Raw genomic sequence first — 55,959 nt, forward strand, 5'->3', positions numbered from 1 at the left:
CCGCTCCGGGGCGCGCCCTCCCTTTCGTACGTCCGGATCAGTGGTCGTTCTGGGCCAGCCGCAGCAGGTGGTCGGCGAGGGCCTGGCCGCCCGTGGCGTCGCGGCTGATCAGCATCAGGGTGTCGTCGCCCGCGATCGTGCCGAGGACGTCGTGCAGCTCGGCCTGGTCGATCGCCGACGCGAGGAACTGCGCGGCGCCCGGCGGGGTGCGCAGGACCACGAGGTTCGCCGAGGCCTCCGCGGAGATCAGCAGCTCCGCGGAGAGCCGGCGCATCCGCTCCTCCTTCGCCGACTCCCCCAGCGGCGCGCGCGGGGTGCGGAAACCGCCCTCGCTCGGCACCGCGTAGATGAGGTCGCCGTCGTTGTTGCGGATCTTCACCGCGTTGAGCTCGTCGAGGTCCCGGGAGAGCGTCGCCTGAGTGACGTTCAGCCCGTCGTCGGCGAGGAGCTTCGCCAACTGACTCTGCGAGCGCACCGGTTGCCGGTTGAGGATGTCCACGATCCGGCGGTGGCGTGCGGTGCGGGTCTGCGGTACGGCGGGCCCTGCGTGCTCATGGTCCTGCGCCTGACTCATCGTCGTCCCATCTCCCGGGATCACCCGTCCCCGTTGGCTGCGTCGAGGACGCCGGGAAGGGCCCGGAGGAACGCGTCCACCTCGTCGTCGCCGAGGTTCAGCGGCGGCATCAGCCGTACGACATCGGGTGCGGGCGCGTTCACCAGGAGACCGGCGTCCTGAGCCGCCTTCTGCACCTGGCGGGCGCGCGGCTCGGTGAGCACGATACCCAGGAGCAGCCCCGCGCCCCTGACATGGTCGATCAGAGGATGGCCCGAACCCTCGATCCCGTCCCGCAGCCTCTCGCCGGCGCGCTTGACGTTGTCCAGCAGGCCCTCGGACTCGATCGTGTCGAGCACGGCGAGTCCGGCGGCGCAGACGACCGGGTTGCCGCCGAAGGTGGTGCCGTGGTGGCCGGGCTCCAGCAGAGCGGCGGCGCGGCCGAAGGCGACGGTGGCGCCGAGCGGCAGTCCGCCGCCGATGCCCTTGGCGAGCGTGACGATGTCGGGCAGGACGCCCTCGTGGGCCTGGTAGGCGAACCAGTGGCCGGTGCGGCCGATACCGGTCTGCACCTCGTCCAGGACGAGCAGGGCGCCCCGGGCCGCGGTGATGGCGCGGGCCGCCTTCAGATAGCCGGGGGGCGGGACGACGACACCGTTCTCGCCCTGGATCGGCTCGATGATCACCAGCGCGGTGTCGTCGGTGACCGCCTCGGCGAGGGCCTGCGCGTCACCGTAGGGGACGTGCGTGACGTCGCCGGGCAGCGGCCGGAAGGGCTCCTGCTTGCCGGACTGACCGGTGAGCGCGAGGGCTCCCATGGTCCGTCCGTGGAAGCCGCCGGTGGTGGCGACCATGTGGGTCCGCCCGGTCAGCCGGCCGATCTTGAACGCGCCCTCGTTGGCCTCGGCGCCCGAGTTGCAGAAGTACACCCGGCCCTCGCGGCCGAAGAGCTGGAGCAGCCGTTCGGCGAGGGCGACGGGAGGTTCGGCGATGAAGAGGTTGGAGACATGGCCGAGGGAGCGGATCTGCCGGTTCACGGCCTCGACGATCGCCGGGTGGCCGTGTCCGAGGGCGTTGACCGCGATGCCGCCGACGAAGTCGAGGTACTCGTTGCCGTCGGCGTCCCACAGCTTGGTCCCGGCACCGCGGACGAGCGGCAGTCCCGGGGTGCCGTAGTTGTCCATGAGCGCGCCCTGCCACCGCCGGGTGAGCTCCGCGTTCGTCCGGCCGCCGGTCATTTCGTGTCCCCCGCTTCGTCGTCGTCCGGCACGACCATCGTGCCGATGCCTTCGTCGGTGAAGATCTCCAGCAGGATCGAGTGCTGGACCCGGCCGTCGATGACCCGGGCGGTGGTGACGCCGTTGCGTACGGCGTGCAGGCACCCCTCCATCTTCGGCACCATGCCGCTGGCGAGCTCGGGAAGCAGCTTCTCCAGCTCGGAGGCGGTGAGACGGCTGATCACCTCGTCGCTGTCGGGCCAGTCCTCGTAGAGGCCCTCGACGTCCGTGAGGACCATGAGGGTCTCGGCACCCAGTGCGGCAGCGAGTGCCGCAGCCGCCGTATCAGCATTGACGTTGTAGACATGTCCGTCGTCCTGGCTCCGGGCGATCGAGGAGACGACCGGGATGCGGCCGTCGGCGAGCAGCGCCTCGATCGCGCCCGTGTCGATCTCGGTGATCTCGCCCACCCGCCCGATGTCGACGAGTTCGCCGTCGATCCGGGGCCGGTGCTTGGTGGCGGTGATGGTGTGCGCGTCCTCGCCGGTGATGCCGACGGCGAGCGGGCCGTGTTCGTTGAGCAGTCCGACGAGCTCGCGCTGGACCTGTCCGGCCAGCACCATGCGGACGACGTCCATCGCGTCCTCGGTGGTGACGCGCAGTCCCGCCTTGAACTCGCTGACGATGCCGTGCCGGTCGAGGGCCGCGCTGATCTGCGGTCCGCCGCCGTGCACGACGACCGGCCTGAGGCCCGCGTGGTGCAGGAACACGATGTCCTGGGCGAAGGCGGCCTTCAGCTCGGCGTCGATCATGGCGTTGCCGCCGAACTTGACGACGACGGTCTTGCCGCGGTGCCGGGTCAGCCAGGGCAGCGCCTCGATGAGGATCTGCGCCTTGGGCAGGGCGGTGTGCTTGCGGGTCGGATTGCTCATGAGGAGTACGCGCTGTTCTCGTGGACGTAGTCGGCGGTGAGGTCGTTGGTCCAGATGGTGGCGGTCGCGTCGCCCGCGGCGAGGTCGGCGACGACGTGGACCTCGCGGTAGCGCATGTCGACGAGGTCGCGGTCCTCGCCGACCCCTCCGTTCTTGCAGACCCAGACGCCGTTGATGGCGACGTTGAGCCGGTCGGGCTCGAAGGCGGCCTTCGTGGTGCCGATGGCGGACAGGACGCGGCCCCAGTTGGGGTCCTCGCCGTGGATCGCGCACTTGAGGAGGTTGTTGCGGGCGATGGAGCGGCCCACCTCGACGGCGTCGTCCTCGGTCGCGGCGTTGATCACCTCGACCTTGATGTCCTTGCTGGCCCCCTCGGCGTCCCGGATGAGCTGCTGGCCCAGGTCGTCGCAGACCGTCCGGACGGCCTCGGCGAACTCCGCCTGGTCCGGGGTGACTTCGCTGGCCCCGGAGGCGAGCAGCAGCACGGTGTCGTTGGTGGACATGCAGCCGTCGGAGTCGACCCGGTCGAAGGTGGTGCGGGTGGCGTCGCGCAGCGCCCGGTCGAGCGCGGCGCTGTCCACGTCCGCGTCGGTGGTGAGCACGACGAGCATGGTGGCGAGGCCGGGCGCGAGCATGCCGGCGCCCTTGGCCATGCCGCCGACCGTCCAGCCCTCCCCGGTCACCACGGAGGTCTTGTGCACGGTGTCGGTGGTCTTGATGGCGATGGCGGCCTTCTCGCCGCCGTGCGGGCCGAGTTGGGCGACGGCCAGGTCGATGCCGGGCAGCAGCTTGTCCATCGGGAGCAGTACGCCGATGAGGCCGGTCGAGCACACGGCGACGCTTCCCGCGCCGATGTCACCGAGTGCCTCGGCGACCTTCTCGGCGGTGGCGTGGGTGTCCTGGAAGCCCTGGGGTCCCGTACAGGCGTTGGCGCCGCCCGAGTTGAGGACGACCGCGTCGAGCTCGCCGCTCTTGAGGACCTGTTCCGACCACAGCACGGGCGCGGCCTTGACACGGTTGGAGGTGAAGACCCCCGCGGCGGCGCGGCGGGGCCCGGTGTTGACCACGAGGGCCAGGTCCGGGTTGCCGTTCGCCTTGATCCCGGCGGCTACGCCGGACGCGGTGAATCCCTGTGCTGCCGTGACGCTCACGGTGCGACTCCGATCGTGGAAAGCCCCAGGTCCTCGGGAAGGCCGAGGGCGAGGTTCATGCTCTGGACGGCACCGCCCGCGGTGCCCTTGGTGAGGTTGTCGATGGCGCTGATCGCGATGATGCGGTGCGCGGCGGCGTCGTACGCGACCTGGACCTGAACGGCGTTGGAACCGTGGACGGACGCCGTGGCCGGCCACTGTCCCTCGGGCAGCAGGTGGACGAACGGCTCGTCGGCGAAGGCCTTCTCGTAGGCGGCCCGGACGGACTCGGCGGTGACGCCGGGCTTCGCCTTGGCACTGCACGTGGCGAGGATGCCGCGGGACATGGGCGCGAGGGTGGGGGTGAAGGAGACGGTGACGGGTTCGCCCGCGGCGGCGGTGAGGTTCTGGATCATCTCGGGGGTGTGGCGGTGGCCGCCGCCGACGCCGTACGGGCTCATCGAGCCCATGACCTCGCTGCCGAGCAGGTGGGCCTTCGGCGCCTTCCCCGCGCCCGAGGTGCCGGAGGCGGCGACGATCACGGCCTCGGCCTCGGCGAGGCCCGCCCCGTAGGCGGGGAAGAGGGCGAGCGTGGCGGCCGTCGGATAGCAACCGGGCACCGCGATGCGCTTGGACCCCTCCAGCGCGGCGCGGGCACCCGGCAGTTCGGGGAGGCCGTAGGGCCAGGTCCCGGCGTGGGCGGAACCGTAGAAGCGCTCCCAGTCGGCCGGGTCCTTCAGCCGGAAGTCGGCGCCCATGTCGACCACGAGGACGTCGGGGCCGAGCTGCTCGGCGACCTCGGCGGACTGCCCGTGGGGCAGCGCGAGGAACACGACGTCGTGGCCGCGCAGTTCCTCGGCGGTGGTCTCGGTGAGCACCCGGCCGGCGAGCGGCAGCAGATGGGGCTGGATCTCCCCGAGCCGCCGTCCGGCGTTGGAGTTGCCGGTCAGGGTGCCGATCTCGATCTCGGGGTGTGTCAGGAGCAGGCGCAGCAGTTCCCCGCCCGCATACCCGCTCGCTCCCGCCACCGCCGCACGCATCGCCATGGAACCCTCCTCTTGGATGGCATGACTATACGTTTCCCTGCACGTTTATGCAATCCTCATGGCCGGCCGTCCGGACTCCGTCGTACCCCCTCCGGTCCCTCACCACTCGGGCACCACACGATCGGGCCCGAAGGAAATGCGCGGGCCGATCAGATGAATTCCGGTCAAAGGCTCGCATCCGCTTCTCCCGGGGCCGGCGGCTTGGAAGCATCCCCGGCATGCGTCCTCCCCGGGCCCCGCAGAGGGCTCTCCTGGTCTGCGCCGCCGCTGTCGCGCTCGCCGCCTGTTCCGGGTCGGGCTCCGGTTCCGCGGACCGGTCGCCGGGAGCCCTGGGAGCCCCGGGAGGCGGCGGTGCCGCGCCCTCCGTCACGGCGGACGCACGGCGGTCCGTGGTGACCTTCGCGGGGGCGGCCCCGCTCGGGGCCGGGACCGCGCGCCGGACGGCGGACCGCATGCGGGCACGGGCCAGGGCGCTGGGGCTGCGGGACGTACGCGTCGAGGTCCGCGCGGGCGGGATCACCGTCACCGGCCGTACCGCCGACGAGAGCGGCCTGACGGGTCTCGGCGCGTCCGGCCGGCTCGGGTTCCGCCCCGTCCTGGCCGAGGAGGCGTCCGGCGCGACAGAGACGCCGGGGCCGTCACCCACCGCCACTTCGCGGGGGCGTGCCGTCACCGAGGGGCTGCGCCCCCGCACCGACGCCTCGGCGAGCGCGAGTGCCGGGTCCGCTCCGGCCGGGAGCGGCGCCCCGGACGCGGCGCTCCTGGCACGTTTCGCGGCGCTGGACTGTTCGGCGAAGGAGAGACCCGCGACCGGGCCGGAGTCCGACGCGCGGGAGCCGGTCGTCGCCTGCGGGACCGCCGGCGGCGGATCGGCCTCGCCGGACAAGTTCCTGCTGGGGCCGACGGCGGTGGACGGGGCCAGGGTGTCCTCGGCCGAGGCGGTGGACGGCGGGCAGAACGGTGGCCCGCTCGTACGGCTGCGCTTCGACACCTCCGGGGCCCGGAGGTTCGCCGCCCTCACGCAGAGCCTGTCGGTGAACACCGCGCCGCGGAACCAGGTGGCCATCGTCCTGGACGGCGTCGTGATCTCCGCTCCGTCCGTCGCCCAGCGGCTCGACGGCGGCACCGCCGACATCTACGGGAGCTTCACCCGCGCGTCGGCCGAGCGGCTCGCCGCGACCATCGGCTCGGGCGCGCTCCCGGCACCGGTGTCCGTGACCGGCGTGACCCGGCTCCCGGGCACATGAAGAAGGTGCCGTACGAGACGTACGGCACCCTTTCTTTCCGGTCTTCCCCGCGGACCCCGGTCCGCGGGGAGCGGGAGCACCGGCGACCGGCGGCCGGGGCGCCCGGCCGGACCGGGGTCAGGAACGCTTGGCGTCGCGCTCGGCGTTCTTCTGCTTGATCCGCACGCTCTCCTTGCGGACCTCCGCCTGGGTGGCGCGCTCACGCCGCAGCCACTCGGGGTCCTCCGTCTTCAGCGCCTCGATCTGCTCGGTGGTGAGCGCCTCGCTGACGCCGCCGCGGGCGAGTCCCGCGATGGAGACGCCCAGCTTGGCGGCGACGACCGGCCGCGGGTGCGGGCCGGTACGGCGCAGTTCCTGGAGCCAGGCGGGCGGGTCGGTCTGCAACGCGTTCAGTTCGGCGCGCGAGACGACACCCTCCTGGAACTCGGCGGGGGTGGCCTCGAGGTACACACCCAGCTTCTTCGCCGCGGTGGCGGGCTTCATCGTCTGGGCGGTCTGGTGCGAACTCATGGGGTCAAGGGTATCGAGCGCGCGGGCTCCCGCCGACCATCGCCGGTACGGCGGCGGCGGCCACGCCGGGTAATCTGACGTGGTGACCGGCTCCGAAGCACCCCCCTCGTTCAGGCTCGCCTACGTTCCGGGGGTGACGCCCTCGAAGTGGGTACGGATCTGGAACGAGCGGCTGCCGGACGTACCGCTGGAGCTCGTCCCGGTGTCCGCCGACGAGGTGTACGACGTCCTGCGGCGCGGCGACGCCGACGCGGGGTTCGTCCGGCTGCCGGTCGACGGGACCGATCTCAGCGCGATCCCCCTCTACACCGAGACGACGGTCGTCGTGGTCCCCAAGGACCACATCGTGGCGGCGGTCGAGCAGATCTCCGGCGAGGACCTGGCCGACGACATCGTGCTGCACCCCCTCGACGACCCGCTGGACTGGGAGAGCCTGCCGGGCAGGCCCGCGCTGGAGCGGCCCGCCACCACCGCGGACGCCGTCGAACTCGTCGCGGCGGGCATCGGCGTCGTGGTCGTCCCGCAGTCCCTCGCCCGGCTCCACCACCGCAAGGACCTCACCTACCGCACGGTCACGGACGCCCCCGAGTCGCGGGTCGCGCTGGCCTGGCCCGAGGAGCGGACCACCGACCGGGTGGAGGACTTCATCGGCATCGTGCGCGGCCGCACGGTCAACAGCACGCGTGGGCGTTCCCAGACCCCGCCCGCGGCGCAGCAGAAGGACCGGGGCACGGGGAAGCCGGCCAGGTCCGCAGCCGGGAAGTCCGACGCGGGCGGCGCCCGGCGCAAGCCCGCGCCCGGCCGGACGGGCGGCAAGGCCGGGGGCAGGACCGCGTCGAAGAACACCCGGGGCGGCGGCACCGGCGGTCCCAAGGGCGGCGCGAAGCGCGGCAAGCCCCGCCGCAACCCGTAGGCCCGACGCCGCCCGCCCTCGGGGCGGTGCGGACCCCGCGGCCTCGCTTGACCTGGAGCGCGCTCCAGGTCCTACGGTCGTTCCCTGGGCGGCGGACGGCACTTCCCGCGTCCCGGCCGGAGTTCCTGATCCGGCGGGGCGCACGGGCGTGCCGCACGCGTCCGCCCCCGACGACGAGATCGATCACCACCGACGGCTGCCGGCGCGGCCGGGATCGGACGACCGGACATGAGCGACACCGCGAACGGCACCGGGGCCACCACGCGAGAGGAGCGTTTCGAGCACGGCATGGAGGTCCTCGGCCGGGTGGACGGCGAGTCCGGCCGGCGGGTGGTCGCCGCGCTCGGCGACATCAACCCCGAACTGGGCCACCAGATCGTCGCCTGGGGGTTCGGCGACATCTACGACCGGCCCGGACTCGCGCCGCGCGACCGCCAGTTGGTCACCCTCGGCATGCTGACCGCGCTCGGCGGCTGCGAGCCCCAGCTGGAGGTGCACGTCAACGCGTCGCTGAACGTGGGTCTCTCCCCGGAGGAGATCGTCGAGGCGCTGCTGCACTCGGCCGTCTACTGCGGCATGCCGAAGGCGATCAACGCGACGCTGGTCGCCAAGAAGGTGTTCGGCGAGCGCGGGCTGCTGCCCGTCGGCGACGGCGCCACGACGGGCCGCGCCACGGTCTGAGCACGGGGTCCCGGCGGTGCCCGGTTCGAGGGGCGGCCGTCGGCCCGGCGGCCCGGACGGCGAGAATGGGGGCCGGGCGCGCCGGCAGGCGCTGTCCTGTGGACGGGACGGAGGAGCGGGACGGCATGGACGGGTTCTGGCCGGTCGGGGACGTGCTGACGTACCTGGGCGGAAGCTGGCGGGTCGAGCGCACCGTCCGGGATCTCGCGAGCGGCGCGGAGGGCCGTTTCACCGGTACGACGGTCTTCGCCCCGGCGGACGGCGGCGGGCTGCTGCACCGGGAGTCGGGCACGTTCGTGTGGCAGGGCGTGGCGCGGCCCGCCGAGCGGACCCTGCGGTTCCTGCCGGGCGTGGGCCCGGGTACCGCTCTCGTACGGTTCTCCGACGGCCGTCCGTTCCACGACCTGGACCTGACGAGCGGGCACTGGGTCGCCGACCACCCGTGCGCGGCGGATCTCTACCGGGGCGAGTTCACGGTCCGCGACGAGGACCACTGGCGGTCCGTCTGGCGGGTGCGCGGGCCCGCGAAGGACCTGGTGCTCACCACCGGCTACGCGCGTGCGGCCTGACCCGGCACCCCGTCGACACGCAGGTTCCAGCGGCCCGCCCGCCCCGTCACGGTGATCGCCGACAGGGGGCGGACGTCGATGTTCCAGTACGTCGACGGCGGTGCCTTCAGCGCGTAGACCAGTGCGGCCCGTACGACCGACGGCTCGGCGACCGCGACGATGCTGCCGCCGTCCTCCCCCGGGCGGGTGTCGAGCCAGGCGCCGACCCGGGCGATGAAGGCCAGCAGGCTCTCGCCGCCGTGGGGCGTGGAGCGCGGATCGGACAGCCAGGAGTCCACGGCCCCGGGCTCGCGGGCCATGGCCTCGCCCAGGGTGAAGCCCCGCCAGCGGCCCATGTCGCAGTCACGCAGCGCGAGCTGGACGAGCGGGGCGTAGCCGAGGACGTCACCGGTGGCACGGCTGCGGGGGGTCGGCGCGCAGTAGCGCAGCTCGGCCGCCGCCAGCGGCAGCAGCCCCGCGGCGGCGCGCTGCGCTTCTTCCCATCCCGCCTGGTCCAGCGGCCGGTCGTCCTCGAAGCGCTCCGCCAGCAGCGCGGAGCTGCGTGCGGCGGCGACGAACGTGACCCGAAGATGCATGCGCAGATCGTGGAGCGCCCGCCTCCGCAGGTCAAGGGTGTTACGCAGAGTGTCCGAATATGCACGGGACATCGACAGCCGGTCTGTGCGGCGGCTGTGCGGACGCCCAGGATCCGGCCGTCCCGCGCGCGCGGCCCGTACGCCCGGCCACCTGCGGGCCGGCTCAGGCCCGCACCTCGTCGTGGGCCGCCGCCAGCCGCCGTACGCCCTCGGTGATCTCCTCCGTCCCCGCGACCGCCGCGAAGCTCAACCGGATCTGCGCGGCCGGGGGTTCGGCGCTGTAGTAGGGGCGACCGGGGGTGACGGCCACTCCCGCGCGCAGCGCGGCGGCGGTGAACGCGGACTCGTCGATGCCCTCGGGCAGTCGCGCCCACAGGTGATAGCCGCCGAACGGGACGTGGGGCAGGGCGAGTTCGGGGATCCGCAGTCGCAGCGCGGCGGTCATGGTGTCGCGCCGGGCCTTCAACTCGGCCGAAACCGTGCGCAGATGACGCGGCCAGGCGGGCGAGCCGACGAGTTCGAGCGCGGCCTCCTGGAGCGGGCGCGGCACGAAGAAGGTGTCGACGACCTGGATGGCGCGCAGCCGCTCCAGTACCGGACCGCGGGCCGCGAGGGCGCTCACCCGGAAGCTCGGCGAGGTCGCCTTGGTCAGGGAACCGACGTGCACGACGACCCCGTCGGGGTCCTCTGCGGCCAGCGGACGCGGCAGCGGGCCCGCGTCCTCGTGCACCAGGCGGCGTACGAAGTCGTCCTCGACGACGAAGGCCCCGGCGTCCCGCGCGATCCGCAGCACCTCGCCCCGCCGCTCGGGAGCGAGCACGGCTCCGGTCGGATTCTGGAACAGCGGCTGGCAGACGAAGACGCGGGCGCCGGTCGCCCGGAAGGCGTCGGCCAGGAGCTCGGGTTTCACCCCGTCGGGGTCGACCGGGACCGGAACGGGGCGCAGCCCGGCGGCGCGGGCGATCGCCAGCATGCCCGGATACGTGGGCGACTCGACCAGCACCGGGGCGCCGGGCGGGGCGAGCGCGCGCAGGGCGGTCGTCAGGGCGGCCTGGCCGCCCGCGGCGACGAGGACGTCGGCGGCGCCGATCGCCCCGCCGATCCCGCGCGCGAACCACTCGCGCAGTTCGGGCAGGCCCTCCATGGGGGGCCTCGACCAGGCGCCGGGGCGGCGGCCGGCCCGTGAGAGTGCGGCGCCCATCGCCCGCTCCGGCTGGAGCGAGGGGTGCAGATAGCCGCCGTTGAACTCGACGACACCGGGGGGCGGCGCGGCGAGCGAGACGAGAACACCGGAGGCGTCCACGGTGCGGGGGACGGCCTCGGCCGCGGCGTCCGCGCTGAGGGCGATCTCCTGCCAGGAGGTGTCGCCGGTGGAGGCGAGGGCGGGCCGCGGCCGCGCCCGGAAGGCGCCCGCGCCGGGCCGGGTGACGACGAGTCCCTCGGCGGCCAGCTGCGCGAGCGCCCGCGACACGGTCACCGGGCTCACCCGGAACCGTTCGACGAGGGCCCGACTGGAGGGCAGCTTTCCACCGGGAGAGTAGCGGTTCAGCTCTTTCCGCAGCCGTTCCGCCAGATCGTCCACACTGCTACGCTCTTGCATGAGAGCACAGAGTAGCGCTATCGATCCGACCGGGATAGCGGTCAGCACCGGATCCGGCCCCACCGCCGTCGTCCCGTCCCGGGACCCCGCTCCGGGGGACCGCCGCGCGGGCACCGTGCAGGCGGCTCTGGGCGTGACCGCCTTCTCCCTCACCTTTCCCGCGACCGCCTGGGGCCTCCAGGGCTTCGGCCCCTGGTCGCTGGTGACCGTGCGCTGCGTCCTCGCGGCGCTCGTCGCGGGCGGCTGTCTGCTGGCGCTGCGGATCCCCCGGCCCGCCCGGCGGCATCTGGCGGGCCTCGCCGTGGTCGCCGCAGGGGTCGTCCTCGGCTTCCCGCTCCTGACGACCCTGGCCCTGCGGACCTCGACCACCGCCCACGCCGCCGTCGTCGTCGGGCTGCTTCCGCTGACGACGGCGCTGTTCTCGGCGCTGCGCACCGGCGCGCGACCGTCGCGGACGTTCTGGCTGGCGGCCTGCGCGGGCGCGGCGGCGGTGATCGCGTTCACCGTGCAGCAGAGCGGCGGGGCGCTGACCGGCGCGGACGCCTATCTCTTCGGGGCGCTGCTGATCTGCGCGGCGGGCTACACCGAGGGCGGCCGGCTGGCCCGGGTGATGCCGGGCTGGCAGGTCATCGGCTGGGCCCTGGTGCTGTGTCTGCCGCTCAGCGTTCCGGGCGCGCTGCTCGCGCTGTCGTACGAACCGGTGCGGCTGACGGCGCACAGCGTGACCGGGCTGCTGTGGGTCGCGGTCGGTTCGCAGTTCGCCGGCCTGGTCGTCTGGTACCGGGGGATGGCGTCGATCGGGATCCCGAAGGCCAGCCAGTTGCAGCTGGCCCAGCCGCTGCTCACACTGGTGTGGTCGGTACTGCTCCTGGGCGAGCGGCTCACCCCGGCGGCACCCCTGACGGCGGCCGCCGTCCTCGTCTGCATCGCTCTGACCCAGCGGGCGCGGGGCTGACCCACAGGCGAGGAGACCGTTCAGATGCACGCAACCAAAGGCGACAAGCTCGTGCAGCACGGCCGGACCGTCGGACAGCACGACAAGGTCGCGGAGATCACCGAGGTCATGGGAGCCGAAGGCTCTCCCCCCTACCGGGTGCGGTTCGAGGACGGTCACGAGGCGGTGTGCTCGCCGGGCCCCGACTCCGAGATCCGTCACCGGGAGATGCCGCCGCGGTAGGGCGCGAGCCGAGAGGCCGAGGGGCCCTCAGAGCGGGGGCTTCGCCGGCTGCCGGTAGTGGTCGGCGACGACGCGCGCCATGGCGCCGATCCGGTCGGCACCCGCCTCCGAGGCCGCGAAGAAGACATGCCCGCGCACTTCAGGGTGGCGGCGGGCGAGGGTGAGGTGCCGGGAGAGTTCCGCCGGGTCCTGCCAGGCCTCGGGCTGCGCCGGGTCGCCCGCCTTGTAGAGCGCCTCGCCCGCGTACAGTCCCACGCCGGTTCCCTTCGCCACCGCCGCCCACCAGGGCAGCAGCCGCGCGTAGTCGGCGGCGGCGAAGCCGATGTTCCAGTACAGCTGTGGACAGATGTAGTCCACCCAACGTTGCCGGACCCATTTCCTGGTGTCGGCGTACAGGTCGTCGTACGTCTCGATGCCCGCCCGGGTCGGTGAGCCGAGCGGATCCGTGGAGGCGTTGCGCCAGACCCCGAAGGGGCTGATCCCGAACCGGACCCCGGGGCGGGCCTTCTTGACGCCCGCCGCCATGTCCTGCACCAGCCGGTCGATGTTGTGGCGCCGCCAGGCCGCCCGGTCCGGGAAGCCCGTGCCGTGCTCGGCGTACGCCGCGTCGTCGTCGAAGCGCTCGCCGCGCACCGGATAGGGATAGAAGTAGTCGTCCCAGTGCACGCCGTCGACCGGGTACCGGCGGACCGCGTCGAGCATCGCGGCCAGGACGAACGTACGGACCGGGGGAAGTCCGGGGTTGTAGTAGAGCTTCCCGCCGTGACGCACGGTCCAGTCGGGGTGGAGCCGCGCGGGGTGCGAGGGGGCGAGCCGGCCGGGGTCCGGCTGTCCGGAGACGCGGTACGGGTTGAACCAGGCGTGCAGCTCGAGGCCGCGCGCGTGGGCCTCCCGTACGGCGGTGCCCAGCGGGTCCCAGCCCGGGTCCTTGCCCTGGACGCCGGTCAGATAGCGCGACCACGGCTCGTACGGCGAGGGCCACAGCGCGTCGGCGGCGGGGCGGACCTGGAAGAACACGGTGTTGAGGCGCAGGCGCACGGCCGTGTCGAGCAGGCCGAGCAGTTCGGCGCGCTGGCGGGCGGCGCTCAGGCCGGTGCGGGAGGGCCAGTCGCGGTTGGAGGCGGTCGCGAGCCACAGGCCCCGCATGGCGCGCGGGGCCGCGCCCTCGGCGGCGGCGTCCCCCGCCGTACCGAGACCCGAGAGGGTCGCGAGCGCGGCCGCCGTGAACGCCCGGCGTGGCAGTCGCCCCATATGCGCACCCCTCACATGACGAATCCATCCGATTACGGAACGTATGGGGACCCAGCATGCACCACCCCGACGATCGATCATCGATACTTGGGAGTAACGTGCACGTTCGGAGCAGGGACCGAACAACGGACGACCTGCCGGGCCGTGCGGATCAGCGAAGGGGACGATGTGACCGACATCGAACGCGTCGGAGTGGTGGGCTGCGGCCAGATGGGAGCGGGCATCGCCGAGGTGTGCGCCCGCTCCGGTCTCGACGTCAAGGTCGCCGAGACCACCGGAGAAGCCCTGGAGATCGGCCGTACCCGGCTGTTCTCCTCCCTGTCCAAGGCGGCCGAACGCGGAAAGATCTCCGCGGACGAGCTCAAGGCCACCCAGGACCGGCTGAGCTTCACCACGGACCTCGGCGAGTTCGCCGACCGTGATCTGGTGATCGAGGCCGTCGTCGAGAACGAGCAGGTGAAGACCGAGATCTTCCAGGTGCTCGACCAGGTGGTGACCCGGCCGGACGCGATCCTGGCCTCCAACACCTCCTCGATCCCGCTGGTGAAGCTGGCCGTCGCGACCTCGCGTCCCGACCAGGTCATCGGCATCCACTTCTTCAACCCGGCCCCGGTGCAGCAGCTCGTCGAGCTGATCCCGGCGCTGACCACCTCCGAGGGCACCATCGGGCGCGCCCAGCTGTTCGCCGAGAAGGCGCTCGGCAAGCACGCGATCCGCGCCCAGGACCGCTCGGGCTTCGTCGTCAACGCGCTGCTGATCCCGTATCTGCTGTCCGCGATCCGGATGTTCGAGTCGGGCATCGCGAGCCGCGAGGACATCGACAACGGCATGGAGATGGGCTGCGCCCACCCGATGGGCCCGCTCAAGCTGTCGGACCTGATCGGTCTCGACACGGTGGCCTCGGTCGCGTACTCGATGTACGAGGAGTACAAGGAGCCGCTGTACGCCGCTCCCCCGCTGCTCCAGCGCATGGTCGACGCCGGCCGCCTGGGCCGCAAGTCCGGCTCGGGGTTCTACACCTACGGCTGATCGCACCGGCTGAACTCCCGCTCCGCCGTGCGGAGTCACCGCGGGCCCGGCACCTTTCCCGGTGCGGGGCCCGCGGTGTTCACACGCCGTGTGCGCGCCGGGCCCGCATATGCCCGGCGCACACGCTCCCCACGCACCCACCAGGCGAGTTGACTTTCCGTACCCGGACACAGGGATGTGCCGACCACGGAAAGGAGCGGACTCGTGACCGCCGACCCCGAGCATCCCGCGGCACCGAAGGAGATCGCGGAGTTACGCCGGTCGCTCGAAGTGGGGTTCACCCGCATCGAGGGCGGACTGGCGCTGCTCACCCAGCGCGACGACCAGACGGCCAAGGACCTCGACGACCTCAGTACACGGATCGTCGCCCTCGAACACACCCGCTGGCCCCTGCCCACCGTCGCCGCCGTCGCGGCCGTGGGCGCACTGGCCGTGGCGGTCTGGCAGGCCCTCGGCCACTAGCCGGGGTGCCCGGGGGGGGCGGTCAGGGCAGGGTGTCCTGACCGAGCCTGAGGTGGTGCAGCAGGAGCAGTGCGGCCGCCATGTTGGCGGCCGGGACCTCACCACGGGCGACCATGTCGGGAACGAGCTTCAGGGGTACCCATTCCCGGCGGTCGGACTCGAAGTCGTCCACGGGGTGTCCGATGTACGCGCCCTCGTCCGCCCAGTAGATGTGATGCCGGGCGTCGGTGAGCCCGTTGGAGGGCTCGACACTCATCAGATGCCTGAGGGGTCCCGGCCGCCAGCCGGTCTCCTCCTCCAGTTCGCGGGCCGCCGCCACGGCGATGTCCTCGCCGTCCTCCACCACACCGGCCGGGAGTTCCCACCCCCAGCTGTCGGTGATGAAGCGGTGCCGCCACAGGAGCAGCACCTCGTTGGCCTCGTTGACGACCGTGGCCACGGCGACGGGCCGCAGCCGTATGAGGAAGTGATCGAGATGCCGTCCGTCCGGCAGCTCCACATCCGCGAGATTGACGCTGAACCAGCGGTTTTCATACACAGTTTGTTCGTTCTGTTTCGTCCACTGCACGGTTCTGCCACCTTCCGCCGAGTGATGGCAATATCGCAGCAGCGGCGTCCGGACAGCAGGGCTCACTGGGGTCGGGGCGCAGCACGGCGGCGGTGGACGCCAGCCGGGCGGGGCGGTGCCCCGCGTCCCGGCGCGGCGCGGACCCCGACGCCCGGACCGTGCGGGTGGACGGCTCGTCCGGCCGCTCCCTACAGCGGTACGCGCAGTGCGCCGTCGATGAGTTCGGCGGCCTCGGTCGTGCCCGCGCAGCCGCTGCGCACCAGGTGTTCGCGTACCGCGCGGAGTCTGTCGCGCAGCCGCTGGGACTCCATCCCCCGGGCCTGTTCCGCCATCCGCACGGCCGTCGCCACCGCCTTGTCGGCGTTCCCCTGGCGCAGTTCGATCTGGCTGAGCATGGCCAGCCGGTGCACCCGCCCCCGGTCGTGCGCCGGAGTGTCGACCGCGGCCGTGGCGTGCTCCGCGGCGGCCACCAGGTCGCCGAGGCTGAGCAGTGCCTCCGCCACCTGTACGTTGACCAGTCCCGGCTGGACATAGCCCGTCTCGTCCGGCTCGTAACCGCGCCGGATGCGCTCGGCGGCCTGCTCGGCACGCCGTATGCAGGACAGGGCGCTGCTGCCGTCGCCGAGGTGTGCGTACGCCTTGGCCTGCATGGCGTACAGGTCGGAGGCGAGCGCGGGGGTGATCTGGCGTCCCGCGGCGCGCAGCGCGGCCTCGGCGAAGGCGACCGCCTGCCGGTACTCGCGCATGAACAGCGACTGATTGACCAGCAGAGCTATGACGTACGCGCCAAGTCCCCTGTCATTGCTGGCCTTTGCCAGGCGCAGCGCCTGATGGAAGTAGCGCTGGGCGAGTCCGTGCGCGTCGGAGTCGTAGGCGCAGATACCCGCGATGGCCACCAACCCGCCCGTCGCACGGTGGAGTTGGCGGCCGGTGGCGTCGGTGTAGCTGCCGCGCAGCAGGGGCGCGGTCTCGGAGTTGAGGAAGCCGACGATCCTGGTGCGGGTCGCCATCCCGCCGGCCTTGCGGTACATCTGCTCGTAGTGGGCCCGGGCCGCGCGCAGCATCTCGATGTCGGCCATGCTGACCCGGTGACGGCCGCCGCGGGAGACGTCCACGTCCTCGGGCGGGTTCTCCCACTCCCACACGGGCATCACGGCGGGGGTCCCGGTGACGGCCGGGGCGCCGAGGATGTGGGGGCGCTGCTGTTCGTCGGAGCGCCACAGGGCGGTGGCGCGTTCGACGAAGCCGGAGAGCGAGCCGGCGTGCGGGGTGGAGGGCTCGCCGGGCACGCCGAGGCCGATGTCGTCGAGGGTGACGGGCCGGTGCAGCCGTACCGCGAGCACCTCGCAGATCAGGTCGGGCACCTGGCCGCGCGGCCGCTGGCCCTTCAACCAGCGTGCCACGGCGGTGTGTTCGTAGCGCAGGGCCAGACCGCGGGCCCTGCCCGCCTGGTTGACGTGCGCGGCGAGTCCGGCGTGCGAGATGCCCGCCTCGTCGAGGATCGCGTCGAGCAGGGTGTTGGGCTGCATGGGAGGCCCCCCGATTGGCTCGTTGCCGACGGCACCGGTCGCGCGGGCCGCGCCCGACCGCACCAGAGAGAGTAGTGCGTCCCCTTTCACACGGGGTGTGATGGGAATGCCCGTATCCGCGCTGTACGCGCGCTGTCGCGGAGAGTTCCGTACCGGTTGACTGAAATGCCTCGCAAGAGGCCGGCCGGGCCGCCGGCTCCCCCTCGTACAGTGCGGCGGCCCGCTCCGCGCCGTCCGCCCGGCCGTCTGTCCGACACTCCGTGGCCGGGCGGACGGCAGAGCCGGCGCGGCCGGGGCGACCGCGGGACTCCGGTCGTCCGGTGCGGGTCCCGTGGCCGGTCGCCCCGGCCGGAGAGTGGAGGAGCGCATGCCGTTCACCGGGGGACGTGCTGGGTCACCCGGCCCTGGTGCAGTGCGAGCGGCCGGCGGTCGTTGTGCAGCACCAGGAGGGCCACGTCGTCGTCGGGCCGGCCGCCGGTGTGGCGCAGCAGACCGGTGAACACCGCGCGCAGGACGGCCTGCGGTACGACGGGTCCGTCGCGGACGGCAGCCGCGAGGGCCGGGAGCAGGGGGAAGAACCGCCCGCGCGCGTCCCGCGCGTCCTCGGCGCCGTCGGTGTGGAGGAACAGCCCCTCGCCGGGCCTGAGCCGCCCGCACGGCTCGGCCGGGAGGCGGGACGGCAGCGGGAACGGGCCGAGCGGTGGCAGCGGTTCGGCACGCACGAGGGGCCGGACACGGCCCGCGGTCAGCAGATACGGCCAGGGGTGGCCGCAGTTGAGGGCGTGCACCCCGCCGTCCCGGTGGATCTCCAGCAGCAGGACCGTGACGAACTCCTCGGCCGCGTGGCCGTCGGGGTCGGACCCGGCGCAGGAGTGTCCGGCCCGTTCCCCCTCGCGCAGATGCCGGGCCAGTGCCCGGTCGAGTCTTCTGAGGACGCCGCCGAGTTCGGGTTCGTCGTGCGCGGCCTCGCGGAAGCTGCCGAGGACGGCGGCGACGGTCCCGATGGCGCCCAGGCCGTGCCCCCGGACGTCCCCCATCACGACCCGCACGCCGTGCTCGGTGGCGACCGCCTCGTACAGGTCGCCGCCGATGCTCGCGCCATGGTCCGCGGAGAGCTGGGCCGCGGCGATGTCCAGCCCGTCGATGCGCGGGGGCAGCGGGCGCAGCAGGACGCTCTGCGCGGCCCCCGCGACCCTGCGGATCTGCCGGAGTTCGCGCAGCAGCACTCTTCTGACGTGGAGTATCAGACCGGCCCCGACCGCGAAGAAGACGGCGCTCGTGGCGATGCGGGCGCCGAGTCCGTGCTGCTGCGCGAGCGGACAGGCCATCTTGTACGAGATCGCCAGCGCGCCCCAGACCGCGGGCAGCCCGAGGTTCAGCGCCCGGCGCAGCGGTGGCCGGCCGGAGGTGCGCAGGACCCGGCGGGTGCGGCGGCCGCGGTCCTCACGGGCGACCCCGGTGCGGGGTCCGCGGCGGCGCACGGCCCGCCGGAGTCCGGCTCTCAGCCGGTCGCTCCGGCTGCGCGGCCCGGAGACCGCTCTGGCCGGGTTCCGCGAATGCGTCTGGAGCGTCGCCCTGCGGGGAGCCCCAGCCTTGATTCGGATCATGCCGATTGGCCCCCCAATAGGCACTGACGGCGCAGACGGCCTCGGAGAGACCGTTCCGAATTCTGTCGACCGTCCGGTCCGGGTGGGCCGGATCGCCCGGACATGTCACCCGAATGAGTGAGGTGTCTTCGGACGACCGCATTTATGCAGGCAGAAGCCGGGAACCCCCGAAACGGGGCAGGCCAGGGCCGCGTTCAAGGCAGGTGCGGGGCGGCCCGGGAGCCGGGGGGAACGTCCGGATCCGGCAGGGCCGAGAGCCGGGCGGAGGGCTGCATCCCGGGGCGGCCGTACGACCGGGAGCGAGGGGAAGCGCTGCGGCCCGGGGCGGCCAGGGCCGAGGGACTACGCAGGGGCGGGGCCGGGCGGGTCCGGCACCGGGCAGGGACTCAGGGTCCGGCACCGGGCAGGGCTCGGCGTCGACACCCGGTAGGGGCTCGGGCCCGGCGCCCGTCAACGCTCGGTCTCGGCACCCTGCATCCGGCAGGGGCTCGGCCCCGGTTGTCGGCTCGGCCTTGGGGGCCGGGCCGGGTGCGGGGAGGTGCGGGGCTTCCCCGGGGAACCGGGCCGGGTGGCGTTCGGTTCCCCGGGGTGGCCCAGGCGGAGCCTAGGCTCCGCGCAGCACCGCGCCCGTGCGCTCCGCGGCCAGCGCCACCGCCGCGTCGCGAGCCGCGGAGGCCTCGTCGACGGTCAGCGTGCGGTCGGCGGCACGGAACCGCAGCGCGTAGGCGAGGGACTTCTTGTCCGCGCCGAGCTGCTCGCTCTCGTACTCGTCGAACAGCCGGATGGACTCCAGGAGTTCACCCGCGCCCTCGTGCAGAGCCGCCTCGACGTCCGTGTGCGGGACGCCCTTGTCGACGACCAGCGCGACGTCCTGCGTGGCGACCGGGAAGGTCGAGATCTTCGGGCCCTTGGGGTGGCCCGAGCTCGCCCGCTCCAGTGCGTCCAGGTCCAGCTCCATCGCACAGGTGCGCGCGGGCAGGCCCAGCGTCTTCAGGACACCGGGGTGCAGCTCACCGGCGTACCCGACGACCTGCTCCACGCCGTCCACGAGGACCGCGAGCCCGGCGCAGCGACCCGGGTGCCACGGACCGTACTGGCCGGAGCGGACGAGGAGTTCGGTCCCCGCCTCGCGGGCCAGGATCCGCGCGGCCTCGATCGCGTCGGCCCAGTCGGCCGGACGGCCCTTGCCCCACCAGCCGGCCTGCTCGCGGGCGCCCGCGAGGACGACGGCGGCGTGCCGGGGCTGGACGGGAAGCGCCGCGGCCAGGGTCGCGATCTCCTCGTCGGTGGGACGGCGGTCCACGGGCAGCCGCCCGGCGACACGCAGTTCCTCCTGCGGGTGGAAGACCAGCCCGGTCTCGAAGAGCGCCAGGTCGTGGCTGCCGCGTCCGTCGTTGCGGCGCAGGGCCTGGAGCAGGCCCGGCAGCAGCGTCGTACGGAGCGCGGGCTCCTCGTCGGAGAGCGGGTTGACCAGCTTGACGACCCTGCGCTTCGGGTCGTCGTCGGCGAGGCCGAACTGGTCGAAGACGTGCTCCCCGATGAACGGGTAGTTCGGCGCCTCGACGTAACCGGCGCCGGCCAGCGCGCGGCCGACCCGGCGGTGCAGCCGCTGCCGGTCGGTCAGGCCGAGGCCCGCCGGCGGCTTGGGCAGCGTGGAGGGCAGGTTCTCGTAGCCCTCGAGCCGGATGACCTCTTCGGCGAGGTCGTTCGGGTCGGTCAGGTCGGGCCGCCAGGACGGCACGGTGACGATCAGCTCGTCCTGGCCGTAGACGTCGCAGCCGACCTGCTGGAGGCGGCGGACGACGGTCTCGCGGCCGTAGTCGACACCGGCCACCTTGTCCGGGTGGTTCGCCGGGATGGTGATGGTGTGCGGCGCGGACGGCGCGATCACCTCGGTGACCCCGGCGTCGGCGGTGCCGCCCGCGAGGAGCACGAGCAGGTCGACGGTCCGCTGGGCCGCGGCCGAGGTGGCCGCCGGGTCGGCGCCGCGCTCGAAGCGCTTGGACGCCTCGGAGGACAGCTTGTGCCGGCGGGCGGTGCGCGCGATGGAGATCGGGTCGAAGTGCGCGGCCTCGATGACGACCTCGGTGGTGGTGCCCTCGGTGTCGTCGATCTCGGTGTGGGCGCCGCCCATGACGCCCGCGAGGCCGATGGGGCCGCGGTCGTCGGTGATCACCAGGTCGCCGGCGTCGAGGGTGCGCTTGACGCCGTCGAGGGTGGTGAGCTTCTCGCCCTGCTCGGCCCGGCGCACGCCGATGGTGCCCTCGACGCGGCTGCGGTCGTACGCGTGCAGCGGCTGGCCGAGCTCAAGCATCACGTAGTTGGTGATGTCGACGGCGAGCGAGACCGGACGCATGCCGGCCTTCTGGAGCCGGCGGCGCAGCCAGATCGGGGACTGGGCGTCGGGGTCGAGGCCGGTCACCGTGCGCGCGGTGAAGCGGTCGCAGCCCATCGGGTCACCGACCCGGACCGGGTGCCCGAACGCGTTCGGGGCCGGTACGTCGAGCAGCGCGGGGTCGCGCAGCGGCAGGCCGTAGGCGATGGCGGCCTCGCGGGCCACACCGCGCATCGACAGCGCGTACCCGCGGTCGGGGGTGACGGCGATGTCGAGGACCTCGTCGACGAGCTGGAGCAGCTCGATCGCGTCGGTGCCGGGCTCCATCTCCGGCGGCAGCACGATGATGCCGCCGCTGCCGTCGTCGCCCATGCCCAGCTCGTCGCCGGAGCAGATCATGCCGTGCGAGGTCTTGCCGTACGTCTTGCGCGCGGCGATCGCGAAGTCGCCGGGCAGGACGGCGCCGGGCAGGACCACGACGACCTTGTCGCCGACGGCGAAGTTGCGGGCGCCGCAGACGATCTCCTGGGGCTCACCGGTGCCGTTGGCGGTGCCGACGTCGACGGTGCAGAAGCGGATGGGCTTCTTGAACTCCGTCAGTTCCTCGATGGTGAGCACCTGGCCGACGACCAGGGGGCCCTTGAGGCCGGCGCCGAGCTGCTCGACGGTCTCGACCTCGAGGCCTGCCGAAATGAGCTTGGCCTGGACGTCGCGGCCGGTCTCCGTCGCCGGCAGGTCGACGTACTCCCGCAGCCAAGAAAGCGGGACCCGCATCAGATCTCCATCCCGAACGGCCGGGTGAACCGGACGTCACCCTCGACCATGTCTCGCATGTCTTCAACGCTGTGACGGAACATCAGCATCCGCTCGATGCCGAACCCGAAGGCGAATCCGCTGTACTTCTCCGGGTCGACGCCGCAGGCGACCAGCACCCGCGGGTTGACCATGCCGCAGCCGCCGAGCTCGATCCAGCCCTCGGATGAGCAGGTCCGGCAGGGGCGGTCGGGGTTGCCGACGGACTCGCCCTTGCAGACGTAGCAGAGCATGTCCATCTCGGCGGACGGCTCGGTGAAGGGGAAGTAGTTCGGGCGCAGCCGGGTCTTCATGTCCGAGCCGAAGAGCGACTGGACCATGTGGTCCAGGGTGCCCTTGAGGTCGGCCATGGTCAGGCCCTCGTCGACGGCCAGCAGCTCGATCTGGTGGAAGACCGGGGTGTGCGTGGCGTCGAGCTCGTCCGTGCGGTAGACGCGGCCGGGGCACACGACGTAGACGGGCGGCTCCCGGTCGAGCAGGGCGCGGGCCTGCACCGGGGAGGTGTGGGTGCGCAGCACGACACCGGACTCGTCGCCGTGGGTGCCCTCGGGGCCCTGGACGAAGAAGGTGTCCTGCATCTGCCGGGCCGGGTGGTCGGGCGTGAAGTTGAGGGCGTCGAAGTTGAACCACTCCGCCTCGACCTCGGGGCCCTCGGCGACCTCGTATCCCATGGACACGAAGACGTCCGCGACCCGCTCCATCATCGTGGTCAGCGGGTGCCGGGCGCCGGCCGGTACACGGTCGTACGGCAGGGTGACGTCGACCGCCTCCTCGACCAGTACGCGGGCGTCCCGCTCGGCCTCCAGTTCGCCCTGGCGGGCGGCGAGGGCCTTGTTCACGGCGCCCCGTGCCTGGCCGACGAGCTTGCCGGCCGCGGCCTTGGCCTGCGGGGGCAGCGCGCCGATCTCGCGGTTGGCGAGGGCCAGCGGGGAGGTGCCGCCGGTGTGGGCGACCTTGGCCTCCTGGAGCGCGTCGAGGTCGCCGGCGGCGGCGAAGGCGGCGAGCGCCTCGTCCCGCATGCGCTCGATCTCTTCCGGTTTCAAGGCCTCGACCTCTACAGGGTCGTACGACTTATTAGGTGCCGACATCTCTTCCCGTGCTTCCGGTTGGCTGGCTGAGGGTCCCCGTCATCGACTCGGAGACGAATCGTCCGCAGATGCGTGGACGCAAAGGTGCCAAAGGCCGAGTCTATCGGGGGTGGGGGCCCGACCAGGACGGGGCGTCCCGGCGGTGGTCCCGTGCGGATGAGCCCGTGGGGGCCGGTGCGGCGCTAGAGGAGATACGCCGGGGTGCCCACGGGCAGCGTAAATCGGAACTCGGCGCCCCCGCCGGGGGCGCGGCCGACCGTGATGGTGCCGCCGTGGGCCTCGACGATGCCCTTGACGATGTAGAGCCCGAGCCCGGTGCCGCCGCGCTTGCTGCCCCGCCAGAAGCGGGTGAAGACGCGGTTCATGGACTCCTCCGGGATTCCGGTGCCCTCGTCGCTCACGGTGACCGACGTGACGGCGTTCGCCGTGCCCTCCTCGTCCGGCCGCTCGCGCGGGGACGTGGACGGTGCCACGTCGATGGTGACGGTTCCCTCGCCGTGGCGCACCGCATTTTCGATCAGGTTGCTGAGCACCTGGTCGACCTTGTCGGGGTCGGCCCAGAGCGCGGGCAGGGGCTGCTCGATGCGCAGCAGGAAGCGGTCGGCGGGCTGGCCGGAGGCGACGTAGGCCTGGATGTGCCGGCCGACGGCGGCTCCCATGTCGACGGGCTGGCGACGCACTTCGAGGCGCCCGGAGTCGATGCGGGAGATGTCGAGGAGCTCGGCGATGAGCCGGGTGACGCGGTTGGCGTCGGCGTCGACGGTCTCCAGCATCAGTTTCTTCTGGTCGTCGGTGAAGCGTTCCCACTTGGCCAGCAGGGTCGCGGTGAAGCCCTTGACCGAGGTGAGCGGGGAGCGCAGTTCGTGGGCGACCGTGGCGATCAGCTCGGCGTGGCTGCGCTCGGTGCGGCGGCGGGCCTCGGTGTCGCGCAGACAGACCACGACCCGGCGGACGGGGCCGGTGGGGTGGGTGCGGACATAGCGCGCGGAGACGAGGATCTCCCGGCCGCCGGGGAGCAGCAGGTTGCGCTCGGGCTGGCCGTTGCGGATGGCGAGACCGCCGTAGGGGTCGGTCAGCTGCCACCAGCGGCGGCCTTCGAGATCCTCCAGCGGCAGCGCCGCTTCGAGGCGGCGGCCGAGTGCCTCGGCCGCCGGTACGGCGGTGATCCGGGCCGCTGCGGCGTTGAAGCAGACGACGCGGCCGTGTTCGTCGGCGACGACGATCCCGTCGGGCAGGTCGTCGGGGTCTATGCCGAGCGCGGGGCCGGTCGCGACGGTGTCATCGGGCCCGGACGCGGACGTGCCGCGCGCGTCCCGCGCTCGCAGCGCGCTGTGGGCACCGCCCGTGCCGACACTCATCCCCGTACCCCGCCTCTCGTCCGGCACAGAGGGCCCCCGGGCCCGTCACCCTACTAGCTGCCGGTGACGGAGCGGCACCCTGTGGAGGCGCGCTGTGCACGGGCTGACGCGTAGAGACATACGGCCGCGGCCGTGGCCAGGTTCAGGCTCTCGGCCTTTCCGTGGATCGGAACGCGCACGACGGCGTCGGCCAGCGCGCGGGTCTCCTCCGGAAGCCCCCAGGCCTCGTTGCCGAAGACCCAGGCGGTGGGGCCGCCCATGGTGCCCTTGTCGAGTTCGTCGTCGAGGTCGTCCTCGCCCGCTCCGTCGGCGGCGAGGATGCGCACGCCGGCGTCCTTGAGTCCGGCCACGGCCTGCTCGACGGGCACGCCGACGGCGACGGGCAGATGGAACAGGGATCCGACGGAGGCGCGGACGGCCTTGGGGTTGTAGAGGTCGACGGAGGCGTCGGTGAGGACGACGGCCTCGGCGCCGGCGGCGTCCGCGCAGCGCAGCACGGTGCCCGCGTTCCCGGGGTCGCGGACGTGGGCGAGCACGGCGACCAGTTTCGGGCGGGCGGCGAGGATCTCCTCGAAGGCCGTGTCGATGAACCGGCACACGCCGACGATCCCCTGCGGGGTCACGGTGGTGGAGATGTCCGCGATGACCTGCTCGTCGGCCAGGTGGACCCGGGCTCCGGCGGTACGGGCCTCCGCGACGAGGTCGGCGTACCGCTCGGCGGCCTCCGGGGTGGCGAACAGCTCGACGAGCGTGTCGCCGCCGTGTGCCGCCGCCTCCCGCACGGCCTGCGGCCCCTCGGCGAGGAACAGCCGCTCCTTGCCCCGGAAGTTGCGCCTGGCGAGCCGCCGGGCGGCCAGGACACGCGGCGAGCGCGGAGAGATCAGCTCGGGGCTGGCGGAGGCCATGTTCTGGTTCACCTTCGATGTCTGCGCGGATCACATGATGACGGGGGCGACTCCGACCCCCAGGGGCGCGGGGAACTGCGCGACCAGCCCCGTGCGGCCCGCACCCGGACGGCGACCCGTGGGCTGGCAGCAAAGGACCCGCAGGCCGAAACCTGCGGGTCCTTCAGTCACGTCGGCTGAAGCCGGCGCAGCGTCACGCGGCCTTCGGCGCGTTGACGTCCGACGGCAGGGCCTTCTGCGCGACCTCGACGAGCGCGGCGAACGCGTTGGCGTCGTTGACGGCCAGCTCCGCGAGGATCTTGCGGTCCACCTCGATGTTGGCGGCCTTCAGACCCTGGATGAGGCGGTTGTACGTCATGCCGTTCTGGCGGGCCGCAGCGTTGATGCGCTGGATCCACAGCTGACGGAAGTCGCCCTTGCGCTTCTTGCGGTCGTTGTAGTTGTAGACCAGCGAGTGGGTGACCTGCTCCTTGGCCTTGCGGTACAGGCGCGAACGCTGACCGCGGTAGCCGGAGGCCGCCTCGAGGATCGCCCGGCGCTTCTTGTGGGCGTTGACTGCCCGCTTGACGCGTGCCACTTTTTAACTCCTTGTAGCGGGGCCGTGGTTGGACTCACACGGCCCGAATTCGATTGGGTCCCGGATCAGACGTACGGCGCTGGGCGCCGGTACGTCACTTGCCGAGAAGCTTCTTGATCTTCGCGGCGTCGCCCGGGGCCATCTCGGCGGTGCCGGTGAGACGGCGCGTCACGCGGGACGACTTGTGCTCGAGCAGGTGGCGCTTGCCGGCGCGCTCACGGAGCACCTTGCCGGAGCCGGTGATCTTGAAGCGCTTGCTGGCACCGCTGTGCGACTTGTTCTTCGGCATAGCGCCGTTCTCTCCTCGTCAGTGGCGTTCCGGTGCCCGGTCGCGGGACCGGGCACGGGTGGAACGTCATATGTATCGATTGACATCCCGGGGCGGGGGCCCTGGGATCAGGCCTCGGCTGACGCCTCGGCCGGGGTCTCGACGGTCTCGACGGACTCCGCCTCCACGGGCGCGCCCTCGGTGTCTCCACCGTCGGCGACCTCTTCGGCAGCGTTCTGCGAGCGACCGGGGTTGGCCTTCGCTTCCGCCTTGCGAGCCGCCTGAGCCTCACGGGCCTCGGCCATCGCCTCGGTCTTCTTCTTGTGCGGACCGAGAACCATGATCATGTTTCGGCCGTCCTGCTTCGGGTTCGACTCGATGAACCCGAGGTCCTCGACGTCCGTGGCGAGCCGCTGGAGCAGTCGGTAGCCGAGCTCCGGCCGGGACTGCTCGCGACCACGGAACATGATCGTGATCTTGACCTTGTCGCCCTGCTTGAGGAACCGGACGACGTGACCCTTTTTGGTGTCGTAGTCGTGCGGGTCGATCTTCGGCCGGAGCTTCATTTCCTTGATGACCGTGTGCGCCTGGTTCTTGCGCGCCTCACGGGCCTTCATGGCCGACTCGTACTTGAACTTGCCGTAGTCCATGAGCTTGCAGACGGGCGGGCGAGCACTCGCCGCCACCTCGACCAGGTCGAGGTCGTACTCCTGAGCAAGCTCAAGGGCCTTGGCAAGCGGAACAATCCCGACCTGCTCGCCGCTGGGACCGACAAGACGCACTTCGGGAACGCGAATCCGGTCGTTGATGCGGGGCTCGGTGCTGATGGATCCTCCTCGGTAGCACCACACGGCGGTCTGGCGGACAGCCGCGTATGTCTCTGATGACATGGTGACCAACCGCCGTGGGGCATGAAAAATGCCCCGGACGGGACACAGGCGGGGCTCCATGAACAACCGGAGCACCGCCGCGGTCAACCGCGGGGCGCACATCGGGCGACTCCATCGTCCGTACGGAACGATGGCGGCCGCCTGACCGGATGACCCGCCGTCCCGGAGGACGGTCAGGTGGGAGATCGGAGCCTCCACTTGTGGGCCGGGCACATCGTGTCCGGCCGGTCGTTACACAAGGTTAGCAGTTCCGCCGGGTACGCGCTAACCGGAGGCCTCCTCACCGCCGCCCGCCGGGCGGAGACGCACCTCACCGCGGGCCCGAGGGCTCCCGTGGACGGCGGCACGCGCGCCGGGGCCTATCGTGTGGGGCATGAGTGACACCCCTCCCCAGAACCCCGACTTCGACACCATGACCCGCGACATCGCCGAGGTCCCCGCGGTCGAGGTCATCGTGACGGTCGCCGTGAACCTGATGAGCGCCGCCGCCGTGAAGCTCGGTCTCACCGAGGAGGGCGACGAGCACAAGGACCTGGACGAGGCCCGCAAGCTGGTGACCGCGCTCGCCGGTCTGCTCGACGCGAGCACGACCGAGATCAGCTCGTTCCACGCGGCACCGCTGCGCGACGGCCTGAAGTCCCTCCAGCTCGCCTTCCGCGAGGCGTCCCTCGTCCCGGACGAGCCGGGCCAGGGTCCGGGCGAGAAGTACACGGGCCCCGTCTACGGCTGATCCTCGGAACCCGTGTCCGTACGGAGCGCCGTACGGACACGGACCCGCCCACGTGCCTATCCGCGTACGTACAGGGGCTCGCCCGGAGGTGTCGCCCCGGCCGGCAGCAGTGCCAGGTCGAGGCCGCGCACCAGGCGGGCCCTCAGCGTTTCGTCGGCCGCGAGCCGCTCGGCCACCGCGCGGGCGGTCTCGGCGGGGGCGGCCGACGGGTCGAGCACCAGCGCCAGGGTGCCGTCCGCCGGACCCGGGCCGAGATGGGCGCGGGCCACCAGGGGCTCGGCGGCGACCGCGGCCCGTACCGCCTCGATCACGGCCGGGTCCGCGAGCGGATCGGTGGTCGTACGCCCCTCGGCGAGCGCGAGCAGGGCGGCCCCGGTCAGTTCGTAGGACACCGGCCCGGCCATGTCCACCACGATCGTGTCGGCCTTCTCGTGCGCCGCGGCCTCCAGCACCTGGTTCAGGCGTACGGCCACGGGGCGGGCCTCGGGATCCCAGCGGGCCAGCGAATCCGTGGAGGTGAAGGCGGGCAGGGCCGTACGGTCCCCGGCCTTGAGCGTGGGCACCGCCATGTCGCTGGTCTTCTCCCGGCGCAGCCCGTTCTCGTCCTCCTCGACCTCACCGAGGATCGCCACGACCGGCACGAGCAGCCGGGCGCCCGTGAGGGCCTCCAGGACCGGCGGTACGGCGGAGCGGTCGGCGGACCAGGCCGCGAGCGCGGCGCTCAGCCGGGGATCGGCCGAGCCGTCGTCGTCGGAGAAGCCGGAGTCGGGAATGTTCTTGTTCGCCACGGTCCCCGACCCTATCGGGGGGATGCTGCTGCGCTTGTGCGGCCCCTGAAACACGGAGCCGACGGGATTCACGAGTTTCTCAGCCATCCCTGACACACCTCTAACAAGCGTCTAACGGCGGGCACAGCCCCGCCGTCCAGCATCGCCGGATGGACCGTCACAGAGCACGCGGGCGTCGCGCCCGGCCCGCCCGGCGCACCCCGCTCCTGTCCGTCGCGGTGGCCTCCGTCGTCCTCGTCGGCGCCACGGCCGCCGGGGCCGTGTACATGAAGGCGCAGGCGCACGACGGCCCGGCCGTCGTATCGTCGGCGGCGCCGGCCTCGCCCTCTTCGTCGCCGGCCGGGAGCGAGGAGGCATCGGTGGAACCCGTGGCGGAACCCTCCGTGGACCGCGGCGCGCTGCTCGCCAAGGCCCTGACGTCGGTGACGGTGGCGGCCGGGGCGAAGACGTCGGTAGCCGTCCTCGACGTCGACTCCGGCGAGAGCGCCGCCCACGGCGACGCGGCCTTCGACACGGCGAGCATCGTCAAGGTGAACATCCTGGCCGCGCTGCTGCTCCAGGCGCAGGACGCGGACCGGCGTCTGACCGCGCAGGAGCGGACGTACGCCACCGCGATGATCGAGAACAGCGACAACGCGTCGGCGTCCGCGCTGTGGGCGACGATCGGGCGCGCCGACGGTCTGGACGCCGCGAACAAGCGCTTCGGACTGACGTCCACCCAGGGCGGCGACGGCGAGCTGTGGGGGCTCACCCAGACCACCGCGAGCGACCAACTGACCCTGCTCCGGCAGGTGTTCGGGAAGGACTCGAAGCTCAGCGCGAGTTCGCGGTCCTATCTCCAGGGCCTCATGGGCGAGATCGAGACCGACCAGCAGTGGGGAGTCTCCGCCGCGGCCGACGGTTCTCGATGGGCGCTGAAGAACGGGTGGCTGGCGCGCAGCACGACCGGGCTGTGGGACGTCAACAGCATCGGGCGGATCTCGGTGGACGGCCACGAGTTCCTGGTGGCCGCGCTCTCGAACGGCAACTCCACGCAGGCGAAGGGCATTTCGCTGGTGGAGGCGGTGTCCAAGGCCGCGGTGTCCGCGTTCCGGGACACGGCGGCGGACTGAAGGGCCCGGGTTCTCAGCGCCGTTCGAAGGGGTTGGCGGGTCTGCGGCCCCGCCACAGGAACACCGCCCCGGCCAGCAGGGCCAGGCCCAGGGCGCCCGCGAGCGGAGCGGCCCAGTCGGCCGAACCGCCCCCGTCGTCACGGGTGTCGGGGCCGGTGCCGAAGTACTTGCCGCCGTACGCGGCCGGCTTGAGGCCCTCGGGCTTGAGCCGGGCCGCCGCCTTGATGGCCGCCGAGGGGTCGACGAAGCCGAAGCCGCGGGAGTCGTCGCGGCCCCCGGAGGGGACGTTGCGGGCGGTGTCCTCCAGCAGCTTCTTGATCTGCGCCGGGGACAGGCCCGGGTGGGCCGCCTTGACGAGCGCGACCGCCCCGGAGACGAAGGCGGACGCCGCGCTGGTGCCCCAGCCCTCGTAGTACCGGTCGTCCGGGTCCGCGATGACCACGTCGACGCCGGGGGCGCTGACGGTGGCGTACCAGCGGCGGGTGGAGAAGGACGCGTGGGTCCCGTAGCGGTCGACGGCGGTCGCCGCGATCACACCCGGGTAGGCGGCCGGGTACGAGATGTGGTCGCCCTTCTCCCCGCCGTTGCCGGCCGAGGCGACGACGGCGACGCCCTTCTTCAGCGCGTACTGGACGGCCTCGTCCTCGGCGGGTTCGGGGTGGGCGGAGCTGGAGTCGTCCCCGAGGGAGAGGTTGATGACGTCGGCGCCGTGGTCGGTGGCCCAGCGGATGCCCTCCGCGAGCGCGTTGCCGCGGGTGTTGCGGGCCTTGGCGCGGGCCGGGTCCTTGTCCTCGAGGATGACGCGGACCGGCAGGATCTTCGCCTCGGGGGCGATTCCCATGACCCCGTCGGCGTCGCCCGGCCCATGGCCGTGTCCGGCGATGATGCCGGCCATGGCGGTGCCGTGCCGGGCCCAGGACCGGTCACCGCGGCGCGCGCCGAAACCGACCATGTCCTTCTCGGCGAGCACGTTGCCCTTGAGGTCCGGGTGCAGGGCGTCTACGCCGGTGTCGAGGACCGCGACGGTGATGCCCTTGCCCTTGGTCGTGCGCCAGGCCTGCTGCGTGTGCATCGCGTCGAGGCCCCACTGCTGGGCGCGTATGCCGTCGGCGTGCGCGGCGGTCGAGGGGACCAGGGCCAGGGAGGCGGCGAGGGCGACGGCGAGGGCACCGGACCTGCGCGAGAGCCGGGTCCCGCGGGTTCCCGGGGCCGGGCGCGTGGCACGGCGGCCGGGGGCCCCTGTCTCTCCGGTCGCGGTGTCGTGGGGCTGCCTGATGCGGCCGTCGGGGCCGTCGTCGCGGGTCATGACGGCTTCTCCGTGGACGAGGTGACGGTCTTGCGCAGGCCGCGCTCGACCCGGTCGGCGAGGCCCTTCGCCTCGTGGCCGAGGCCCGCCTGGGCCGCGGGCGTGGTCGAGTCCGGCTTCATCGCGTCGGCGGCGGGCTGCGGGGACGCGACCGTACGGCCGTCGGCGAACCCGGAGACGGCGAACACGACGACGGGGGCGTCGGTGAGGACGGACTCGGTCCAGGAGGCGCGCTGCGCCTTGCCGAAGCCGGCGGCGTCGGTGCCCTTGGCCGCGTACGGCAGGGGCAGCAGGTCGGTGCGCCGGTCCAGGCCCTCCTTCGCGAAGCGGGCCTTCAGGGAGGTCATGCCCGCCGCGTCCGCCTTGGTGAACAGCAGGCCGACGGTCGTGACGTGACTGCGGGTCGCGTCCACGTAGGTGGCGCGCAGCAGTCGCAGACAGCCGACGGGGGCGAGGGCCTGGCGCAGCAGGGGGTCGAAGGCGTCCTTGCAGCCGGTGTCGGGGGCGACGGCGATCCGGGTCCAGGTGCGGTCGGAACCGCCGGGGCCGGCTCCGTCGCCGTGCACGGTCGGCGGGAACAGCCGGTCGACGGGCACGCTGTGCCAGAGCTCTCCGGCCGTGGCGAAGGCTCCGGGCGAACCGGGTCCGTCCGTGGTGTCCCCGGTGAGCCAACTCCCGGTCACCGCACCGCCGATGAGCCCGAGCCCGAGGACGACGCACACCGCCGCGGTCACGGCACGGGCGCGGGTCCATCCCCGGAACGGGGCCGTCCGTCCGGTGTCCCCACCGTGGATCTCGGGCTCCGCGAACGACACGTAGGGACGCGCGGGGGCGGCGGGGCCGGGAGCCGGGAAGGGCGCCGGGGCCGGGATGAACGGGGGTGCCTCCGGGGAGGCGGCGGACGGCAGCCCGTCCCGCGCCGACTCGGTGAACGACTCCCCGGAGACCGGTTCCGGCCCGGAGGTCCGCGGGGGCTCGGACGGCCGGGAGGGAACCGCGGAGGACGGAGGGAACGGGGAGGCCGGGGCGCCGGGAGGCCGCTGAAGCCCTGTGGGGTGTGCGGATCCGGTGGGGCGCGAGGGGCCGGTGGACCGTGCGGGGTCGGTGGGCCGCGAGGGGTCCGCGGGCGGTGCGGGCTCGGGGTTCCGTGGCGCCGTGGAGGGACGCGGAGGCTCGGACGGACGCTGCGGTGCGGCGGGGTGCGACAGCCGGGCGGGGCGTGGCGCGGGACGCTGGGTCCCGGCGGGGCGGGACGGTCCTGCGGAGTGCGGGGTCCCGTCGGAACGGGACGGTCCCCCGTCGTACCGGGTCGCGTCGGGACGTGCCGGGGCGGTGGAGGTGGGTGGGGTGTCCGGGAAGCGTGCGGAGGCCGCGGGGGGTGGCGGGGTCACCGGCCCGGTCCCGCCTTCGGAGCGCGGGTGCGGGGCCTTCGGCGCCGATCCGGACTCGCCGGGACCCTGCGCGGGGCCGTTGCCCGCGGAGCGCCGCGAGGGCTCCGCGGACGGGGCCGGCGGAACGGCTTCGGACGCGGGGCGCGCGGCACCGGACGGCGCCGGACGGCTCGGGGTGCCGGGCACCGACGGGGACGAGCCGGGCTCCGCGGACCGGGGTGCGTCGGCGTCAGGTGTGCCGGAAGGCGTGGACCAGGGGCGGCCGGGCGAGACGGACTCCGGCGCGGCAGGGGCGGCTGCTCCGGGGACACCGGTGCCGGTGAACCCCGGCGTGCGGGACGGGGCCCGACCCGGTGAACCCGTGGCGCCGGTCGGCCCCGATGCGGGGGCTCCGGGCGTACGGGCGGTGGCGGCCCCGGACGCGGCGGACGCGCCGGTCGCGCCGGCCCTCGGCCGGACGAGCGAGGTGGGTGTCTTCGTACCCGGCGCGGCCGATTCCGCCCGGCCGGACGCGGCGGGACCCGGCCCGTCGGCCGTCACGGAAGCGGACGTGCCGGACCGGTCCGGTGCCGACGGCGCGGCGGGCTGGTGCGGCACCGACGGGACCGTCCCCCGAGGCGGGCTCGCGGGACGCGGCGGAACGGAGCCGGACGGGGCCTCGCCGAACACGGAGGCGGACGCGGACCGCCCGGAACCCGACGGGAAGGCGGATCCTTCGAGCCCGGAAGCAGGCCCGGCCTCCCCGAACACCGAAGCCGACCCGGAACGCCCGGAACCCGACGCGGACGCGGACCCTCCGGACCCGGAAGCGGGCCCGGCCTCCCCGAACACCGAAGCCGACCCGGAACGCCCGGAAGGCGACGCCGGGTTTCCGAAGGCTGGTGGTGGTGCTGAGCGGCCGGACGGTGATGGCGGTGCGGGACTGTCAGGGGCGGGCTCCGGCGGGAGCGGTGTCGGGTCCTCGGCAGACCAGTCCTCGCCGCCCGACAGATCCGGCCCGGGCGCCCGCACCGGCCTCGGCGGGACCTCGCCGGCCGGGGGGTTCGCGGACTCCTGGGAGTCCGGAGCGGAGGGGCGCCGGGGATTCGAGGCACGCCGCGCTTCCGTACTCATGCACCCCCCGTTTCCTCGTACCGGGCTGTCGGACGCCCCGCAACCCGGCGAGCCGTTCGTGTGTGCGCGAGAGGCTCACCACGGGCACACGTACCCGCACCGGTGGACCGTCACCCCGGGCGGAGTCCGCCGGAGCGAGGACGTCCCTCCCCGCGTCCGCGTCACTCTACGGGTTGACGGGCGCCGGACGGGAACCAGTCCGAGGCCCCGCGGCATCTGCCCGGAACGTCCCCCTACCCTGCGGTAATGGAGTCTGGCAGTCTTCGCTCATGACTGCCCGTGCCGCCGACAGGGCCCGCTACGACCGGGCCACCGCTCACCTCGACGCCCCCGTCGCCATCGTCGATCTGGAGGCCTTCGACGCGAACGCGGACGATCTGGTCCGCCGGGCCGGCGGCAAGCCGATCCGTGTCGCCAGCAAGTCCGTCCGCTGCCGCACCCTCCTGGAACGCGTCCTGGCCCGGGACGGCTTCGCGGGGCTCATGTCGTTCACCCTCGCCGAGTCCCTGTGGCTGGCCAGGTCCGGTTTCGACGACGTCCTGCTCGCCTATCCGTCGGCCGACCGCAAGGGCTACGCCGAGCTGACCTCCGACCCCAAGCTCGCCGCCGCGGTGACCGTCATGATCGACGACCCGGCACAGCTTCGCCTCATCGACGAGGCCCGCGACGGCGGCACCGAGGTCGTACGGGTCTGCCTGGAGCTGGACACCTCGCTGAAGCTGTTCGGCGGCCGGGTCCGGGTCGGCGCGCTGCGTTCGCCGCTGCACTCCCCCGCGCAGGTCGCGGACCTCGCCCGCGCCGTGAAGCGCGCCCCGGGGTTCAAGCTGGTGGGGATCATGGCGTACGAGGGGCACATCGCCGGAGTCGGTGACGCGATCTCGGGGCGGCCGCTGCGCTCGCGCGCCGTGCGGCTGATGCAGGCGACCGCCCGCAAGGAGCTCGCCGAGCGGCGCGCGGAGGTCGTCCGGGCGGTCCGCGCGGTGGAGCCGGACCTGGAATTCGTCAACGGCGGCGGCACCGGAAGCGTGCAGCACACGGCGGCGGAGGACGCGGTCACCGAGATCGCGGCCGGGTCGGGGCTCTACGTGCCGAGGCTCTTCGACAACTACACGTCCTTCACCGGGCGTCCGGCGGCGCTGTTCGCCCAGCCCGTGGTGCGCCGTCCGGGCGTGGGTGTGGTGACCGTGCTGGGCGGCGGCTATCCCGCGTCCGGGGCGGCGGGCGCCGACCGGCTGCCGGTCCCGTACCTGCCGGAGGGGCTGTCGTACGACCCGCAGGAGGGACCCGGCGAGGTGCAGACCCCGCTGCTCGGGTCCCCGGCGGACGATCTGCTCATCGGTGACAAGGTGTGGTTCCGGCACGCGAAGGCCGGTGAGCTGTGCGAGCGGTTCGACACGCTGCACCTCGTGGAGGGCGACACCGTGACCGCCTCGGTCCCGACCTATCGGGGAGAGGGCCACACCTTCCTCTGACCGGTGGCCCGGGGGATCAGCCGGTCGGGCCGATGCTGCTTCCCACCCCGCCGCCGGCGTCCTTCTGTCCCACGGAACGGATGCCGGCGGTGATGCGGTCCAGGTCGGACAGCGGCGGCCCGTCGGGACCGGCGTCGACGGCGAAGCGGACGACGACCAGGGACTGCGAGCCCACACTGGACGGGAAGGCCAGGGACTCCACGTAACCGCCGGGTCCCACACCGGTCCTGACCTTCCAGCGCACGAGGTACCCGGCGCGCCCTGCGACGGCGACCGAGCCGGACTTCACCAGCCGGTGCGAGGCGATGCCCCGGAAGGGGCGGCTGCCGACCAGGTCGTGGCCGAACGCGCTGTCGGCGGCGTCCTCGATGTCCCCCTCTGCGAGGGCCTTCGGCGAGGTCACGTCGGTGGCGGTCGCCGTGCGCGAGTCGACCCAGCCGTGCCGGCACAGACCCGGGTCGCCCGGGCAGTCGTAGGTTCTCGGGGTCGACAGCACCATGTCGTCGTCGGCGGCGTAGCGCGGTTTCGTCCAGCCGTCGAGGACCGGGAAGGTGATGCCGTTCAGTTCGTCCACGACGACGGACGGGTCACCGGCCGAGGGCGAGGGGCCGGTCGGTGACGGCGAGGGGTCCTCGGTCCCGGCGGGAGAGGACGCCGGGGGTGTGGTCCGCGCCGCGGCCTCGCCCCCGCCGCCTTCGTCGTGGCTCAGCAGCACCGCGCCGGTGACGATCGCGGCCACCAGGACGACGGCGGCCGTCACGAGCGCGACGGTCCTGGCCCGGCCGGATCCGGAGCCGCCGGCCGACGGGGTCGGTATCAGGGGCTGTTGGGGGACGTCGGGCTGACGCCGGTGGTCGGTCCACGCGGCTCCGTCCCACCAGCGCTCGACGAGCGGGTACGACGGGTCGCGGTACCACCCGGGTGGAGGTGTCACGCTCATCCCGGCACTCTAGGGCCTGTTCGGGCAGGGGGACTTGCCGGGGGACGGTCCGCCGGGCGGGGTGGCGCGTGTCCTCCCGCGCCCCGCGGACCGTGCCTGCGGCCGGACTACAGCGGAGTGACGTAGGCGCCCGAGATGCCGCCGTCGACCAGGAAGTCGGTGGCGTTCACGAAGGAGGAGTCGTCGCTGGCGAGGAACGCCACGGCCGCGGCGATCTCGTCCGCCTCGGCGAACCGCCCGACCGGGATGTGCACCAGCCGGCGCGAAGCCCGCTCGGGGTCCTTGGCGAACAGCTCCTGGAGCAGCGGGGTGTTGACCGGTCCGGGGCACAGGGCGTTGACCCGGATGCCCTCCCGGGCGAACTGGACGCCCAGTTCACGGGACATGGCCAGGACACCGCCCTTGGAGGCCGTGTACGAGATCTGGGAGGTCGCCGCGCCCATCCGGGCCACGAAGGAGGCGGTGTTGATGATGGAGCCGCGGCCCTGGCGCCGCATGTAGGGGATGGCCGCCTTGCAACAGAGGTACACGGAGGTGAGGTTGACCTCCTGGACGCGCTTCCAGGCGTCGAGGCCCGTGTCCAGGATGGAGTCGTCGTCGGGCGGTGAGATGCCCGCGTTGTTGAAGGCGATGTCGACCGAGCCGTACGTCTCGTACGCCGTTTTGAACAGGTTCTCGACCTGGTCCGGGTCGGTCACGTCGACCTTGACGAAGGTTCCGCCGACCTCCTCGGCCACGGCCTTCCCGTGCTGCTCGTCGATGTCGCCGCAGACGACGTGGGCGCCCTCGGAGGCGAGCCGGCGCGCGGTGGCGAGGCCGATGCCGCTGGCGGCACCGGTGATGACGGCGGTGCGACCCACCAGGCGGCGGCAGCTGGTCTCGGGGGTGTCTGAAGTCACTGTGCGGGACCCTCCGTGCTGATGAAGACGTTCTTGGTCTCGGTGAAGGCGGTGAGGGCGTCCGGGCCGAGTTCACGGCCGATCCCCGACTGCTTGAAGCCGCCGAAGGGGGTCCAGTAGCGGACGCTGGAGTGGGAGTTGACGGACAGGTTCCCGGCGCGGACCGCTTGGGAGACGCGCAGGGCGCGGCCGACGTCGCGGGTCCAGATGGAGCCGGACAGGCCGTAGTCGGTGGCGTTGGCGAGCCGGACGGCGTCGGCCTCGTCCTCGAAGGGCAGCACGACGGCGACGGGGCCGAAGACCTCCTCGACGGCCACGCGGGCACCGGGGTCGACGCCGGTGAGGACGGTGGGCGCGAACCAGAAGCCGGGGCCCTCCGGTGCCTTGCCCCGGATGCCGGGCGCGTCGTCGTCGACGTAGGACCGTACGCGTTCCAGCTGGGCCGCGGAGATCAGCGGGCCCATCTGGGTCCGCTCGTCGGAGGGGTCGCCGACGACGACCGACTCCACGGCCGGGGCGAGGAGTTCGAGGAAGCGGTCGTGGACGGAGCGCTGGACGAGGATGCGGGTGCGGGCGCAGCAGTCCTGGCCGGAGTTGTCGAGGAAGGACATGGGGGCGGCCGCGGCGGCGGCCTCGATGTCGGCGTCGGCGAAGACGATGTTGGGGCTCTTGCCGCCGAGTTCGAGGGTGACGCGCTTGAGGAGGGCGGAGCCCTTGGCCAGCACCTGTTTGCCGACGGCCGTGGACCCGGTGAACACGATCTTCGCGACGCCGGGGTGCCGGACGAGGGCGTCGCCCGCGACGGGTCCGGCGCCGGGCAGCACCTGGAAGAGGTGCTCGGGAAGGCCTGCCTCCAGGGCGAGTTCGGCCAGTCGCAGGGCCGTGAGCGGGGTCGTCTCGGCGGGTTTGAGGACGACGGCGTTGCCCGCGGCGAGGGCGGGTGCGGTGCCCCAGGCGGCGATGGGCATCGGGAAGTTCCAGGGGGCGATGACGCCGACGACGCCGAGGGGTTCGAGGAGGGTGATGTCGAGGCCGCCCGGGACGGGAATCTGACGTCCCGTCAACCGCTCCACTCCCCCGGCCGCGTAGTCCAGGAGGTCGCGGACGTTGCCCGCCTCCCAGCGGGCGTTGCCCAGGGTGTGCCCGGCCTCGCGGACCTCCAGGCGGGCCAGTTCCTCGACGTGGGCGTCGACTTCGGCGGCGAAGCGGCGCAGCAGCCTGGCCCGGTCGGCGGGTGCGAGGGCGGCCCAGCGGGTCTGCGCCCGGGCGGCCCGTACGACGGCGTCGTCCACGTCCTTCTCCGTCGCGGCCGGGACGGTCGTGAGGACGTCCCCGGTGGCCGGGTCCAGGACCTGGAGTTCATGGCCGTACGGGGGTGAGGTGTACGGATAGGACGGGCGCGGCGCGTCCTGATGCGATGCGGGTTGCTGCGATGCGGGCGGGTGCGGCAAGGGGGTCCTCACATGCGTTCGAAGGAGCGGCGCAGCTCCCAGTCGGTCACCGCGGCGTCGAAGGCCTCCAGTTCGACGCGCGCCATGTTGCGGTAGTGCTCGACCACCTCGTCACCGAAGGCGGTCCGGGCGATCGGGCTGTTCTCCCAGAGCTCGGCGGCCTCGCGCAGGGTGGTGGGGACATGTTCGTACGCGGCGGTGTAGGCGTTGCCCTGGCACGCCTCGGGCAGTTCCAGCTTCCGCTCGATGCCGTACAGGCCGGCCGCCACCAGTCCGGCGACGGCCAGGTGCGGATTGACGTCGCCCCCGGGCAGCCGGTTCTCGAAGCGCGTGGAGCGGCCGTGGCCGACGACGCGGAGCGCGCAGGTGCGGTTGTCGTGGCCCCAGGCGACGGCGGTGGGGGCGAAGGAGCCGGGCTGGAACCGCTTGTACGAGTTGATGTTGGGCGCGTACAGCAGGGAGAAGTCGCGCAGCGCGGCCAGCTGTCCGGCGAGGAAGTGGCGCATCACCTCCGACATGCCGTCCGGGTCCCCGGCGGGGCCGGCCATCGCGTTGGTGCCGTCGGCGTCGGCGAGCGAGAGGTGGATGTGGCAGGAGTTGCCCTCGCGCTCGTTGTACTTGGCCATGAAGGTGAGGGAGACGCCCTCCTGGGAGGCGATCTCCTTGGCGCCGGTCTTGTAGATCGCGTGCTGGTCGCAGGTGACGAGGGCCTCGTCGTACTTGAAGGCGATCTCGTGCTGGCCGGGGTTGCACTCCCCCTTGGCGGACTCGACGGTGAGGCCCGCGGCCTGCATCTCGTTGCGGATGCGGCGCAGCAGGGGCTCCACGCGTCCGGTGCCGAGGACGGAGTAGTCGATGTTGTACTGGTTGGCCGGGGTGAGTCCCCGGTAGCCGGTGTCCCAGGCCTGCTCGTAGGTGTCCTTGAAGACGATGAACTCCAGCTCGGTGCCGACCTGGGCGGTGTAGCCGAGTTCGGCGAGACGCTCCAGCTGGCGGCGCAGGATCTGGCGGGGCGCGGCCACCACCGGGGAGCCGTCGTTCCAGGCGAGGTCGGCGATGAGCATCGCGGTGCCCTCGTTCCAGGGGACGCGCCGCAGGGTGGCGAGGTCGGGGTGCAGGGCGAAGTCGCCGTAGCCCCGGTCCCAGGACGACATGGCGTAGCCGTCGACGGTGTTCATGTCGGCGTCGACGGCGAGGAGGTAGTTGCAGCCCTCCGTGCCGTGTTCCAGGACCTCGTCGAGGAAGAAGGCCGCGGCGAACCGCTTGCCCTGGAGCCGCCCCTGCATGTCGGGGAAGGCCAGGACGACCGTGTCGATGTCACCGGCTCCGACGAGGGCGCGCAGTTCCTCGACGGTGAGCGGGGGTGTGCGGTCTGCCACCGGAAAAGCCTCCTTGGGTCAGCCGAGGGCCATAAGGTATTGCGGAGAACCATTGCTTGGGAAGGGGGCGCGACCTGATGACGCGGGCGGAATCCGGCCGGGGGACGGACGACCGGCTGACGCCGGTCCTGCGGCCGGTGCGGGCGGGCAACGGCTTCGAGGAGGCGCTGGAGCAGATCCTCCAGATCGTCCGGCTCGGTCTGGTCCCGGGCGGTGAACGGCTGCCCGCGGAAAGGGAGTTGGCGGAACGGCTCGGGATCAGCCGGGTGACCCTGCGCGAGGTCCTCAAGGTGCTCCAGGACCAGGGCCTGGTCGAGTCGCGGCGCGGGCGCTACGGCGGAACGTTCGTGCTGGCGCGCACCGACACCCCGGGCGAGCACGAGCTGCGGCGCCGGGTCGCCGCGGTCGACATCGAGGACGTGCTGCGCTTCCGCGAGGTCCTGGAGGTCGGCGCGGCGGGGCTGTGCGCGGCGCACGGGCTCGACGCGGAGCAGGGGGCCCGGCTGCGCGCCGCGCTGGAGCGGACGAACGACGCTCCGCTGGCGGACTACCGGCGGCTGGACACCATGCTCCACCTCACCCTCGCGGAGCTGTGCGGCTCCCCGTCGCTCACCGCGCGGTACGCGGCCGTCCGCGCCGGCGTGAACGAGCTGCTCGACTGCATCCCGCTCCTCGTCCGCAACCTGGAGCATTCGCAGCGTCAGCACACCGCCCTGGTCGAGGCGGTGCTCGACGGGGACGCGGACGGGGCGCGCGAGATCATGCGGGAGCACTGCGCGGGCACGGCGGCGCTGCTGCGGGGGTTCCTGGCGTGAGCCCGGCGTGACGGGTGGAGCCTCCGTGTTCCGCTCCGCCGTCCCGCAAAGGTATGAGACCTTTCCATTGAGGCCGTGGAAGGGAGCAGCACGTGGGCAGGCCGCTGGTCGGTGTGAGTACGTATCTGGAGGCCGGGGCGCGCTGGGGCGTGTGGGAGCTGGATGCCGCGCTGCTGCCGGCCGGTTATCCCCGGCTCGTGCAGCGGGCGGGCGGGCTCGCCGTGATGCTGCCGCCCGACGATCCGGACCTGGCGGCCGCGGCCGTCGCCCGGCTCGACGCGGTCGTGGTCGCGGGCGGTCCCGATGTCGACCCTGGGCGGTACGGCGCCGAGCGCTCCCCGCGTACGGGCCCGCCCGCCCATGAACGTGACGCCTGGGAACTGGCCCTGATCCGGGCCGCGTTGGACTCCGGCACCCCGCTGCTCGGCATCTGCCGCGGCCATCAGCTCCTGAACGTGGCCCTGGGCGGCACGCTCGTCCAGCACCTCGACGGCCATGTGAAGGACATCGGCGTCGTCGGCCACCACGAGGTGACGCCCGTTCCGGGGACGCGGTACGCCGGTCTCGTGCCGGAGGTGTGCGCCGTGCCGACGTACCACCACCAGGCGGTGGACCGGCTCGGGGAGGGCCTCCTGGTCTGCGCGCACGCGGCCGACGGCACGGTGGAGGCGGTCGAGCTGCCCGGCTCCGCCTGGGTCCTGGGAGTCCAGTGGCACCCGGAGATGGGGGACGATCTGCGGGTCATGCGGGGCCTGATCACAGCGGCGACCTGACCGGTCAGGATCCGCACGGAGGTTCTTCGCCCTCTCCGCCTCTACCTTCCCCCAAGGTCTTGGCTTCGCTCGACCAGGGGGGAGGGTAGGGGCGGAGGGGGCGAAGGAAGCCCGTCCGCTACGCCCCCCGCGTCAGGGACAGCAGGTCCCGGGCCGGGCCCGTGGGCCGGTGCCCCGTCGGCCAGACGGCCCGCAGCGCACGGGTGAGCCGGACGTCGGCGAGCGGAATGCCCACCAGCCGGTGGGCCGACAACTCCTCCCCGAGGGCCAGTTCACTCAGCACGGCGGGCCCCGCCCCGTTGACGGCGGAGGCCTTGACCGCCGTCGTCGAGGACAGCTCGATCAACGGCCGGGCCAGCCCGCCCAGCGCGGAGTCGAGGACCTGACGCGTACCCGACCCCTCCTCGCGCAGGATGAGCGGCGTGGCGGCGAGCTCCGCCGCCGCGAGCGGCGCCCGCCGCCGCGCCCAGGGATGCCCGGGCGCCGTCACCACGATCAGCCGGTCGTGCGCGATGACGGTGGCGTCGAGACCGGACGGCACCGAGAGCCCCTCGACGAACCCGAGGTCCGCCTCGCCGGACAGGAGCCGCTCGGCGACGGCGGCGGAGTTCCCGGCGAGCAGCGACACGGCCGTGTCGGGACGCTGCGCGCGCAGCGCGATCAGCCAGCCGGGCAGCAGATACTCGGCGATGGTCATGCTCGCGGCGACCCGCAGCCGGGAGTCGCGCCGGTCGCGCAGCGCCTGCGCCCCGGCGTCGAACGCCTCGGCCGCGTCCACCACCCGGCGGGCCCAGTCCGTGACGAGCGCGCCCTCGCGGGTGAGCCGGGACCCGCGCGGCGAGCGGTCGACGAGGGCCACGCCGAGCAGCCGCTCCATCGAACGGATACGGCTGCTGGCGGCCGGCTGGGTGATCCCCAGCTCCCGCGCGGCCCGCCCGAGACTGCCCAGGCGGGCCACGGCCAGCAGCAGTTCCAGCGCGCCGAGGTCGGGCACCCGGTGCGCGATCCCCCCACCGGGCCGGTCCTCGGCACCGCTACCCATGACGATCCTCAGCCCCGCAGCTCATAAACCCAGCTTATGCCGTCATAGGCGCGCACTCCCTGGTGGGGAGATCGTCACGGCGCGACCGTGGTGTCATGGTCACCGCAGCCCAGCCCTTGTCCGCCCATCAGGCGGGAACCGTCCCCGGCACGAAGACCCCCCGTGTCCCGGGAAACCGCGTCGTCACCGCGGTCCGTCATCTCGGCCCGAACTGGTACGCCTCCGTGATGGGCACGGCGATCGTGGCGACGGCGGGAGCCGGACTCCCCGTGGACGTCCCGGGCCTGCGCACCGCCTGCGCCGTCGTGTGGGCCCTCTCCCTCACCCTGCTGGTGGCGCTGCTGGCCGCCCGCGCCCTGCACTGGACGTACCACCGCGACCAGGCCCGCGCCCATCTGCTCGACCCGGCCATGGCCCCGTTCTACGGCTGTCTGTCGATGGCCCTGCTCGCCGTGGGCGGCGGCACCCTCCTGGTCGGCCGGGACTGGATCGGCACCCCGGCCGCGATCGCCGTGGACGGCGTCCTGTTCACCGCCGGGACGGTCATCGGGCTGGCCGCCGCCGTGGCCGTCCCGTATCTGATGGTCGTACGCCATCGCATCGAACCCGGTCAGGCCTCCCCCGTGTGGCTGCTGCCCATCGTCGCCCCGATGGTGTCGGCCGCGGTCGGCCCCCTGCTCGTTCCGCACCTTCCGGCCGGACAGCCCCGGGAGACCCTGCTCCTCGCCTGTGTCGCGATGTTCGGGATCAGTCTGGTGGCCACCTTCGTGATGCTGCCGATGATCTTCGCGCGGCTCGTCACCACGGGTCCGCTGCCGCTCGCGCTCACCCCGACGCTGTTCCTGGTGCTCGGCCCGCTGGGCCAGTCGACGACCGCGGTGGGCAAGTTCGCGGACGCGGCCCCCGGTGTCGTGCCCGCCCCCTACGACCAGGGTTTCGCGCTCCTCGCCGTCCTCTACGGCGTCCCGGTGCTGGGCTTCGCGCTGCTGTGGCTGGCGCTGGCCGTCACCCTGACCGTACGGGCCCGCCGCCAGGGCATGGGCTTCGCGATGACCTGGTGGGCGTTCACCTTCCCGGTGGGCACCTGCGTGACCGGCGCGGAGGGCCTGGCCCGGCACACGGGCCTGGCCGCCTTCCAGGTGCTGGCCGTGGCCCTGTACGTCCTGCTGGTGGCCGCCTGGTCGGTGGCCGCGGTCCGCACGGCCCACGGCCTGGCCACCGGAAAGCTGCTCGCGGCACCCCGCTGACACCGGCGCGGTGGCCCGGCGCCGGCCGGCGTGCCGACCGCCCACCACGACCCCCGGAGCACCTAGTGCGGCCGGGGTTCGTGGAGGCGGACCGTTATCCTCACCGTCACGTCGTCTCCGGCCGAGAGGCCGGTCTGCTTGCGTACGGCCGCCTTGAGCGGCAGCAGATAGCCGCCGTCCCGGGGGAAGAGCGACGTCCGGAAGACGGCCTCACCGATCCGGGCCTCGACCGGGATCACGCCCCAGCCGTAGGTGGCCATCGCGGCCACCTCGCGGATCTCGGCCGACTCCTCGTCCGGCAGGCGGACGAAGTGGTACGGCGCCGGTCCGCGCCATTCGATCACCGGGCCGGAAAAGTCGAACTCCATACGGTCGGTCTCCTTCAGGAGTGATTGCGGGCGATCGCGGTGAGGGTCTCGCGGTGGCGGCGCTCTGCGGACATCGCGGGACCGCCTCGCACGCCGGCGACCGTCGCGGGCCCGCCGAGTGTGCACGGGCCGCGTTGACGAGGTCAACGCCGGCGATCACGCCCCGCCGCGCACCGGCGGAACGGCGCCAGGCCCCCGCGGCACGTGCACGGCGACCGGCCCCGTGTCGAGACCGCGGACGCATGCCGGAGCACACAGTTGGGCAGTGTGACGTGTCACAGACAGCGCGGCGCCACTGTGGGAACTTCAAGTGCCTTTCCTACCGGCCCAGTTGGTGAAGAGCCGAGAGGGGTGGCCCGCATGTGGAGAGGATCGGATGCGCTCTTTGGAAGCCCTGACGCTTGATCAGGTCGTCGACACGGCCCGCTATCCGCTGGCGGAACCCGAGGGTGCCCTGGGCCGGGCCGTGGTGTCCCGCGCCCGGCGTGACCTGTCGGCCCTCGGCTGCACCGTACTGCCGGACTTCGTCCGCCCGTCCCTGCGCGACGCGCTGCGGCGGGAGTGCTCGGCCATGGCCCCCCGGGCGCACCACGACGTCGAGACGGTGAACGTCTACAACATCGCGGTCGACTCGGCGCTGCCGCAGGACCATCCGGGCCGCAGGACCTTCGAGCGGGGCAACGCGTTCGTCGCGCGGGACCGCATCCCCGCGGACTCCCTCATCAGCCGCCTCTACTCCGACACCCTGTTCCGGGACTTCGTCGCCCGCTGCTTCGAACTGCCCGTGCTGCACGAGCTGGCGGACCCGCTCTCCGGTCTCGTCCTCAACGTCGTCGCGCCGGGCCTGGAGCACCCCTGGCACTTCGACACCAACGAGTTCACCGTGAGCATGCTCACCCAGCAGGCCGAGGACGGCGGCGTCTTCGAGTACTGCCCGAACATCCGGACCGCGCGGGACGAGAACTTCGACGACGTCCGCGACGTGCTGGACGGCCGGGGCGAGCGGCTGACCCGGCGCCTGCCCCTGCAACCGGGCGACCTGCAACTGTTCAAGGGGCGCTACTCGCTGCACCGGGTGAGCCCCGTGCGCGGCGGGACCGAGCGCCATTCCGCGATCTTCGCCTACAGCGAGCGCCCCGGCGTCATCGGGAGCGTGGAGCGGACCCGGCAGCTCTTCGGCCGGGTGCTGCCCGAGCATCTGGCGGCCGAGGGCCGGGCGGTCCGCGGCGACCGGCTCCTGGACTAGGACCCGTCCGACAGGCCCCAGCGGGTACGCGGAGCCGCCGCAGGCCGTTTCCCCCCGAGCGATCCCCCGGAGGAGTCAGCCCCTTGCGTTTCGACGTGACCGGAAAAGTCACACTCGACCACATCTACGACCAGCCCGATCCGCGCACCTATTTCCGGGTGCTGCGCCCGCTCGACTACGGCGTTCCCCAGCAGGCCAAGCCCTGGTTCACCAAATTCATCACGGAGTACCGCGAGTCCCGGCGGGTCGCGGTGCCGCAGGTGCTGGACATCGGCTGCTCGTACGGGATCAACGCCGCCCTGCTGAAGTACGACGCGACCATGGACGAGCTGTACGCGCGCTACGGCGACGAGGAGCACGCGGGTGCCGACCGCGAGGCCCTGCTGACCCGCGACCGGGAGCTGGCCCGCTCGCGCCGCCCCCCGCAGGCGATCCGCTTCGTCGGCCTCGACACCTCCGGCAGCGCGCTGTCGTACGCCCATGAGGCCGGGTTCCTCGACGACGTGGTGCACGCCGACCTGGAGGCGCACGAACCCACCCCACGGCAGCGCGCCCAGCTCTCGGGCACGGACCTGGTGATCTCGACGGGCTGCGTCGGCTACGTCACCGAACGGACGCTCACGCGAGTCGTCCGGGCCCAGGGCGTCCACCGGCCGTGGATGGCGCACTTCGTGCTGCGGATGTTCCCCTTCGACCCCGTCGAGCGGGCGCTGGCCGCCCTGGGCTACCGGACCGTCCGCGTCGACGAGGTGTTCCGGCAGCGGCGGTTCGCCTCCCCGCAGGAACAGGCGCTCGTCCTCGACGGGATGTCGGCCGCGGGGGTGGATCCACAGGGCCTGGAGACGGAAGGCTGGCTGTACGCACAGCTCTACCTTTCCCGGCCGTACGACATCACGGGCACCAACGATCCGAATCGAGAACAGAGTTGAAAACCAGTCAGGACGATCCAGGCAACCCGTACGCCGGCCGGGAGGACAGCCTGCCGCGCGTGCCGCTGCCCACCCTGGAGGCCAGCTGCGAGAGGTTCCTCGCCTGGTGCGGGCCGCTGCTGACCGACGACGAGCGGTCGGCGACCGAGGCGGAGGTCGCCGCCTTCCTCCGGCCCGGCGGCCCCGGCCGGATGCTGCACGCCGCGCTGGAGGAGTACGACGCCACCGAGGGCGTGCACAGCTGGCTCGACGTCTTCTGGCCCTACCGGTACCTGGGCCGCCGGGACAGGATCGCCCTCAACGCCAACTTCTTCTTCCTGTTCCAGGACTCCGACCAGGCGCAGGTGGAGCGGGCGGCCGGGCTGGTGGCCGGCGCCCTCGACCACAAGCGGCGGCTCGACCAGGGGCTGATCGAGCCCGCGGTGCAGCGCGGGGCCCCTCAGTCGACGGTGCAGAACGGGTTCCTGTTCTCCACCACGCGCATCCCCGGCGTGCCGCAGGACACCGTCCGCGCCCCCTACACCGAGGCCTGGCCCGGACCGTCCGAGGCCCGGCACATCGTGGTGTTCTTCCGGGGCGGCATGTTCCGGCTGGACGTGCTGGGTCCCGACGGTGTCCCGCACAGCCTGGACGACATCGAGGCGGGGCTGCGCGCCGTGATGAAGGCCGCCCCGGACGGCGCGGACGTCCCGGTGGGCCACCTCACCACCATGGCCCGGGCCGAGTGGGCGGCCGCCCGGGAGTCCCTGCTGGCCTGCCACCCCGGCAACGCCGACGCCCTCGACGCCGTCGAGACGGCGCTGTTCTGCGTGGCCCTGGAGGACTTCGCCCCCGCGGACGTCCAGGACGCCTGTGACCAGCTGCTGTACGGGGACCGCGGCAACCGCTGGTTCGACAAGGCCGTGACCTTCGTCGTCTTCGCCGACGGCCGGGCCGGCATCAACGTCGAGCACTGCGAGCTGGACGGGACGACGATCCTCGGGTTCACCGACGCCCTCCTCGGCACCCCGCCCGAGGAGCACTCCCGGCGGTCGGGAGCCCGCTCCCAGGGGCTGCCGGCGCTGGAGCCGATCGTGTTCGAACTGGACGACGCGCTGCGGGAGCGGGCGCGCTCCGCGGCCGGGGCGTTCGCCGATTACGGGGAGAACACCGCGACCAGCACGCTGTCCTTCACGGACTTCGGCAGCGGCGCGGCCAAGGCGCTGGGGGTGTCGCCCGACGCGTTGGTGCAGGCCGCCTACCAGCTCGCCCACCAGCGCGCCAAGGGACACCTGGGCGCCACGTACGAGTCGATCGCCACCCGGCAGTACCGGCACGGGCGGACCGAGGCGATGCGTGTCGTGACCCCCGAGATGGTGGCGTTCGTCGCGGCGATGGAGGACCCGGCGGCGGACGCGGACTCCCGGCGCGCCGCGTTCCGGGCGGCCACCGAGGCCCATGTGGAGCGGGCGCGGGCGTGCCAGGCCGGACAGGCGCCGGAGCAGCACCTGTGGGAGCTGGAGCTGATCCAGCGCCGGCGGGGGGCCGAGCTCGGGGTGACCGAGCAGCCCGCGCTGTACCGGACGCCGGGCTGGACGACCATGCGGGACGACTATCTGAGCACGAGCTCGGCGCCGTCCGTCAACATCCAGTTCTTCGGTTTCGGGTCGACCAGCAGCCAGTGCATCGGCATCGCCTACGTGCTTCTGCCGGAGCGCTTCAACCTCTACCTGAGCACGCCGAAGCCGGTCGCGGCACAGATGCGGACGTTCGCCGACCGGCTCCGGGAGGCGATGGACGAACTCAGGGAGCTGCTGGCGTCCGCGGGTCCCGGCGCCTGACCGGACCCCGGACCCGGAACTCCCGGGGCGGCCCCGGACGACCGGGCGACCGCGGTTCTCGGGCCGCCCGGTCAGCGGCCGTCCGCCCGCAGGGCGGCGTCGAGCCGGGTCCTGGCCTCGGCGAGCGACGGGCCGTACCAGGTCAGCAGGCGGCCGTCGACCAGGGCGCTGGGCAGTCCGGGGAAGGCCTCCGGGCCGTCTTCGGCGGTGAAGCGGTACGGCTCGTCGGGGAGCACCACCAGGTCCGCGCCCGCCGCGTTCAGCTCGGCCAGGGGCACGCGGGGGTAGCGGTCCTGGTGGCGGGCGTACGCGTTGTCGACGCCGAGGCGCGCCAGGACGTCCCCCGCGAAGGTGTCCCGGCCCAGCACCATCCAGGGCCGCCGCCAGACGGGCACGATCGCCGTCCTGCGGCGGTCCGGGGCGGCGGGCCCGGCCCAGGCGGCCTCCGCCTCGTCCAGCCAGCGCGGACGGCCGGACGCGCCGCAGGCGGCGAGCACCCGGTCCAGTTCGCGCAGGGCCCCCGGCACGTCCCGGACCTCGGTGACCAGCACCTCGATCCCGGCCGCGCGCAGGGCGGCCAGATCGGCCTCCCGGTTCTCCTCCTCGTTGGCGACGACGAGATCGGGCGCGAGCCGTACGACGGCCTCGACGTCGGGGTTCTTCGTGCCGCCGATCCGGGTGACGTCCAGGTCCGCCGGGTGACTGCACCAGTCGGTCGCGCCGACCAGGACGGCGGGCAGGGTCACCGCCACGGCCTCCGTGAGCGAGGGCACCAAGGACACGACCCGCACAGCCGCCCGCCTCTCCGACACCGTTCCCGTGACCGCCATCCTCGCGCACGCGGGGGCCGGCCGCCCGCTCGTGCGGGGTCCCTCAGCGCTTGCCGAAGGTGTGGGGGTCCTCCACCGCGTCGATGTGGTCGGCGACCTCGACCACCACGACCCGGGTGTCCGGGACGGTGGCGCGCCAGCGGTGCCGGACGCCGCCGGTCAGATAGAGCGTGTCGCCGCGTCCGAGGCGATGGGCGCGGCCCTCCGCCTCGACCTCGACGCCTCCGTCGGCGACGTACATCAACTTGTCGTTGCGGTGCTGGAGTTCGCGGGCCTCTTCGTGGTCGCCGGTGAACTCGGTGGCGTGCAGCTGGTGATGGCCGCGCACCAGGGGGCGTGCCTGGGCCTCGGGGGGGAACTCGGCTCCGGCGTCGGCGCGCACGACGTCGACGCTGCACGCCGGGTCGGCGGCGGCGAGCAGGTCGGCGGCCGTGGTGCCGAGGGCCTCGGCGACCCGCTCCAGGGAGCTCCTGCTGGGCCGGGCCCGCTCGTTCTCGACCTGGCTGAGAAAGGGCACCGACAGGCCGCTGCGTTCGGCCACGACGGCGAGGGTGAGGCGCAGCGCCCGGCGCTGTCGCCGTACGGCCGCGCCCACCCGAAGGGGTTGTTCTTTGTGGTCGCCCATCGCTCCGGCTCCCTCCCTCGCGTCGTCGGGTCCGCGAACCGCCCGGTCTTCCGGCCCGCTGGTTCTGTTGAGTTGTTTGCACCCTACGCATGTTCGGCAAACCGTTTCATGGAGCCGTCACATCGCTGTCACTTCGAGGGAGTGTGAGGGTTACAGTTCGCGCCACCGCGCGAGCCCTCGCGCGCCCGGCGCCGCCGCCCCCTCGTACCGGGGCGAAAGGGCCGATCACGGGGGCGGGAGGCCCGCCCGGGCCCGCCGTCGGAACGCCGGTGGCCCGAAGTCGGCCTGTCCGGTGCGCAGTTGGCGCATCGCGTCACGGCGGGGCGCACGGCGGTGGCCGCGTCCGGGATTTCCCGCGCACACGGGGCTGATGTGCGCCGGGCCGCGCGGGCCGCCCCCGGGAACGCCTCGGGCGGGCGCGCTCGCCCGACGCGGCACGGTTGTCCTGAACTCTCCCGTACGCCAGTACGCGGCCACGGGCGCCCTCGCCCGCGTGTGCGGACAGGTGCGCGGGGTCCGGGGACGCGGCGAGGGGTGGCCCCCGTCCGGGTCACCTGGACCCTGCCGACGAGGACCACCCCTCGGGGTGAACCGCCTACCGCGTACTGCTTACCGCTTACCGGGCTCTGCGCTGCTCTGCGTTCCGCGTCCGCGGTCCGCGGTCCGCGGTCCGCGCGAGGACGGTCCGCGTCGCCTACTGCGGAGTCATCCGCCGCGCGACGTCCGGGTGCTCCTTGAGCCACGCGGCGACGGCCTCCTCCTCGTGCCCCTGGCCGCGCTGCCTGATCTCGCTCTCCAGGCCGCCGAGTTCGGACTCGCTCATCCTGAAGTTCCTGATCCACTCGGTGAGCTTCGGGTACCGGCCGGGGAACTCCTTGCCGGCGACGGTCCGGATCGTGTCGCCCTCGCCGAACAGCTTCCTGTCGTCGGCGAGCTTGGTGAGCTTGTACTGGCTGTACGCCCAGTGCGGCGACCACAGGACGACCGCGACCGGCTCCTTCTTGGCGTACGCGCGCTTCAGTTCGGCGAGCATCGCGGGCGTGGAGCCGTCGACGACCTTGTACTCCTTGTCCAGGCCGTAGCCGGGAAGGACCTTCTTCTTGAGGAGGTTCATCTCACCGGTGCCCGGCTCGATGCCGATGATCTTCCCGCCGAAGGTCTTCGATCTGCCCTTGAGGTCGGCGAGGGACGTGACTCCCTTCACGTACGAGGGGACCGCGACCTCCAGTGAGGTCGGGCTGTACCAGGAGCCGAGGTCGCGCAGGTCGTTCTTGTGCTGGTCCCAGTAGTTGGACTGGGCGTGCGGCAGCCAGGCGTCGAAGTTGAGGTCGAGGTCGCCCGAGGCCAGACCCGTGTAGACGGGACCGACGTCCATCTGCTTGAGGTTAACCGTGTAGCCGCGCCGGGCGAGCACGTTCTTCCAGAGGTAGGTGACGGCGACGTCCTCGTCCCAGGGGAACCAGGCGACGTCGAGGGGGCGCTTCGCCTCGGCGGGCGCGGCGGCGGAACCCTTGACGGGGGCCAGGTCGTTGACGACCGAGGGGTTCTTCTTCAGCCAGGCGCGCACGGCGTCCTGCTGCCTGCCCTTGCCCGCCTTGTTGATCTCGGCCTCGAGACCGGTGAGCTGCTTCTCGGACATCCGGAAGTCCTTCAGCCACTTGCCGACGACCGGGTCGTCCTTCGCGAAGCCCTTGCGGGACAGCGTGTGCACCCCGTCGCCCTTGCCCCAGGCGCCCTTGGGGTCCTTGAGCTTCTTCAGCTTGTACTCGCTGTACGCCCAGTGCGGCGACCAGAGGGTGGCGACGATCGGCTGCTTCCTGGCGTACGCGCGCTTCAGCTCGGCCAGCATCGCGGGCGTGGAGCTGTCGACGACCTTGTACTCCTTGTCGAGCCCGTACGCCTTGAGCACCTTGCTCTTGAGCAGGCCCATCATTCCGGCGCTGGGCTCGATGCCGGTGATCCGGCCGCCGAACTTCGCGGACTGCCCCTTGAGGTCGTCCAGGGAGTCGATGCCCTTCATGTACGCGGGCACGGAGAGCTCCAGGGACGTCGGGCCGTACCAGGAACCCAGGTCGTCGAGCTGCTTGCCGTACTTCTTCCAGTACTCGGCGTGCGTGGTCGGCAGCCAGGAGTCGGTCTCGAAGTCGACGTCCCCCTGGGCGAGCGAGGTGTAGAGCGGGCCGGCGTCGAACTGCCTGACGTCCACCTGGTAGCCGCGCTGTTCCAGGATCTCCTTCCAGAGGAAGGTGGAGGCGACGCCCTCGTCCCAGGGGATGTAGCCGATGGTGATCTTCTTGCCCTGTCCGACGTCCTGGCCGTCGGCCGCGGTGGCGGTCGTGCCCGCGCCGCCGAACAGGCCCATGCCGCCCGCGACCAGGGCGAGGACGACGACCCCCACCAGGGCGACCGCGGGACGGGGCCGGTACGACCAGATCCGCAGCCCCTGTGCGGCGCGTGCGCGGGCGGCGGCGCGGCGGCCGAGCGGGGACACCTGGGTGCCGAGCGCGCCGGTCATGCGGTCGAGGTAGATCGCGAGGATGACGATGGCGACGCCGGCTTCGGAGCCGAGGCCCACGTTCAGCTGGCCGATGGCCTCGTTGACGTCGCCGCCGAGACCGCCGGTGCCGACCATGCCGGCGATGGCGGCCATGGACAGGCCCAGCATGATGACCTGGTTGACGCCGGCCATGACGGTGGGCAGGGCGAGCGGCAGCTGGATGCGCAGCAGGGTGGCGCGCGGGGTGGTGCCGAACGCGTCCGCGGCCTCGACCAGTTCCTCGTCGACCTGGCGGATGCCCAGTTCGGTCATGCGGACGCCGGGGGCCAGCGCGAAGATCAGGGTGGCGACGATGCCCGCGGGGGCGCCGGTGCCGAAGAACAGGATCGCCGGGATGAGGTAGATCATCGCGGGCAGCGTCTGCATGAAGTCGAGGACCGGCCGGACGATGCCGCTGACCCGGTCGGAGCGGGCCGCCCAGATGCCCACGGGCACGGACACGACCAGGGCGATCAAGGTCGCGACGAGGACCAGGGACAGCGTCGTCATCGCGTCCTCCCACAGTTCGAGGGAGTCGATGAAGGCGAATCCCGCGAAGGTGAGGAGACCGGCGGAGGTGCCGCGCAGCCAGAAGGCGACGACGGCGAAGATGCCGGCGAGGAGCAGCGGCTGGGGTGCCTGGAGGACCGCGTCGATGCCGTCGAAGGTGCCGGAGAAGACGGTCTTGAGGAAGTCGAAGAGCCACGCCATGTGGTTCAGCAGCCAGTCGACGGCGCTGTTGACCCAGTCGCCGAAGGGGATCCTAGGCATGGGCCCGCACCCCCTTGTCCCGTCCGCCGGGACAGTTGCCGGGGGTGGCCGACTCGTCGCCGAGGAAGCCGAGGAGCCGCTGCCGCCGGACGACACCGACCAGCGCGTGCCCGCGGTCCAGGACGGCCACCGGGTGCGGGAGGCGGGCGCTGAGCGCGCAGAGGTCCACGAAGGGGGTGTCGGGCCTGGCCTTCTCGCAGGCGCAGTCGGCCTCGTCGCCGCGCACGTCCGTGTCCATGACGGCACCGGCGGTCAGCACCCGCGAGCGGTCGACGTCCTGGGTGAAGGAGGCGACGTAGTCGTCGGCGGGCCGGACGAGGATGTCCTCGGCGGTGCCGGTCTGCACGATGCGGCCGTCGCGCATGACGGCGACGCGGTCGCCGAGGCGCATGGCCTCGTTGAGGTCGTGCGTGATGAAGACGATGGTCTTCTCGAGCTTCTTCTGGAGCTCGATCAGCTGGTCCTGCATGTCACGGCGGATCAGCGGGTCGAGCGCGCTGAACGACTCGTCCATGAGCAGCAGATCGGCGTCGGTGGCGAGCGCGCGGGCGAGGCCCACCCGCTGCTGCATGCCGCCGGAGAGCTCGTCGGGCCAGGACTTCTCCCAGCCGGCGAGTCCGGCCAGTTCCAGGGCGGTGGCCGCCCGTTCCCGGCGTTCGGCGGCGGGCACGCCCTGGACCTCGAGGCCGTAGCCGGCGTTCTCCAGCACGCTGCGGTGCGGGAACAGCGCGAAGTGCTGGAAGACCATGCTGATCTTGCGGGAGCGGACCTCGCGCAGTTCGCGGGCGCTGAGCGCGGTGAGGTCCTGGCCGTCGAAGCGCACGTGTCCCGCGGTGGGTTCGAGCAGTCCGTTGAGCATGCGCAGCAGCGTGGACTTGCCGGATCCGGACAGGCCCATGACGACGAAGATCTGCCCTGGCTCCACCGTGAAGGACGCGTCGATCACGGCGGCGGTGGTGCCGTCGGCGCGCAGTTCCTCACGGTCGGCCCCCTGACGGAGCCGCTCCACGGCCTCTTCCGATCGTCTTCCGAACACCTTGTAGAGATGGTCGGCCTCAAGCCTGGATGACACAGGTGCCTCTCGTCGGGGCAGGGGACTGGCGGTTCAGGTGGTCCCGGCTGCCGGTGACGGTTGAATACGTTCAATACGCAACCGAGTTCGTTCAGAGGCCGCGCCTGCCCCCGCTCACACGGAGCAAACACGGGAGTGGTCCAGGTCACTGTCAGTGGCGTACGGCATGATGCGGAGCGTGACAGCTCAGACGCGACGACTCATGCTCCTCGACACCGCCTCGCTGTACTTCCGCGCCTATTTCGGTGTGCCGGAATCCGTGAAGGCCCCGGACGGCACTCCGGTGAACGCGGTGCGCGGACTGCTGGAGTTCATCGACCGCCTGGTCAAGGACCACCGTCCGGACGATCTGGTGGCCTGCATGGACGCGGACTGGCGCCCGCAGTGGCGGGTCGACCTGATCCCGTCGTACAAGGCGCACCGGGTCGCGGCGCTGACCGAGACCGGCCCGGACGAGGAGGAGGTGCCGGACACGCTCTCCCCCCAGGTGCCCGTCATCGAGGAGGTCCTGGACGCGCTGGGCATCGCGCGCGTGGGGGTCGCCGGGTACGAGGCGGACGACGTGATCGGCACGTTCACCGGGCGGGCGAGCGGCCCGGTCGACATCGTCACGGGCGACCGCGACCTGTATCAACTCGTGGACGACGAGCGGGGGGTACGCGTGCTGTATCCCCTCAAGGGCGTCGGCACGCTCCAGTTGACCGACGAGGCCTGGCTGCGCGAGAAGTACGGCGTCGACGGCCCGGGGTACGCGGATCTGGCGCTGCTGCGCGGCGACCCGAGCGACGGGCTGCCCGGGGTGCCCGGCATCGGGGAGAAGACCGCCGCCAAGCTGCTGGCCGAGTTCGGCGACCTGGCCGGGATCATGGCCGCGGTCGAGGACCCCGGGGCGAAGCTGACCCCCTCGCAGCGCAAGAGACTGGACGAGTCCCGCCCGTACATCGCCGTGGCGCCGACGGTCGTCAAGGTGGCGGGGGACGTGCCGCTCCCCGAGGTGGACACGGCCCTGCCGCACGCCCCGCGTCATCCCGCCGCGCTGGACGAGCTGGCCGCGCGCTGGGGTCTGGGCGGCTCGCTGAACCGTCTGCTCACCACACTGTCGGCATAGCTGAACACTTCTGGCGCAACCGATACCGGTTCGTGCATGGTTGCCACACACAAAGAGGTGCTAACTTAGGTAAGCCTAACCATGTGAACAGGAGGCAGTCATGGCAGAGCGCCCGGAACGCAAGCCCCGGAAGCCCCACTCCGCGACGGTCGTGCGGACCGAGCGGCTGACCCCTCACATGCAGCGTGTGGTGCTGGGGGGCGACAGCCTCGCGGACTTCGCCACGAGCGGCAGAACCGACCACTATGTGAAGCTGCTGTTCGGGCCGCCGGGTGTCACCTATCCCGAGCCCTTCGACCTGGAGCGCGTCCGCGAGGAGTTCCCGCGCGAGCAGTGGCCGGTGACGCGGACGTACACGGTGCGCGCCTGGGACGCCGAGACGCGCGAGCTGACCCTGGACTTCGTGGTGCACGGGGACGAGGGGCTCGCCGGGCCGTGGGCCCTCCGCGCCCGGCCGGGCGAGGTCGTGCGGTTCATGGGCCCCGGTGGCGCGTACGCCCCCGACACGGAGGCCGACTGGCATCTGCTCGCCGGTGACGAGAGCGCGCTGCCCGCCATCGCGGCCGCGCTGGAGTCGCTGCCCGACGCCGCCACGGTCCGCGCCTTCGTCGAGGTCTCCGGACCCGAGGAGGAGCAGAAGATCGACTCCGACGCGGAGATCGTCTGGCTGCACCGCGGTGACCGGCCCGTCGGCGCCGCCCTGGTCGAGGCCGTACGGGCCCTGGAGTTCCCCGAGGGCCGGGTGCACGCGTTCGTGCACGGCGAGGCGGGCTTCGTGAAGGAGCTGCGGGCGCTGCTGCGGGTCGAGCGCCAGATTCCGCGGGAGGACCTGTCCATCTCCGGCTACTGGCGCCTCGGCCACAACGAGGACGGCTGGCAGGCCGCCAAGCGCGAGTGGAACGCCCAGGTGGAGGCGGAGCAGGAAGTCCCGGCCTGACGCCCGGACCTCCCACCCGTACCCCGTCAGGAGGCGGGCCCGCACGACACGGGCCCGCCTCCTTCCGCCCGCGCGGACGCCGTCCCCCCGACGGTACCTACCAGCCCGGTACGACCGGAGGGCACCGTCCGCCACGACCGCGCGGCCGCCCGGTGGGCTACACCGAGCGCTGGTAGGACCGGAACGTGCGGATCGACAGCCAGACCGCCGCCACCGCGAGCGCGAGCAGCGCGCCCGTCCGGCCGAGCACGTCGCCCCAGTCGGGGTGCGCGGACATCGCCGAACGGCCCGCGACCATCGCCCAGTCGAGCGGGTTGAAGTCGGCGATGTGCCGGATCCAGTCCGGCATCCGGGAGGGTGCCATGAAGGCGCTGGACAGGAAGGTCAGGGGCAGCAGCAGGAAGGTGTTGATCCCGATGATCGACTCCC

Annotated in this window: 52 protein-coding genes (1 of these 52 only partly in view); 19 read left to right on the top strand and 33 right to left on the bottom strand. The window is 72.8% G+C overall.

Translation table 11 applies throughout. The features are described from left to right. Window positions 1-37: 37 nt before the first annotated feature. Genes ACFWI4_RS29605 through argC form a run of 5 tightly spaced genes read right to left on the bottom strand, consistent with a single transcriptional unit; the run spans window position 38 to window position 4,878 of the window. Window positions 38-574 carry an arginine repressor gene (locus ACFWI4_RS29605; protein ID WP_151468406.1) on the bottom strand — a complete coding sequence of 179 codons (537 nt, stop codon included), beginning with the start codon at window positions 572-574 and terminating at the stop codon, window positions 38-40. Window positions 575-594: 20 nt separating this feature from the next. Then, window positions 595-1,791, bottom strand: coding sequence for an acetylornithine transaminase (locus ACFWI4_RS29610; protein ID WP_387202296.1), 1,197 nt, complete (start codon window positions 1,789-1,791; stop codon window positions 595-597). Next, window positions 1,788-2,702, bottom strand: a complete 915-nt coding sequence (gene argB / locus ACFWI4_RS29615) for an acetylglutamate kinase (RefSeq protein WP_387202299.1) — start codon at window positions 2,700-2,702, stop codon at window positions 1,788-1,790. The genes ACFWI4_RS29610 and argB overlap by 4 nt, the downstream gene beginning before the upstream one ends. After that, complete coding sequence (gene argJ, locus ACFWI4_RS29620) at window positions 2,699-3,853, bottom strand: bifunctional glutamate N-acetyltransferase/amino-acid acetyltransferase ArgJ (RefSeq protein ID WP_387202301.1); 1,155 nt, start codon at window positions 3,851-3,853, stop codon at window positions 2,699-2,701. Before argJ ends, argB begins: the two co-directional genes overlap by 4 nt. After that, a complete protein-coding gene (gene argC / locus ACFWI4_RS29625; RefSeq protein WP_387202304.1) occupies window positions 3,850-4,878 on the bottom strand; it encodes an N-acetyl-gamma-glutamyl-phosphate reductase in 1,029 nt (342 codons plus the stop codon). Before argC ends, argJ begins: the two co-directional genes overlap by 4 nt. A 218-nt stretch (window positions 4,879-5,096) precedes the next feature. Here argC and ACFWI4_RS29630 point away from each other — a divergent pair, with 218 nt between their 5' ends. After that, on the top strand, window positions 5,097-6,125 hold the full coding sequence (locus ACFWI4_RS29630) for a hypothetical protein (protein ID WP_387202308.1): 1,029 nt from the start codon (window positions 5,097-5,099) through the stop codon (window positions 6,123-6,125). A gap of 117 nt (window positions 6,126-6,242) precedes the next feature. Here the strand turns inward: ACFWI4_RS29630 and ACFWI4_RS29635 are convergent, their stop codons facing one another. Beyond that, window positions 6,243-6,635 (bottom strand): DUF5997 family protein, encoded by a 393-nt coding sequence (locus ACFWI4_RS29635; protein WP_387202311.1) that lies wholly within the window; start codon window positions 6,633-6,635, stop codon window positions 6,243-6,245. Between the two features lie 82 nt (window positions 6,636-6,717). Between ACFWI4_RS29635 and ACFWI4_RS29640 the strand changes: the two genes are divergently transcribed. From ACFWI4_RS29640 to ACFWI4_RS29650, 3 genes are all read left to right on the top strand, one after another. Further along, window positions 6,718-7,548, top strand: coding sequence for a LysR family transcriptional regulator substrate-binding protein (locus ACFWI4_RS29640; RefSeq protein WP_387202314.1), 831 nt, complete (start codon window positions 6,718-6,720; stop codon window positions 7,546-7,548). Window positions 7,549-7,776: 228 nt separating this feature from the next. After that, a complete protein-coding gene (locus ACFWI4_RS29645; RefSeq protein WP_387202317.1) occupies window positions 7,777-8,229 on the top strand; it encodes a carboxymuconolactone decarboxylase family protein in 453 nt (150 codons plus the stop codon). A 125-nt stretch (window positions 8,230-8,354) separates the two neighbouring features. Further along, complete coding sequence (locus ACFWI4_RS29650; RefSeq protein ID WP_387202320.1) at window positions 8,355-8,798, top strand: DUF6314 family protein; 444 nt, start codon at window positions 8,355-8,357, stop codon at window positions 8,796-8,798. Here the strand turns inward: ACFWI4_RS29650 and ACFWI4_RS29655 are convergent. Then, window positions 8,780-9,373 (bottom strand): histidine phosphatase family protein, encoded by a 594-nt coding sequence (locus ACFWI4_RS29655; RefSeq protein WP_385404642.1) that lies wholly within the window; start codon window positions 9,371-9,373, stop codon window positions 8,780-8,782. The two genes, ACFWI4_RS29650 and ACFWI4_RS29655, sit on opposite strands and share 19 nt — an antisense overlap. A 163-nt stretch (window positions 9,374-9,536) precedes the next feature. After that, window positions 9,537-10,973 carry a PLP-dependent aminotransferase family protein gene (locus ACFWI4_RS29660; protein ID WP_387202323.1) on the bottom strand — a complete coding sequence of 479 codons (1,437 nt, stop codon included), beginning with the start codon at window positions 10,971-10,973 and terminating at the stop codon, window positions 9,537-9,539. Here ACFWI4_RS29660 and ACFWI4_RS29665 point away from each other — a divergent pair. Further along, window positions 10,972-11,928 carry a DMT family transporter gene (locus ACFWI4_RS29665; RefSeq protein WP_387202326.1) on the top strand — a complete coding sequence of 319 codons (957 nt, stop codon included), beginning with the start codon at window positions 10,972-10,974 and terminating at the stop codon, window positions 11,926-11,928. The genes ACFWI4_RS29660 and ACFWI4_RS29665 overlap by 2 nt on opposite strands. Before the next feature lie 24 nt (window positions 11,929-11,952). Next, window positions 11,953-12,150: a DUF1918 domain-containing protein gene (locus ACFWI4_RS29670; protein ID WP_339128264.1), complete on the top strand. Its 198-nt coding sequence runs from the start codon at window positions 11,953-11,955 to the stop codon at window positions 12,148-12,150. Window positions 12,151-12,177: 27 nt separating this feature from the next. Here ACFWI4_RS29670 and ACFWI4_RS29675 read toward each other — a convergent pair whose 3' ends face one another. Next, window positions 12,178-13,401, bottom strand: a complete 1,224-nt coding sequence (locus ACFWI4_RS29675; protein ID WP_387202329.1) for a glycoside hydrolase family 10 protein — start codon at window positions 13,399-13,401, stop codon at window positions 12,178-12,180. 168 nt (window positions 13,402-13,569) lie between these two features. Between ACFWI4_RS29675 and ACFWI4_RS29680 the strand changes: the two genes are divergently transcribed. Next, window positions 13,570-14,430, top strand: a complete 861-nt coding sequence (locus ACFWI4_RS29680; RefSeq protein WP_339128266.1) for a 3-hydroxybutyryl-CoA dehydrogenase — start codon at window positions 13,570-13,572, stop codon at window positions 14,428-14,430. Between the two features lie 204 nt (window positions 14,431-14,634). Then, window positions 14,635-14,892, top strand: a complete 258-nt coding sequence (locus tag ACFWI4_RS29685) for a hypothetical protein (RefSeq protein ID WP_387202332.1) — start codon at window positions 14,635-14,637, stop codon at window positions 14,890-14,892. A gap of 22 nt (window positions 14,893-14,914) precedes the next feature. Here the strand turns inward: ACFWI4_RS29685 and ACFWI4_RS29690 are convergent, their stop codons facing one another. The 10 genes from ACFWI4_RS29690 to infC all read right to left on the bottom strand — a co-directional run bounded on the left by ACFWI4_RS29690 (window position 14,915) and on the right by infC (window position 26,791). Next, on the bottom strand, window positions 14,915-15,460 hold the full coding sequence (locus ACFWI4_RS29690; RefSeq protein ID WP_385404654.1) for an NUDIX hydrolase: 546 nt from the start codon (window positions 15,458-15,460) through the stop codon (window positions 14,915-14,917). A gap of 188 nt (window positions 15,461-15,648) precedes the next feature. After that, window positions 15,649-16,989: a transcriptional regulator gene (locus ACFWI4_RS29695; protein WP_387202335.1), complete on the bottom strand. Its 1,341-nt coding sequence runs from the start codon at window positions 16,987-16,989 to the stop codon at window positions 15,649-15,651. A gap of 374 nt (window positions 16,990-17,363) precedes the next feature. Beyond that, window positions 17,364-18,596 carry a PP2C family protein-serine/threonine phosphatase gene (locus tag ACFWI4_RS29700; protein WP_387202338.1) on the bottom strand — a complete coding sequence of 411 codons (1,233 nt, stop codon included), beginning with the start codon at window positions 18,594-18,596 and terminating at the stop codon, window positions 17,364-17,366. 604 nt (window positions 18,597-19,200) lie between these two features. Then, window positions 19,201-21,705, bottom strand: a complete 2,505-nt coding sequence (gene pheT / locus ACFWI4_RS29705; protein ID WP_387202341.1) for a phenylalanine--tRNA ligase subunit beta — start codon at window positions 21,703-21,705, stop codon at window positions 19,201-19,203. Beyond that, window positions 21,705-22,832, bottom strand: coding sequence for a phenylalanine--tRNA ligase subunit alpha (gene pheS, locus ACFWI4_RS29710; RefSeq protein WP_339128271.1), 1,128 nt, complete (start codon window positions 22,830-22,832; stop codon window positions 21,705-21,707). The genes pheT and pheS overlap by 1 nt, the downstream gene beginning before the upstream one ends. 182 nt (window positions 22,833-23,014) lie before the next feature. Then, window positions 23,015-24,190 (bottom strand): ATP-binding protein, encoded by a 1,176-nt coding sequence (locus ACFWI4_RS29715; RefSeq protein WP_387202344.1) that lies wholly within the window; start codon window positions 24,188-24,190, stop codon window positions 23,015-23,017. A 53-nt stretch (window positions 24,191-24,243) separates the two neighbouring features. Further along, complete coding sequence (locus ACFWI4_RS29720) at window positions 24,244-25,095, bottom strand: TrmH family RNA methyltransferase (RefSeq protein ID WP_387202347.1); 852 nt, start codon at window positions 25,093-25,095, stop codon at window positions 24,244-24,246. A 193-nt stretch (window positions 25,096-25,288) separates the two neighbouring features. Then, window positions 25,289-25,672, bottom strand: a complete 384-nt coding sequence (gene rplT / locus ACFWI4_RS29725; protein ID WP_003970214.1) for a 50S ribosomal protein L20 — start codon at window positions 25,670-25,672, stop codon at window positions 25,289-25,291. A gap of 94 nt (window positions 25,673-25,766) precedes the next feature. Beyond that, a complete protein-coding gene (gene rpmI / locus ACFWI4_RS29730; protein WP_006374321.1) occupies window positions 25,767-25,961 on the bottom strand; it encodes a 50S ribosomal protein L35 in 195 nt (64 codons plus the stop codon). Window positions 25,962-26,068: 107 nt separating this feature from the next. Continuing rightward, window positions 26,069-26,791: a translation initiation factor IF-3 gene (infC, locus tag ACFWI4_RS29735; RefSeq protein WP_385404754.1), complete on the bottom strand. Its 723-nt coding sequence runs from the start codon at window positions 26,789-26,791 to the stop codon at window positions 26,069-26,071. A 412-nt stretch (window positions 26,792-27,203) separates the two neighbouring features. Here infC and ACFWI4_RS29740 point away from each other — a divergent pair, with 412 nt between their 5' ends. Further along, window positions 27,204-27,560: a DUF1844 domain-containing protein gene (locus ACFWI4_RS29740; RefSeq protein ID WP_164371095.1), complete on the top strand. Its 357-nt coding sequence runs from the start codon at window positions 27,204-27,206 to the stop codon at window positions 27,558-27,560. Between the two features lie 56 nt (window positions 27,561-27,616). On the opposite strand, the gene ACFWI4_RS29745 is transcribed toward ACFWI4_RS29740, so the two are convergent. After that, the gene (locus tag ACFWI4_RS29745; protein WP_387202350.1) at window positions 27,617-28,348 is read right to left on the bottom strand and encodes an SseB family protein; all 732 of its coding nucleotides are present in this window, start codon (window positions 28,346-28,348) and stop codon (window positions 27,617-27,619) included. A 149-nt stretch (window positions 28,349-28,497) separates the two neighbouring features. On the opposite strand from ACFWI4_RS29745, the gene ACFWI4_RS29750 reads away from it, so the two are divergent. Further along, a complete protein-coding gene (locus tag ACFWI4_RS29750; protein WP_387202353.1) occupies window positions 28,498-29,460 on the top strand; it encodes a serine hydrolase in 963 nt (320 codons plus the stop codon). Window positions 29,461-29,473: 13 nt separating this feature from the next. Here ACFWI4_RS29750 and mycP read toward each other — a convergent pair whose 3' ends face one another. Beyond that, window positions 29,474-30,766, bottom strand: coding sequence for a type VII secretion-associated serine protease mycosin (gene mycP, locus ACFWI4_RS29755; RefSeq protein WP_387202356.1), 1,293 nt, complete (start codon window positions 30,764-30,766; stop codon window positions 29,474-29,476). After that, window positions 30,763-31,581 (bottom strand): hypothetical protein, encoded by an 819-nt coding sequence (locus tag ACFWI4_RS29760; RefSeq protein WP_387202359.1) that lies wholly within the window; start codon window positions 31,579-31,581, stop codon window positions 30,763-30,765. The genes mycP and ACFWI4_RS29760 overlap by 4 nt, the downstream gene beginning before the upstream one ends. 1,958 nt (window positions 31,582-33,539) lie before the next feature. On the opposite strand from ACFWI4_RS29760, the gene ACFWI4_RS29765 reads away from it, so the two are divergent. Further along, window positions 33,540-34,742: an amino acid deaminase/aldolase gene (locus ACFWI4_RS29765; RefSeq protein WP_387202362.1), complete on the top strand. Its 1,203-nt coding sequence runs from the start codon at window positions 33,540-33,542 to the stop codon at window positions 34,740-34,742. Between the two features lie 16 nt (window positions 34,743-34,758). Here the strand turns inward: ACFWI4_RS29765 and ACFWI4_RS29770 are convergent, their stop codons facing one another. The 4 genes from ACFWI4_RS29770 to ACFWI4_RS29785 all read right to left on the bottom strand — a co-directional run bounded on the left by ACFWI4_RS29770 (window position 34,759) and on the right by ACFWI4_RS29785 (window position 39,411). Next, window positions 34,759-35,682: a DUF2510 domain-containing protein gene (locus ACFWI4_RS29770; RefSeq protein WP_387202365.1), complete on the bottom strand. Its 924-nt coding sequence runs from the start codon at window positions 35,680-35,682 to the stop codon at window positions 34,759-34,761. A 107-nt stretch (window positions 35,683-35,789) separates the two neighbouring features. Further along, window positions 35,790-36,581: a 3-oxoacyl-ACP reductase gene (locus ACFWI4_RS29775; protein ID WP_387202367.1), complete on the bottom strand. Its 792-nt coding sequence runs from the start codon at window positions 36,579-36,581 to the stop codon at window positions 35,790-35,792. Beyond that, on the bottom strand, window positions 36,578-37,930 hold the full coding sequence (locus ACFWI4_RS29780) for an aldehyde dehydrogenase family protein (RefSeq protein ID WP_387202440.1): 1,353 nt from the start codon (window positions 37,928-37,930) through the stop codon (window positions 36,578-36,580). The genes ACFWI4_RS29775 and ACFWI4_RS29780 overlap by 4 nt, the downstream gene beginning before the upstream one ends. A gap of 110 nt (window positions 37,931-38,040) precedes the next feature. Then, complete coding sequence (locus ACFWI4_RS29785; protein ID WP_387202370.1) at window positions 38,041-39,411, bottom strand: glutamine synthetase family protein; 1,371 nt, start codon at window positions 39,409-39,411, stop codon at window positions 38,041-38,043. Between the two features lie 77 nt (window positions 39,412-39,488). Here ACFWI4_RS29785 and ACFWI4_RS29790 point away from each other — a divergent pair, with 77 nt between their 5' ends. Together ACFWI4_RS29790 and ACFWI4_RS29795 are read left to right on the top strand one after the other, a co-directional pair. Continuing rightward, window positions 39,489-40,226, top strand: a complete 738-nt coding sequence (locus ACFWI4_RS29790; protein ID WP_387202373.1) for a FadR/GntR family transcriptional regulator — start codon at window positions 39,489-39,491, stop codon at window positions 40,224-40,226. A 92-nt stretch (window positions 40,227-40,318) separates the two neighbouring features. Then, window positions 40,319-40,999: a gamma-glutamyl-gamma-aminobutyrate hydrolase family protein gene (locus ACFWI4_RS29795; protein ID WP_387202376.1), complete on the top strand. Its 681-nt coding sequence runs from the start codon at window positions 40,319-40,321 to the stop codon at window positions 40,997-40,999. A gap of 118 nt (window positions 41,000-41,117) precedes the next feature. Here the strand turns inward: ACFWI4_RS29795 and ACFWI4_RS29800 are convergent, their stop codons facing one another. Then, window positions 41,118-42,041, bottom strand: a complete 924-nt coding sequence (locus ACFWI4_RS29800) for a LysR family transcriptional regulator (protein ID WP_387202379.1) — start codon at window positions 42,039-42,041, stop codon at window positions 41,118-41,120. A gap of 95 nt (window positions 42,042-42,136) precedes the next feature. Between ACFWI4_RS29800 and ACFWI4_RS29805 the strand changes: the two genes are divergently transcribed. Then, window positions 42,137-43,288, top strand: coding sequence for a TDT family transporter (locus ACFWI4_RS29805; RefSeq protein WP_387202382.1), 1,152 nt, complete (start codon window positions 42,137-42,139; stop codon window positions 43,286-43,288). A gap of 62 nt (window positions 43,289-43,350) precedes the next feature. On the opposite strand, the gene ACFWI4_RS29810 is transcribed toward ACFWI4_RS29805, so the two are convergent. Beyond that, window positions 43,351-43,656, bottom strand: a complete 306-nt coding sequence (locus ACFWI4_RS29810) for a DUF1905 domain-containing protein (RefSeq protein ID WP_387202385.1) — start codon at window positions 43,654-43,656, stop codon at window positions 43,351-43,353. Between the two features lie 376 nt (window positions 43,657-44,032). On the opposite strand from ACFWI4_RS29810, the gene ACFWI4_RS29815 reads away from it, so the two are divergent. From ACFWI4_RS29815 to ACFWI4_RS29825, 3 genes are all read left to right on the top strand, one after another. After that, on the top strand, window positions 44,033-44,902 hold the full coding sequence (locus tag ACFWI4_RS29815; protein ID WP_387202388.1) for an arpA protein: 870 nt from the start codon (window positions 44,033-44,035) through the stop codon (window positions 44,900-44,902). A 95-nt stretch (window positions 44,903-44,997) separates the two neighbouring features. Continuing rightward, window positions 44,998-45,831 carry a class I SAM-dependent methyltransferase gene (locus tag ACFWI4_RS29820; protein ID WP_387202391.1) on the top strand — a complete coding sequence of 278 codons (834 nt, stop codon included), beginning with the start codon at window positions 44,998-45,000 and terminating at the stop codon, window positions 45,829-45,831. Then, window positions 45,828-47,651 carry a choline/carnitine O-acyltransferase gene (locus ACFWI4_RS29825; RefSeq protein WP_387202394.1) on the top strand — a complete coding sequence of 608 codons (1,824 nt, stop codon included), beginning with the start codon at window positions 45,828-45,830 and terminating at the stop codon, window positions 47,649-47,651. Before ACFWI4_RS29820 ends, ACFWI4_RS29825 begins: the two co-directional genes overlap by 4 nt. 71 nt (window positions 47,652-47,722) lie before the next feature. Here the strand turns inward: ACFWI4_RS29825 and ACFWI4_RS29830 are convergent, their stop codons facing one another. The 4 genes from ACFWI4_RS29830 to ACFWI4_RS29845 form a co-directional block, all read right to left on the bottom strand. Continuing rightward, the gene (locus tag ACFWI4_RS29830; protein WP_387202397.1) at window positions 47,723-48,442 is read right to left on the bottom strand and encodes a helical backbone metal receptor; all 720 of its coding nucleotides are present in this window, start codon (window positions 48,440-48,442) and stop codon (window positions 47,723-47,725) included. Between the two features lie 82 nt (window positions 48,443-48,524). Then, window positions 48,525-49,106: a helix-turn-helix domain-containing protein gene (locus tag ACFWI4_RS29835; RefSeq protein ID WP_385403670.1), complete on the bottom strand. Its 582-nt coding sequence runs from the start codon at window positions 49,104-49,106 to the stop codon at window positions 48,525-48,527. Window positions 49,107-49,800: 694 nt separating this feature from the next. After that, the gene (locus ACFWI4_RS29840; protein WP_387202400.1) at window positions 49,801-52,413 is read right to left on the bottom strand and encodes an ABC transporter permease/substrate binding protein; all 2,613 of its coding nucleotides are present in this window, start codon (window positions 52,411-52,413) and stop codon (window positions 49,801-49,803) included. Then, entirely contained in the window at window positions 52,406-53,485 is a 1,080-nt protein-coding gene (locus ACFWI4_RS29845) for a glycine betaine/L-proline ABC transporter ATP-binding protein (protein ID WP_387202403.1), read from the bottom strand. Before ACFWI4_RS29845 ends, ACFWI4_RS29840 begins: the two co-directional genes overlap by 8 nt. Before the next feature lie 169 nt (window positions 53,486-53,654). On the opposite strand from ACFWI4_RS29845, the gene ACFWI4_RS29850 reads away from it, so the two are divergent. Continuing rightward, window positions 53,655-54,593: a 5'-3' exonuclease H3TH domain-containing protein gene (locus ACFWI4_RS29850; RefSeq protein WP_387202443.1), complete on the top strand. Its 939-nt coding sequence runs from the start codon at window positions 53,655-53,657 to the stop codon at window positions 54,591-54,593. Window positions 54,594-54,693: 100 nt separating this feature from the next. Then, on the top strand, window positions 54,694-55,530 hold the full coding sequence (locus ACFWI4_RS29855; protein WP_387202406.1) for a siderophore-interacting protein: 837 nt from the start codon (window positions 54,694-54,696) through the stop codon (window positions 55,528-55,530). A gap of 157 nt (window positions 55,531-55,687) precedes the next feature. Here the strand turns inward: ACFWI4_RS29855 and ACFWI4_RS29860 are convergent, their stop codons facing one another. Beyond that, a protein-coding gene (locus ACFWI4_RS29860; RefSeq protein ID WP_387202409.1) for an ABC transporter permease crosses the window boundary here: on the bottom strand, window positions 55,688-55,959 show its final stretch. It continues 505 nt past the right edge of the window; only the last 272 of its 777 coding nucleotides appear in the window; its start codon lies off the right edge, out of view — the gene reads right to left on this strand; its stop codon occupies window positions 55,688-55,690.

The organism is Streptomyces sp. NPDC127038 (assembly GCF_042725875.1).
Lineage (GTDB): Bacteria > Actinomycetota > Actinomycetes > Streptomycetales > Streptomycetaceae > Streptomyces.

Bases quoted from the DNA above. Each gene is read 5' to 3' on its own strand.
- ACFWI4_RS29605 (WP_151468406.1), bottom strand. From the start codon at position 574: ATGAGTCAGGCGCAGGACCATGAGCACGCAGGGCCCGCCGTACCGCAG.
- ACFWI4_RS29610 (WP_387202296.1), bottom strand. From the start codon at position 1,791: ATGACCGGCGGCCGGACGAACGCGGAGCTCACCCGGCGGTGGCAGGGC.
- argB (WP_387202299.1), bottom strand. From the start codon at position 2,702: ATGAGCAATCCGACCCGCAAGCACACCGCCCTGCCCAAGGCGCAGATC.
- argC (WP_387202304.1), bottom strand. From the start codon at position 4,878: ATGGCGATGCGTGCGGCGGTGGCGGGAGCGAGCGGGTATGCGGGCGGG.
- ACFWI4_RS29630 (WP_387202308.1), top strand. From the start codon at position 5,097: ATGCGTCCTCCCCGGGCCCCGCAGAGGGCTCTCCTGGTCTGCGCCGCC.
- ACFWI4_RS29635 (WP_387202311.1), bottom strand. From the start codon at position 6,635: ATGAGTTCGCACCAGACCGCCCAGACGATGAAGCCCGCCACCGCGGCG.
- ACFWI4_RS29645 (WP_387202317.1), top strand. From the start codon at position 7,777: ATGAGCGACACCGCGAACGGCACCGGGGCCACCACGCGAGAGGAGCGT.
- ACFWI4_RS29650 (WP_387202320.1), top strand. From the start codon at position 8,355: ATGGACGGGTTCTGGCCGGTCGGGGACGTGCTGACGTACCTGGGCGGA.
- ACFWI4_RS29655 (WP_385404642.1), bottom strand. From the start codon at position 9,373: ATGCATCTTCGGGTCACGTTCGTCGCCGCCGCACGCAGCTCCGCGCTG.
- ACFWI4_RS29665 (WP_387202326.1), top strand. From the start codon at position 10,972: ATGAGAGCACAGAGTAGCGCTATCGATCCGACCGGGATAGCGGTCAGC.
- ACFWI4_RS29660 (WP_387202323.1), bottom strand. From the start codon at position 10,973: ATGCAAGAGCGTAGCAGTGTGGACGATCTGGCGGAACGGCTGCGGAAA.
- ACFWI4_RS29670 (WP_339128264.1), top strand. From the start codon at position 11,953: ATGCACGCAACCAAAGGCGACAAGCTCGTGCAGCACGGCCGGACCGTC.
- ACFWI4_RS29675 (WP_387202329.1), bottom strand. From the start codon at position 13,401: ATGGGGCGACTGCCACGCCGGGCGTTCACGGCGGCCGCGCTCGCGACC.
- ACFWI4_RS29695 (WP_387202335.1), bottom strand. From the start codon at position 16,989: ATGCAGCCCAACACCCTGCTCGACGCGATCCTCGACGAGGCGGGCATC.
- ACFWI4_RS29700 (WP_387202338.1), bottom strand. From the start codon at position 18,596: ATGATCCGAATCAAGGCTGGGGCTCCCCGCAGGGCGACGCTCCAGACG.
- pheT (WP_387202341.1), bottom strand. From the start codon at position 21,705: ATGCGGGTCCCGCTTTCTTGGCTGCGGGAGTACGTCGACCTGCCGGCG.
- pheS (WP_339128271.1), bottom strand. From the start codon at position 22,832: ATGTCGGCACCTAATAAGTCGTACGACCCTGTAGAGGTCGAGGCCTTG.
- ACFWI4_RS29715 (WP_387202344.1), bottom strand. From the start codon at position 24,190: ATGAGTGTCGGCACGGGCGGTGCCCACAGCGCGCTGCGAGCGCGGGAC.
- ACFWI4_RS29720 (WP_387202347.1), bottom strand. From the start codon at position 25,095: ATGGCCTCCGCCAGCCCCGAGCTGATCTCTCCGCGCTCGCCGCGTGTC.
- rpmI (WP_006374321.1), bottom strand. From the start codon at position 25,961: ATGCCGAAGAACAAGTCGCACAGCGGTGCCAGCAAGCGCTTCAAGATC.
- ACFWI4_RS29740 (WP_164371095.1), top strand. From the start codon at position 27,204: ATGAGTGACACCCCTCCCCAGAACCCCGACTTCGACACCATGACCCGC.
- ACFWI4_RS29750 (WP_387202353.1), top strand. From the start codon at position 28,498: ATGGACCGTCACAGAGCACGCGGGCGTCGCGCCCGGCCCGCCCGGCGC.
- mycP (WP_387202356.1), bottom strand. From the start codon at position 30,766: ATGACCCGCGACGACGGCCCCGACGGCCGCATCAGGCAGCCCCACGAC.
- ACFWI4_RS29765 (WP_387202362.1), top strand. From the start codon at position 33,540: ATGACTGCCCGTGCCGCCGACAGGGCCCGCTACGACCGGGCCACCGCT.
- ACFWI4_RS29770 (WP_387202365.1), bottom strand. From the start codon at position 35,682: ATGAGCGTGACACCTCCACCCGGGTGGTACCGCGACCCGTCGTACCCG.
- ACFWI4_RS29790 (WP_387202373.1), top strand. From the start codon at position 39,489: ATGACGCGGGCGGAATCCGGCCGGGGGACGGACGACCGGCTGACGCCG.
- ACFWI4_RS29800 (WP_387202379.1), bottom strand. From the start codon at position 42,041: ATGGGTAGCGGTGCCGAGGACCGGCCCGGTGGGGGGATCGCGCACCGG.
- ACFWI4_RS29805 (WP_387202382.1), top strand. From the start codon at position 42,137: ATGGTCACCGCAGCCCAGCCCTTGTCCGCCCATCAGGCGGGAACCGTC.
- ACFWI4_RS29810 (WP_387202385.1), bottom strand. From the start codon at position 43,656: ATGGAGTTCGACTTTTCCGGCCCGGTGATCGAATGGCGCGGACCGGCG.
- ACFWI4_RS29815 (WP_387202388.1), top strand. From the start codon at position 44,033: ATGCGCTCTTTGGAAGCCCTGACGCTTGATCAGGTCGTCGACACGGCC.
- ACFWI4_RS29835 (WP_385403670.1), bottom strand. From the start codon at position 49,106: ATGGGCGACCACAAAGAACAACCCCTTCGGGTGGGCGCGGCCGTACGG.
- ACFWI4_RS29840 (WP_387202400.1), bottom strand. From the start codon at position 52,413: ATGCCTAGGATCCCCTTCGGCGACTGGGTCAACAGCGCCGTCGACTGG.
- ACFWI4_RS29850 (WP_387202443.1), top strand. From the start codon at position 53,655: ATGCGGAGCGTGACAGCTCAGACGCGACGACTCATGCTCCTCGACACC.
- ACFWI4_RS29855 (WP_387202406.1), top strand. From the start codon at position 54,694: ATGGCAGAGCGCCCGGAACGCAAGCCCCGGAAGCCCCACTCCGCGACG.